This is a genomic window from Aliivibrio salmonicida LFI1238 (assembly GCF_000196495.1).
Lineage (GTDB): Bacteria > Pseudomonadota > Gammaproteobacteria > Enterobacterales > Vibrionaceae > Aliivibrio > Aliivibrio salmonicida.
This window is the reverse complement of sequence record NC_011312.1, coordinates 1,094,328-1,149,571: the sequence shown is the minus strand read 5'-3', so window position 1 is coordinate 1,149,571 and position 55,244 is coordinate 1,094,328. Positions and strand designations below refer to the sequence as shown.

The 55,244-nt window shown below is 40.1% G+C and carries 68 protein-coding genes, 3 tRNA genes and 3 pseudogenes (2 of these 74 cut by a window edge); 21 read left to right on the top strand and 53 right to left on the bottom strand.

The window, feature by feature from the left end:
• The 5 genes from VSAL_RS05805 to VSAL_RS05785 all read left to right on the top strand — a co-directional run.
• Window positions 1-139 carry the end of a DUF3413 domain-containing protein gene (locus VSAL_RS05805; RefSeq protein ID WP_012549814.1) on the top strand. It extends 1,667 nt beyond the left edge of the window, so the window shows 139 of its 1,806 coding nt (coding positions 1,668-1,806); its start codon lies beyond the left edge, outside the window; its stop codon occupies window positions 137-139.
• A 262-nt stretch (window positions 140-401) separates the two neighbouring features.
• Window positions 402-492 (top strand) — tRNA-Ser (locus VSAL_RS05800).
• 38 nt (window positions 493-530) lie between these two features.
• Window positions 531-607, top strand: a tRNA-Asp gene (locus VSAL_RS05795).
• A gap of 306 nt (window positions 608-913) precedes the next feature.
• Window positions 914-1,621 (top strand): carbonic anhydrase, encoded by a 708-nt coding sequence (locus tag VSAL_RS05790; RefSeq protein ID WP_012549813.1) that lies wholly within the window; start codon window positions 914-916, stop codon window positions 1,619-1,621.
• Between the two features lie 283 nt (window positions 1,622-1,904).
• Window positions 1,905-1,995: transfer RNA gene (locus VSAL_RS05785), tRNA-Ser, on the top strand.
• 52 nt (window positions 1,996-2,047) lie between these two features.
• Here VSAL_RS05785 and VSAL_RS05780 read toward each other — a convergent pair.
• From VSAL_RS05780 to VSAL_RS05635, 31 genes are all read right to left on the bottom strand, one after another.
• Window positions 2,048-2,863: a 5'-methylthioadenosine/S-adenosylhomocysteine nucleosidase gene (locus VSAL_RS05780; RefSeq protein WP_012549812.1), complete on the bottom strand. Its 816-nt coding sequence runs from the start codon at window positions 2,861-2,863 to the stop codon at window positions 2,048-2,050.
• 113 nt (window positions 2,864-2,976) lie between these two features.
• Complete coding sequence (locus VSAL_RS05775) at window positions 2,977-3,471, bottom strand: GNAT family N-acetyltransferase (RefSeq protein WP_012549811.1); 495 nt, start codon at window positions 3,469-3,471, stop codon at window positions 2,977-2,979.
• Between the two features lie 162 nt (window positions 3,472-3,633).
• Window positions 3,634-4,473 carry an isopenicillin N synthase family dioxygenase gene (locus VSAL_RS05770; RefSeq protein WP_012549810.1) on the bottom strand — a complete coding sequence of 280 codons (840 nt, stop codon included), beginning with the start codon at window positions 4,471-4,473 and terminating at the stop codon, window positions 3,634-3,636.
• Window positions 4,474-4,723: 250 nt separating this feature from the next.
• The gene (locus VSAL_RS05765; RefSeq protein ID WP_012549809.1) at window positions 4,724-5,023 is read right to left on the bottom strand and encodes a hypothetical protein; all 300 of its coding nucleotides are present in this window, start codon (window positions 5,021-5,023) and stop codon (window positions 4,724-4,726) included.
• A 566-nt stretch (window positions 5,024-5,589) separates the two neighbouring features.
• Window positions 5,590-6,471, bottom strand: coding sequence for an IS982-like element ISVsa6 family transposase (locus VSAL_RS05760; protein ID WP_012548944.1), 882 nt, complete (start codon window positions 6,469-6,471; stop codon window positions 5,590-5,592).
• A 334-nt stretch (window positions 6,472-6,805) separates the two neighbouring features.
• The gene (locus tag VSAL_RS05755; RefSeq protein ID WP_012549808.1) at window positions 6,806-7,003 is read right to left on the bottom strand and encodes a hypothetical protein; all 198 of its coding nucleotides are present in this window, start codon (window positions 7,001-7,003) and stop codon (window positions 6,806-6,808) included.
• A gap of 1 nt (window position 7,004) precedes the next feature.
• Entirely contained in the window at window positions 7,005-8,630 is a 1,626-nt protein-coding gene (locus VSAL_RS05750) for a hypothetical protein (protein WP_012549807.1), read from the bottom strand.
• Complete coding sequence (locus VSAL_RS05745; RefSeq protein WP_012549806.1) at window positions 8,627-9,175, bottom strand: baseplate complex protein; 549 nt, start codon at window positions 9,173-9,175, stop codon at window positions 8,627-8,629. The genes VSAL_RS05750 and VSAL_RS05745 overlap by 4 nt, the downstream gene beginning before the upstream one ends.
• On the bottom strand, window positions 9,172-10,065 hold the full coding sequence (locus VSAL_RS05740) for a hypothetical protein (RefSeq protein WP_012549805.1): 894 nt from the start codon (window positions 10,063-10,065) through the stop codon (window positions 9,172-9,174). The genes VSAL_RS05745 and VSAL_RS05740 overlap by 4 nt, the downstream gene beginning before the upstream one ends.
• Entirely contained in the window at window positions 10,065-10,508 is a 444-nt protein-coding gene (locus tag VSAL_RS05735) for a hypothetical protein (RefSeq protein ID WP_012549804.1), read from the bottom strand. Before VSAL_RS05735 ends, VSAL_RS05740 begins: the two co-directional genes overlap by 1 nt.
• Complete coding sequence (locus tag VSAL_RS22300) at window positions 10,508-12,580, bottom strand: phage tail-collar fiber domain-containing protein (RefSeq protein WP_012549803.1); 2,073 nt, start codon at window positions 12,578-12,580, stop codon at window positions 10,508-10,510. The genes VSAL_RS05735 and VSAL_RS22300 overlap by 1 nt, the downstream gene beginning before the upstream one ends.
• 2 nt (window positions 12,581-12,582) lie before the next feature.
• Window positions 12,583-13,173 carry a phage tail protein gene (locus tag VSAL_RS05725; RefSeq protein ID WP_012549802.1) on the bottom strand — a complete coding sequence of 197 codons (591 nt, stop codon included), beginning with the start codon at window positions 13,171-13,173 and terminating at the stop codon, window positions 12,583-12,585.
• A complete protein-coding gene (locus tag VSAL_RS05720) occupies window positions 13,166-14,350 on the bottom strand; it encodes a baseplate J/gp47 family protein (protein WP_012549801.1) in 1,185 nt (394 codons plus the stop codon). Before VSAL_RS05720 ends, VSAL_RS05725 begins: the two co-directional genes overlap by 8 nt.
• Entirely contained in the window at window positions 14,347-14,673 is a 327-nt protein-coding gene (locus tag VSAL_RS05715; RefSeq protein ID WP_012549800.1) for a DUF2590 family protein, read from the bottom strand. Before VSAL_RS05715 ends, VSAL_RS05720 begins: the two co-directional genes overlap by 4 nt.
• Window positions 14,670-16,760 carry a phage tail tape measure protein gene (locus VSAL_RS05710; protein ID WP_231850882.1) on the bottom strand — a complete coding sequence of 697 codons (2,091 nt, stop codon included), beginning with the start codon at window positions 16,758-16,760 and terminating at the stop codon, window positions 14,670-14,672. Before VSAL_RS05710 ends, VSAL_RS05715 begins: the two co-directional genes overlap by 4 nt.
• A 38-nt stretch (window positions 16,761-16,798) precedes the next feature.
• The gene (locus tag VSAL_RS24235) at window positions 16,799-16,924 is read right to left on the bottom strand and encodes a DUF6890 family protein (RefSeq protein WP_407921278.1); all 126 of its coding nucleotides are present in this window, start codon (window positions 16,922-16,924) and stop codon (window positions 16,799-16,801) included.
• A gap of 47 nt (window positions 16,925-16,971) precedes the next feature.
• Entirely contained in the window at window positions 16,972-17,235 is a 264-nt protein-coding gene (locus VSAL_RS05705) for a putative phage tail assembly chaperone (RefSeq protein ID WP_012549798.1), read from the bottom strand.
• Entirely contained in the window at window positions 17,232-17,471 is a 240-nt protein-coding gene (locus VSAL_RS05700; protein ID WP_012549797.1) for a hypothetical protein, read from the bottom strand. The genes VSAL_RS05705 and VSAL_RS05700 overlap by 4 nt, the downstream gene beginning before the upstream one ends.
• A gap of 2 nt (window positions 17,472-17,473) precedes the next feature.
• The gene (locus VSAL_RS05695; protein WP_012549796.1) at window positions 17,474-17,719 is read right to left on the bottom strand and encodes a hypothetical protein; all 246 of its coding nucleotides are present in this window, start codon (window positions 17,717-17,719) and stop codon (window positions 17,474-17,476) included.
• A 2-nt stretch (window positions 17,720-17,721) separates the two neighbouring features.
• Complete coding sequence (locus VSAL_RS05690) at window positions 17,722-18,144, bottom strand: DUF5675 family protein (protein WP_012549795.1); 423 nt, start codon at window positions 18,142-18,144, stop codon at window positions 17,722-17,724.
• Window positions 18,141-18,356 carry a TraR/DksA C4-type zinc finger protein gene (locus VSAL_RS05685; RefSeq protein ID WP_012549794.1) on the bottom strand — a complete coding sequence of 72 codons (216 nt, stop codon included), beginning with the start codon at window positions 18,354-18,356 and terminating at the stop codon, window positions 18,141-18,143. The genes VSAL_RS05690 and VSAL_RS05685 overlap by 4 nt, the downstream gene beginning before the upstream one ends.
• Before the next feature lie 11 nt (window positions 18,357-18,367).
• The gene (locus tag VSAL_RS05680; protein ID WP_012549793.1) at window positions 18,368-18,823 is read right to left on the bottom strand and encodes a phage protein; all 456 of its coding nucleotides are present in this window, start codon (window positions 18,821-18,823) and stop codon (window positions 18,368-18,370) included.
• Complete coding sequence (locus VSAL_RS05675) at window positions 18,823-19,935, bottom strand: DUF2586 domain-containing protein (protein WP_012549792.1); 1,113 nt, start codon at window positions 19,933-19,935, stop codon at window positions 18,823-18,825. Before VSAL_RS05675 ends, VSAL_RS05680 begins: the two co-directional genes overlap by 1 nt.
• Before the next feature lie 18 nt (window positions 19,936-19,953).
• Window positions 19,954-20,301, bottom strand: a complete 348-nt coding sequence (locus VSAL_RS05670; protein WP_049940334.1) for a hypothetical protein — start codon at window positions 20,299-20,301, stop codon at window positions 19,954-19,956.
• Complete coding sequence (locus VSAL_RS05665; protein ID WP_044583213.1) at window positions 20,288-20,665, bottom strand: phage virion morphogenesis protein; 378 nt, start codon at window positions 20,663-20,665, stop codon at window positions 20,288-20,290. Before VSAL_RS05665 ends, VSAL_RS05670 begins: the two co-directional genes overlap by 14 nt.
• A complete protein-coding gene (locus VSAL_RS05660; RefSeq protein ID WP_012549791.1) occupies window positions 20,652-21,176 on the bottom strand; it encodes a phage tail protein in 525 nt (174 codons plus the stop codon). The genes VSAL_RS05665 and VSAL_RS05660 overlap by 14 nt, the downstream gene beginning before the upstream one ends.
• The gene (locus VSAL_RS05655) at window positions 21,173-21,637 is read right to left on the bottom strand and encodes a head completion/stabilization protein (RefSeq protein ID WP_012549790.1); all 465 of its coding nucleotides are present in this window, start codon (window positions 21,635-21,637) and stop codon (window positions 21,173-21,175) included. The genes VSAL_RS05660 and VSAL_RS05655 overlap by 4 nt, the downstream gene beginning before the upstream one ends.
• On the bottom strand, window positions 21,630-21,971 hold the full coding sequence (locus VSAL_RS05650; RefSeq protein WP_012549789.1) for a hypothetical protein: 342 nt from the start codon (window positions 21,969-21,971) through the stop codon (window positions 21,630-21,632). Before VSAL_RS05650 ends, VSAL_RS05655 begins: the two co-directional genes overlap by 8 nt.
• 128 nt (window positions 21,972-22,099) lie before the next feature.
• Complete coding sequence (gene gpM / locus VSAL_RS05645) at window positions 22,100-22,816, bottom strand: phage terminase small subunit (RefSeq protein ID WP_012549788.1); 717 nt, start codon at window positions 22,814-22,816, stop codon at window positions 22,100-22,102.
• A 16-nt stretch (window positions 22,817-22,832) separates the two neighbouring features.
• Window positions 22,833-23,843: a phage major capsid protein, P2 family gene (locus VSAL_RS05640; protein ID WP_012549787.1), complete on the bottom strand. Its 1,011-nt coding sequence runs from the start codon at window positions 23,841-23,843 to the stop codon at window positions 22,833-22,835.
• Window positions 23,844-23,856: 13 nt separating this feature from the next.
• Window positions 23,857-24,732 carry a GPO family capsid scaffolding protein gene (locus VSAL_RS05635; protein WP_012549786.1) on the bottom strand — a complete coding sequence of 292 codons (876 nt, stop codon included), beginning with the start codon at window positions 24,730-24,732 and terminating at the stop codon, window positions 23,857-23,859.
• A 168-nt stretch (window positions 24,733-24,900) separates the two neighbouring features.
• On the opposite strand from VSAL_RS05635, the gene VSAL_RS05630 reads away from it, so the two are divergent.
• The 3 genes from VSAL_RS05630 to VSAL_RS23770 all read left to right on the top strand — a co-directional run bounded on the left by VSAL_RS05630 (window position 24,901) and on the right by VSAL_RS23770 (window position 28,234).
• The gene (locus VSAL_RS05630) at window positions 24,901-26,673 is read left to right on the top strand and encodes a terminase large subunit domain-containing protein (protein ID WP_012549785.1); all 1,773 of its coding nucleotides are present in this window, start codon (window positions 24,901-24,903) and stop codon (window positions 26,671-26,673) included.
• The gene (locus tag VSAL_RS05625) at window positions 26,670-27,704 is read left to right on the top strand and encodes a phage portal protein (protein ID WP_012549784.1); all 1,035 of its coding nucleotides are present in this window, start codon (window positions 26,670-26,672) and stop codon (window positions 27,702-27,704) included. The genes VSAL_RS05630 and VSAL_RS05625 overlap by 4 nt, the downstream gene beginning before the upstream one ends.
• Window positions 27,705-27,976: 272 nt before the next feature.
• Window positions 27,977-28,234: an ogr/Delta-like zinc finger family protein gene (locus VSAL_RS23770; RefSeq protein WP_044583410.1), complete on the top strand. Its 258-nt coding sequence runs from the start codon at window positions 27,977-27,979 to the stop codon at window positions 28,232-28,234.
• Here VSAL_RS23770 and VSAL_RS05615 read toward each other — a convergent pair.
• From VSAL_RS05615 to VSAL_RS05560, 13 genes are all read right to left on the bottom strand, one after another.
• The gene (locus tag VSAL_RS05615) at window positions 28,231-28,485 is read right to left on the bottom strand and encodes a hypothetical protein (RefSeq protein WP_012549782.1); all 255 of its coding nucleotides are present in this window, start codon (window positions 28,483-28,485) and stop codon (window positions 28,231-28,233) included. The genes VSAL_RS23770 and VSAL_RS05615 overlap by 4 nt on opposite strands.
• Window positions 28,486-28,685: 200 nt before the next feature.
• A complete protein-coding gene (locus VSAL_RS05610) occupies window positions 28,686-29,600 on the bottom strand; it encodes a hypothetical protein (RefSeq protein WP_012549781.1) in 915 nt (304 codons plus the stop codon).
• A 220-nt stretch (window positions 29,601-29,820) separates the two neighbouring features.
• Window positions 29,821-30,300 carry a hypothetical protein gene (locus VSAL_RS05605; RefSeq protein ID WP_044583212.1) on the bottom strand — a complete coding sequence of 160 codons (480 nt, stop codon included), beginning with the start codon at window positions 30,298-30,300 and terminating at the stop codon, window positions 29,821-29,823.
• Window positions 30,301-30,312: 12 nt separating this feature from the next.
• Window positions 30,313-32,826, bottom strand: coding sequence for a replication endonuclease (locus VSAL_RS05600; protein WP_012549779.1), 2,514 nt, complete (start codon window positions 32,824-32,826; stop codon window positions 30,313-30,315).
• Window positions 32,826-33,185, bottom strand: a complete 360-nt coding sequence (locus VSAL_RS05595; protein WP_012549778.1) for a hypothetical protein — start codon at window positions 33,183-33,185, stop codon at window positions 32,826-32,828. Before VSAL_RS05595 ends, VSAL_RS05600 begins: the two co-directional genes overlap by 1 nt.
• Window positions 33,182-33,412 carry a hypothetical protein gene (locus VSAL_RS05590; protein WP_012549777.1) on the bottom strand — a complete coding sequence of 77 codons (231 nt, stop codon included), beginning with the start codon at window positions 33,410-33,412 and terminating at the stop codon, window positions 33,182-33,184. Before VSAL_RS05590 ends, VSAL_RS05595 begins: the two co-directional genes overlap by 4 nt.
• A gap of 2 nt (window positions 33,413-33,414) precedes the next feature.
• The gene (locus VSAL_RS05585) at window positions 33,415-33,687 is read right to left on the bottom strand and encodes a hypothetical protein (protein WP_012549776.1); all 273 of its coding nucleotides are present in this window, start codon (window positions 33,685-33,687) and stop codon (window positions 33,415-33,417) included.
• A 2-nt stretch (window positions 33,688-33,689) separates the two neighbouring features.
• Window positions 33,690-33,818, bottom strand: coding sequence for a hypothetical protein (locus VSAL_RS24060; RefSeq protein ID WP_012549775.1), 129 nt, complete (start codon window positions 33,816-33,818; stop codon window positions 33,690-33,692).
• Entirely contained in the window at window positions 33,818-34,219 is a 402-nt protein-coding gene (locus VSAL_RS05580; RefSeq protein ID WP_012549774.1) for a hypothetical protein, read from the bottom strand. Before VSAL_RS05580 ends, VSAL_RS24060 begins: the two co-directional genes overlap by 1 nt.
• Window positions 34,216-34,683, bottom strand: a complete 468-nt coding sequence (locus VSAL_RS05575) for a hypothetical protein (RefSeq protein ID WP_231850881.1) — start codon at window positions 34,681-34,683, stop codon at window positions 34,216-34,218. The genes VSAL_RS05580 and VSAL_RS05575 overlap by 4 nt, the downstream gene beginning before the upstream one ends.
• An 82-nt stretch (window positions 34,684-34,765) precedes the next feature.
• A complete protein-coding gene (locus VSAL_RS05570) occupies window positions 34,766-35,089 on the bottom strand; it encodes a hypothetical protein (RefSeq protein ID WP_012549772.1) in 324 nt (107 codons plus the stop codon).
• Window positions 35,090-35,098: 9 nt separating this feature from the next.
• Complete coding sequence (locus VSAL_RS05565; RefSeq protein ID WP_012549771.1) at window positions 35,099-35,641, bottom strand: phage regulatory CII family protein; 543 nt, start codon at window positions 35,639-35,641, stop codon at window positions 35,099-35,101.
• 86 nt (window positions 35,642-35,727) lie between these two features.
• The gene (locus tag VSAL_RS05560) at window positions 35,728-35,928 is read right to left on the bottom strand and encodes a hypothetical protein (RefSeq protein ID WP_012549770.1); all 201 of its coding nucleotides are present in this window, start codon (window positions 35,926-35,928) and stop codon (window positions 35,728-35,730) included.
• A gap of 172 nt (window positions 35,929-36,100) precedes the next feature.
• Here VSAL_RS05560 and VSAL_RS05550 point away from each other — a divergent pair, with 172 nt between their 5' ends.
• The 3 genes from VSAL_RS05550 (at window position 36,101) to VSAL_RS05540 (ending at window position 38,974) form a co-directional block, all read left to right on the top strand.
• Window positions 36,101-37,057 (top strand): helix-turn-helix domain-containing protein, encoded by a 957-nt coding sequence (locus tag VSAL_RS05550; RefSeq protein WP_012549769.1) that lies wholly within the window; start codon window positions 36,101-36,103, stop codon window positions 37,055-37,057.
• 22 nt (window positions 37,058-37,079) lie between these two features.
• Window positions 37,080-37,868 (top strand): hypothetical protein, encoded by a 789-nt coding sequence (locus VSAL_RS05545; RefSeq protein ID WP_012549768.1) that lies wholly within the window; start codon window positions 37,080-37,082, stop codon window positions 37,866-37,868.
• 62 nt (window positions 37,869-37,930) lie between these two features.
• Window positions 37,931-38,974: a phage integrase gene (locus tag VSAL_RS05540; protein WP_012549767.1), complete on the top strand. Its 1,044-nt coding sequence runs from the start codon at window positions 37,931-37,933 to the stop codon at window positions 38,972-38,974.
• A gap of 102 nt (window positions 38,975-39,076) precedes the next feature.
• Here the strand turns inward: VSAL_RS05540 and VSAL_RS05535 are convergent, their stop codons facing one another.
• Entirely contained in the window at window positions 39,077-39,517 is a 441-nt protein-coding gene (locus VSAL_RS05535; RefSeq protein WP_044583407.1) for a YcgN family cysteine cluster protein, read from the bottom strand.
• Window positions 39,518-39,676: 159 nt separating this feature from the next.
• On the opposite strand from VSAL_RS05535, the gene VSAL_RS05530 reads away from it, so the two are divergent.
• Window positions 39,677-39,928, top strand: a complete 252-nt coding sequence (locus VSAL_RS05530) for a YkgJ family cysteine cluster protein (protein ID WP_012549765.1) — start codon at window positions 39,677-39,679, stop codon at window positions 39,926-39,928.
• On the opposite strand, the gene VSAL_RS05525 is transcribed toward VSAL_RS05530, so the two are convergent.
• Complete coding sequence (locus VSAL_RS05525; protein ID WP_012549764.1) at window positions 39,929-40,159, bottom strand: TIGR02647 family protein; 231 nt, start codon at window positions 40,157-40,159, stop codon at window positions 39,929-39,931.
• Window positions 40,160-40,305: 146 nt separating this feature from the next.
• On the bottom strand, window positions 40,306-41,205 hold the full coding sequence (locus VSAL_RS05520) for a Tim44 domain-containing protein (protein ID WP_044583211.1): 900 nt from the start codon (window positions 41,203-41,205) through the stop codon (window positions 40,306-40,308).
• Window positions 41,206-41,430: 225 nt separating this feature from the next.
• Between VSAL_RS05520 and VSAL_RS05515 the strand changes: the two genes are divergently transcribed.
• Both VSAL_RS05515 and VSAL_RS05510 read left to right on the top strand, forming a co-directional pair.
• Window positions 41,431-42,030 carry a TetR/AcrR family transcriptional regulator gene (locus VSAL_RS05515; RefSeq protein ID WP_012549762.1) on the top strand — a complete coding sequence of 200 codons (600 nt, stop codon included), beginning with the start codon at window positions 41,431-41,433 and terminating at the stop codon, window positions 42,028-42,030.
• A gap of 30 nt (window positions 42,031-42,060) precedes the next feature.
• Window positions 42,061-42,801 (top strand): annotated as a pseudogene (locus VSAL_RS05510) (MFS transporter); the annotation flags it as partial.
• A 10-nt stretch (window positions 42,802-42,811) separates the two neighbouring features.
• Here VSAL_RS05510 and VSAL_RS22685 read toward each other — a convergent pair.
• Window positions 42,812-43,159 (bottom strand): annotated as a pseudogene (locus tag VSAL_RS22685) (IS66 family transposase); the annotation flags it as partial.
• A gap of 81 nt (window positions 43,160-43,240) precedes the next feature.
• Between VSAL_RS22685 and VSAL_RS05505 the strand changes: the two are divergent.
• Window positions 43,241-44,434, top strand: coding sequence for an IS91-like element ISVsa9 family transposase (locus VSAL_RS05505; protein WP_012548955.1), 1,194 nt, complete (start codon window positions 43,241-43,243; stop codon window positions 44,432-44,434).
• 164 nt (window positions 44,435-44,598) lie between these two features.
• Here the strand turns inward: VSAL_RS05505 and VSAL_RS05500 are convergent.
• From VSAL_RS05500 to VSAL_RS05485, 4 genes and pseudogenes are all read right to left on the bottom strand, one after another.
• Window positions 44,599-45,738 (bottom strand): annotated as a pseudogene (locus VSAL_RS05500) (IS66-like element ISVsa2 family transposase); the annotation flags it as partial.
• A gap of 71 nt (window positions 45,739-45,809) precedes the next feature.
• A complete protein-coding gene (tnpB, locus tag VSAL_RS05495) occupies window positions 45,810-46,157 on the bottom strand; it encodes an IS66 family insertion sequence element accessory protein TnpB (RefSeq protein WP_012548924.1) in 348 nt (115 codons plus the stop codon).
• Window positions 46,154-46,468 (bottom strand): IS66 family insertion sequence element accessory protein TnpA, encoded by a 315-nt coding sequence (gene tnpA / locus VSAL_RS05490; RefSeq protein WP_012548925.1) that lies wholly within the window; start codon window positions 46,466-46,468, stop codon window positions 46,154-46,156. Before tnpA ends, tnpB begins: the two co-directional genes overlap by 4 nt.
• Window positions 46,469-46,664: 196 nt before the next feature.
• Window positions 46,665-47,819: a 2-octaprenyl-3-methyl-6-methoxy-1,4-benzoquinol hydroxylase gene (locus VSAL_RS05485; protein WP_173362137.1), complete on the bottom strand. Its 1,155-nt coding sequence runs from the start codon at window positions 47,817-47,819 to the stop codon at window positions 46,665-46,667.
• A gap of 218 nt (window positions 47,820-48,037) precedes the next feature.
• On the opposite strand from VSAL_RS05485, the gene miaB reads away from it, so the two are divergent.
• The 5 genes from miaB (at window position 48,038) to lnt (ending at window position 53,701) form a co-directional block, all read left to right on the top strand.
• A complete protein-coding gene (miaB, locus tag VSAL_RS05480; protein WP_012549760.1) occupies window positions 48,038-49,462 on the top strand; it encodes a tRNA (N6-isopentenyl adenosine(37)-C2)-methylthiotransferase MiaB in 1,425 nt (474 codons plus the stop codon).
• A gap of 143 nt (window positions 49,463-49,605) precedes the next feature.
• Window positions 49,606-50,676: a PhoH family protein gene (locus VSAL_RS05475; RefSeq protein ID WP_012549759.1), complete on the top strand. Its 1,071-nt coding sequence runs from the start codon at window positions 49,606-49,608 to the stop codon at window positions 50,674-50,676.
• A 21-nt stretch (window positions 50,677-50,697) separates the two neighbouring features.
• Window positions 50,698-51,159: an rRNA maturation RNase YbeY gene (gene ybeY, locus VSAL_RS05470; protein WP_012549758.1), complete on the top strand. Its 462-nt coding sequence runs from the start codon at window positions 50,698-50,700 to the stop codon at window positions 51,157-51,159.
• Between the two features lie 69 nt (window positions 51,160-51,228).
• Window positions 51,229-52,104, top strand: a complete 876-nt coding sequence (gene corC, locus VSAL_RS05465; RefSeq protein ID WP_012549757.1) for a CNNM family magnesium/cobalt transport protein CorC — start codon at window positions 51,229-51,231, stop codon at window positions 52,102-52,104.
• 91 nt (window positions 52,105-52,195) lie between these two features.
• A complete protein-coding gene (gene lnt / locus VSAL_RS05460; RefSeq protein ID WP_012549756.1) occupies window positions 52,196-53,701 on the top strand; it encodes an apolipoprotein N-acyltransferase in 1,506 nt (501 codons plus the stop codon).
• 70 nt (window positions 53,702-53,771) lie between these two features.
• Here the strand turns inward: lnt and VSAL_RS05455 are convergent, their stop codons facing one another.
• Window positions 53,772-54,254, bottom strand: a complete 483-nt coding sequence (locus VSAL_RS05455) for a zinc ribbon-containing protein (protein ID WP_012549755.1) — start codon at window positions 54,252-54,254, stop codon at window positions 53,772-53,774.
• Between the two features lie 167 nt (window positions 54,255-54,421).
• Here VSAL_RS05455 and leuS point away from each other — a divergent pair, with 167 nt between their 5' ends.
• On the top strand, window positions 54,422-55,244 hold the 5' portion of the coding sequence (gene leuS / locus VSAL_RS05450; RefSeq protein WP_012549754.1) for a leucine--tRNA ligase. The gene runs 1,754 nt beyond the window's last position; the window shows 823 of its 2,577 coding nt (coding positions 1-823); it begins with the start codon at window positions 54,422-54,424; its stop codon lies beyond the right edge, outside the window.

Genomic DNA, 55,244 nt, shown 5'->3' with positions numbered 1-55,244 from the left:
TACCGTCGTCATTGATAAATTTGGTAACTACAAAGTATACGATGAAAATTATCAACGTCTGCGTGATGAAAAACCAAAATTATCATTATTAATGCAAGGTATTTCTGAGCTAAAACGCTTTTATCACCCAAAGAACTAACGCTTGCGAAAAGCATTAATTCTGAAAAAGTAATACACTAAAAATCCCTTTACTCATAAAGGGATTTTTTATATCTCTCTGTTTATAATTCATTTTTTCACACGAAATAGTTAAAATGCCAATAAAAGCATGAGTAATTAATAGAGTAAAAAAGACAAAATGAGTAAAAATAAAGCACAACGCACAAAAATAGAGCAGTCAATCGTTTTTTTTAATTTTATGCTTTACAAAAAGTAAGGATATTACTATTATTCACCGCACTGGAGGGATGGCTGAGTGGTCGAAAGCACCGGTCTTGAAAACCGGCAACCGTTAATAGCGGTTCTAGGGTTCAAATCCCTATCCCTCCACCACTTTCGAAATTCAGATAGAGTCTGGGTTTCAAAAAATTGGAGCGGTAGTTCAGTTGGTTAGAATACCGGCCTGTCACGCCGGGGGTCGCGGGTTCGAGTCCCGTCCGCTCCGCCAATACAACGAAGGCATTGTCTAAAGATGATGCCTTTTTTGTATCTGCTAATTATGAAATCACAATTCAAACGCCCTCTTTTCCATCACCATTATTCTCTAAAACATTATTAACGTCTTCACGATTAACCCATCAATATCCGTGTAATCGATCTTCCTTTATAAAAGTTTTAAAAATAAAACAAACGATCAAAACATTTCAAATATTTGGAAGTAGGTTGCAAAACTTCATTTAAACTATTATCAACCAAATTGTATTTATATTAGCCTATCGGTGATTATCTAAAACAATAAGGTTATATAAATACCATGAAAAAAATCATTACAACGTTAGCGGCTTTAACGGTTCTATCAACCAGCTACACTGTCTCTGCCTCTGAATGGAGTTACTCAGGTGAAACCGCACCCACAAATTGGCATGGAACCTGTCAATCAGGAGTAAACCAGTCACCGATAGATATTACTCACGCTATCGAGAGCACATTAGACCCAATTATTTTCAACTATTCAAAAGCGGGAAAAAATGTCGTCAATAATGGACATACGGTACAAGTTAATTTTGACGCAAAGCAATCCATTCAAATTGAAGGGAAAACCTTTACGCTTTTACAACTTCATTTCCATGCCCCAAGCGAAAACCTCATTGAGGGTCACTCATTCCCATTAGAAATGCACTTAGTCCATGCAGATAAAGATGGCAACCTTGCCGTTATTGGAGTGATGCTAAAAGAAGGAAAACCTAATTCTGAATTGACAAAAATATGGGCTAAAATGCCACAATCAGGGCAAGTAGATCTTGAAAATCAATTAGATCTAACGAAGCTTCTTCCTCGTGATCAAGCTTATTACCGTTTCAACGGTTCATTAACTACCCCACCTTGTTCGGAAGGGGTTACTTGGCTAGTGATGAAAAACCCTATTGAGATATCATCAGAACAGCTAGCACAATTTACAGCGCTTTATAATGGTAATAATTGTCCTACTCAAGCAATAAACGCTCGGCCGATTTTAAAATAAGACCACTCAACTCACGTAGCTATCTATTTATTACGAAGAAAAATCACTTAAGAACAAAGTAAACGTTCTGATAAGTAGTTATTTTACCATTAAAACTCTTAGCATCGCGCTTAAGTGATTTAACAAATAAGAATAAACAGATAAGTACTGGAGTTGGTATAAAACAAAAAACATTAATTTTCGCTTTAAAATCACTCGATCTGATCGAATTTAGAGCGAACGATTTTTATATTTAAAAGAATGCTTTACATGATGAGGGCTTACGCCTATTATTCACGGCGTTGGAGGGATGGCTGAGTGGTCGAAAGCACCGGTCTTGAAAACCGGCAACCGTTAATAGCGGTTCTAGGGTTCAAATCCCTATCCCTCCACCAATTTCGAAGCCCTAGCAGAAATGCTGGGGATTTTTCGTTATATAAAGTAAATTTATTTTTGGCTCGCAACCCACTTTTTCACAAAATCAATCACGTACTTCTGATTCACTGTTGCGGTCTCAGGATCAAAATCTTGATTGTGTAGGTCAGTGTTTGACAAAATACGAATACCTATAAACGGAATATTGTAAGCCTTAGCAACTAACGCAGCAGAAGAACTTTCCATCTCTTCAGCTGAAGTTTGATATGTTTTATGCAACCAGTTAATTCTCGCCACCTCGCGATTCCATTCATCAGCAGTTCCAATCACGCCCTTCACTACCTTACCTTTACCTGGGTGACTTACATTCTCGAAAGCAAAATCAACTAATGTTGGTTCAGAGTAAAATGCATCATGCTCAACTAGCTTGTTATCTTCTCTAAGACGCATAGTAACGGTAAAATTTTTCCATTTTTCAGGTTGAATACCAGCACTCGCTTCAGAAAACTCAGAGCGGTTTGCCCCCATATTGAAACTCTTTACAGCTAAAACAATATCACCTCGATACAATTCAGGATCATGTCCACCCGATGTACCTTGGTTAACAATCATACTTGGTGAAAACTTTTCAATCCCAAGTACGGTAGAGGCTGAAGCATTAGCAATACCAACTTCCGTTCTTGAGACAACCACTGGATAGCCGTCAATTGTTCCTTCCCAAAAAGTCCAAGACCCAATCGTCTCTTCTTTTTTATTTTCCAATTGAGCAACCATATACTCAACTTCAATATCCATTGCGCCTTGAAGAAGAATGGGTTGTGGCATTGCACTTGCCGAAAATGAAAACATCATAGTTAAAGCAATAAAACAACAACGAAAGCCTTTCATATATTTATACCCTGTTTGAATTACATTGTTACACGAAAATATGCGGCGGATAATACATGAATAGACAACATAAGCAAACGATTGCTTTTATCTATAAAAGAAAGATATCGAATCTATCTTTCTTTAACTAAGCTTTTTAACATCCAAACATCACAGCCATTATGTAACGTTCCATCAATCGGTTTTGGTAAATGCTCAAAACCCAAATTCTCATACAATTTAACGGCTGATTTCATACTTGAAAGTGTATCTAAATAACATTGAGTAAAACCCGCTTCTTTAGCAAAGTTTAATATTTTATCTGCCATGGTTTTACCAAAACCCCGCCCACGAGCCTCTGGTAACAAAAAGAGTTTTCTTAGCTCACAGGTCGTTTCACTGCTATCAAAAGGGGCAATACCACAACCGCCAACAACTCGCCCATTCAGCAATAGTATTAAATATCGGCTTCGATTCTTTTCATGATAATGCTTACTCATTTCAAGAACCTCATCATCTGAAGGGCCAAAACCCTCTCCTACCGCACCAAACTCAACGCCAACATTTTTGATGATGTAACAAATATCATTATCATGTTCAGGGGTTATCTTGACGATTCGATATTCCATATCTTTACTCCTTCATTTTTCATCTCATGTCATTATAGAAAAATAAAATCACTTATGTACGCGCCTCTCCACAGAGTAAACATCAATAGACAATCTAGGTCACACAGATACAAAAAAAGCGAGTAACCAAGGCTACTCGCTTTTTATAAACTACTAGGGCAATTAAATTACGCCCAACTCACGTAAACGTTCCATCAAATAACTATTTGCGGTGTGGCGTTCAGATAAAACCACATCTGGTTTAGGGTGTAAAAACAAAGGCAATGAAATACGAGATTTTGTTTTGTCAGCACCTTCAGGGTTCACAACGCGATGTGTTGTTGATGGATAATACCCTTCTGACGCTTCTTGCAGCATATCGCCAATATTAATAATTAGATTACCAAAATCACACGGCACATCTAACCATTCGTTTTCTTTTGTCTTAACTTGCAAACCTGGTTCATTAGCGGCAGGAAGTATCGTTAATAAATTGATATCTTCATGTGCACCAGCACGAATAGCACCAAGCTCCTCATCGCCTTCTAACGGTGGGTAATGAAGAATACGAAGTAAGGTCTTATCACTCTGCTCAACCATGCTAGAAAGCGATTGAGAGAATAACTCAGACACGTCTGATGGTGAGTGCGCTTCAACCCAAGAAAGCAATTCTGATGCTAAAGTATTCGCATTATCATAATACTCTTGAATTTGTGCTTTCAATTCAGCAGGACATTGCCCTGTAGGGTAGTAATGGAAGTATTCTTTAATGTCTTTTTTTGTATGACCTTTCGCAACTTCAGACACTGAGGCTGGGAAAAAACCGTCTTGCGTGTCTACATTAAACTGAAAATTTTCTTTCTCTTCACTATTAAAGAATGAATACCAATTATCGTAAATACTTTGTACAAGATCTTGTTGAATTGGATGATTTTTCAGTACACCAAATCCCGTTTCTCTTAATGACTTAACAAACAGCTCTGCTGCATTTTCAGCAGTGTAATCGATCGCTTCTAATTTCATAATAATTATCTTATTGTTGGCTGACTGGTTTCTATTATTTGTTTCTTATAATGTATTGTTAAATTGTATTAAGATGCGTAGATGGCCTCAAGCGCTAATATCTAAAAACAGACAACAATTTGTTTACATAGAGAAACACAAGTATTCCGTGCAACAACAATGAAGAGAAAAAGAAGAACATTCATGGAGGGATATTACCCAGCTATCGATTAACAATAGCGGGCAATTATTAAATTTTGATAGTACTAAGTTACCTTGGTAGCGGCTCTAAAATTCCATTTCTAACTAAGCCACGGCGAACGTTTTTACACAGTTTGGCAAAACTTTCGATCTCTGAAAAATTGGGGGTTTCTCCACGTTCAACGTAAGACTCCCAATACAATAATTCACCTTCCACCAATTCAATCAATTTACGCGGACAACCAACACACGTATCACCACATATCTGAGCTTCTGGCGCATCAAATGGAAAATCCGCTTTCACTAATTCGATGATATTCAGCATCGCAGTTTTACGGTCAGGTTTTTGTGTTTTTGGTTTATCAGACATACACGTTATCTATTTGGATGATTCGTAATGTGATCTTCTTGATTATGCATAATTATTACCTTTAATATCAATTATTTATCTTAAATTAAAATAGTCATTGTCGGCAAAATGACTACACCTCTATTTTATGAGTATTTGCGCCTACAAAATAAGGACATTTGCCTTTACCTTGAATGCATATTGGATAACTCATTTATCTCTGGCGAAATTGTAGTTTTTGTCATTAACTTAATTCTTTCTATCTATCACTCTCAAGCAATAACTGCACGATCATTTTCGAAAAAATAAAATATTCGTAAAATGACACATAAACCCTTATAGAACAAGGCATTAACAAAGCTGATAGCGATCTTTATTTTCACAATAGAGATCATCAAAAAACTGACGAAAAACAAATGATTACATTAATTTTCAACAACTTAATATTTCATAAGAGATCATTAGTGATCATCATTATCGCAATTAATCGCACAAAAACGCAATGATTGAAATTTTATTAGGCGCTGTATAAGCCATTTTTAGCGGTCTTTTTTATTACTTAACCTGAATTCTGGATAAAACATGCTTTAAGCGAGGATTAGTTCAAATTCACATTCTGATAGCTTAATTCGTGGCTTTTGTTTTTTTAAACAATAAGCCACAACGCCTGAAATTACATTTAGCATGAAACCAGTCACGCTACGATGACGGCTATGTTCAATTTGAGAGATATTCTTCAATTGGTCATTTATCGTTTCGATAATGTATCTCTTTGATAACATAGCCTTATCAAAAGCACTTATCTCTTTTGCTTTCATGTTTTTTCGCGAGGTAGTCACTAAATCGACATCAGAGTTCTTTAAGCTCTCACTCAACTTTTTACCTATGTACCCTTTATCAGCGTACAATTTCCCCGAGAGTTCTTTGCATAAATCAGGTACAGGAGTCCTATCATTTACATTGCCAGCTGTGATTTTCAGCGAAATAATTTCTCCAAGATGGTTAATCAATAAATGAAGTTTGAAGCCGAAAAACCATCCCATGGTACCTTTTCCTCTTTTCGCAACACCATCAAAGACTTTATGGCGAGGAATTCGAATGTTATGGCATACTTTAAGACTCGTGGAGTCAACAAAAGCAATGCCAGTCGGCTTACCTTTGATAGATTGAAAATAGGCACACATTGGGGCGATTAGGCTAGGCATTTTGCTCACAAATCGAGTGTAGCTAAGTAAATTTGGAAAGTATCCTTTCCAATATTGATGAACTAACCCGATATAGAAGTTCTTGAAATCTCTATGATTTGATTGATGAAAAGCGATGACAATAGTCATACATTCACTAGTAGACATTACTGACTGACGTTTTCTTTTTCTCTCACTAGCCTCAACAAGGTATTTTTCCCATTGAGATAAGAATTGATAACAAAAATCATCGACATCACAAAATATATCAACTAATTTATTCATCTTGCCCACCTTTTAAAATACGTTCAAATAATTCTTGGTCGAAAGATCTGATCGTTAGGTGGGCAATTAGTTCAGCCTTATCCAGAATTCAGGTTACTTAAACCCTTTGTCGCAAAAGGCTTTACTGTGTGCTCTGCGCTTTGGCTGACCACTCAGAATTGCGGCAAATTAAAATTTCGAAAAAAGTGCGCAAAAAAGCTCGCAGGTGGGGAGGAGGAGTGCGGATTCCGTCACGTAGATGCTCCTTTCTGTAGCTGTGGGTTAGTGTTGTAGTTATAAACGCGAGGCATGAAAAAAGCGCTCATGATGAGCGCTTGGTGTGGTTTATACTTGATTAGCTTACTTTGTAGCTTCCAGCTGAACTACCAGCATCAACAATAACCATTGCATTTGCAGTCATCTCATCAACGACTGCATTTGCTATGGCTTCGGCTAAATCTGCCGCTTTCGCAAACTCACCTTCTGTCACCATGCCTTTACCTTGCATCTCTTTTACTATTTTGGCTTTTAATGAGCCTTTATCTAATGCCATATTACTTACCTGCAAATACAGTGGTTGAGCCATCCACATGGGATTTACCTGTAAACGGACAGATACTTTCACAAGTGATAACCCCTGCTCCACCGTTTAGCTTTATCGTTTTAGCATCTTGAGTGATGTTCATTGCATTAATGATTTGGTCTTTTGAAATGGTAATGGTCTGTTTACCGTTTACAATTAAAGTATCCCCTTTCTCAATGGTATGTATTCGCTCACCAAGAACACTGAGTTTATCATTCAGGCCGATCACAATATCTCGTAACTGGCCGATAATTTGAGTTTGGTTACCACCATTAACCAGGTGTAAGTTTGATAATGAGCCTAACGTTACATCGTCACCTGCCATCACTTCAAACGCGCCTAATGTCTCAATGAGCTTTTGGCCTGCAATAGTCTCTTTGCTGTGCTGTTGTACATTCAGCTCATGCACACCAAAATCACCGAGGTATTTATCCACTTCATGTAAATGTTCAAACGCTTGAGTGTGTTTGATTTGGTCAGTGCTGTTGGTGGTATTGCCTGCTCCATCGGTTTTATTGAATACCTCATGGCGTTGCTGTTGCAGTTGTTCATCAGGCTCTAATTCTGGCAATGACCAACCATCACCTAAAATGGTTCTAATAAACGGTTTATCACTTCGACCATAAGCAAACGCAATCTCGACAATAGTCCCTTCACTAGGCGTGGCAAATTGCCCTTGCTCTGCACCACCAATCACAGTTGGTAAAGGAACGGCCTTATAAATTGGCACTAATGAATCGACTTCACCATGCTCTGTAAGCAATTGAACATCAACCGCATAACGAGGACGGTATGGGTTATTTTCATGGCCTGCTATGGATTGGTCGGTGACTGCTTCCACTCGGGCAAAGCGTGGTAAATGATGCCCTGCAGCCAGCTCTGGAAACAGATAATTCATTTTCCGTTTCTCTGCTGATTCCGTTTTCCAATACAGTGTCATTTCATCTTTTTCAAAATGCACTTCAGTAATGCGTTTTTGGTTGATGATGGCACCAGGACGAACCGAGGGGATCACTGCCAGTGTCATGCTTTCACCGCCGCGTTGTTTTTTGGATAGCTCGGTTTCTAATGGGACCGGTCTTGATTGCCATCGACTATCTGCAAAGCTACCTAAATAAATGGTGCTGTCAGTTTGTTGATACCAACAGAAATCAGGAATTGAAAACGCTCGACCTAAGTTGTTTAGTAATTGATAACCCGTTCCCTGGGAAGTGAAATTAGGAATGCGGTTATAAATGTAATCTTGCTCTGGTAGAACGAACTTTAGACCCGTTTCAAAGCTGAGTTGTTCAATCACTTCTGATACGGTTGGGTGCTGAATACTGATAGGCCAACGTGCAGCCAGTAACCCTGAACGCTCACGAGCAATAAAACGAGTAAAGCCATTTTGAGCTGGTTGAGCTTTGGTGATGAATCCATCAAAGTAGGCTTTGTAATCGTCTTGATACCCTATTTGAAGTTCAACCAATTGGCTTTCTTTTACTTCGCCTTCAATCACAAACGTTGCTCGGCCACCTGCAGATAATTCTAAGATCACTTGCTCTGATACTAGCTTTCTTTGTTCACCGTTAATGAAAATTCGTTTATTTAGCTTCATGCCAGTTGCCTTTCTTTTTGCAGTAATGCGTCTTCAAATCGAGTCGGTTGTGATTGATCTGTCGTGTTACTGACTGCCGCATGCGCTTTAGGTTTCACTGCTGCAGTATTCTCTGTGCTATCTGTTTGAACTTGTTTCTCTTTTTCGTTTTCTCGTTGCTCTTTTACTTCTGATACTGATAAATGCTCACGCAGTTGAAAGCTCACTTTCCATGCCATTAGGTTTTCTTGTTCATCGGCAGTAACTCGGCCCATGAATCGCACCTGCCGAATGGTCATGCTTTTGGCCAGCTCATTACCAATACGATAGATTTTGCGTTTACCGTCTTCTTTTTGGCGAGATAGCACCATCAAACGTTTTAAGGTTTTACTTTCTTTGAATGGAATTAATCCACTGACTGAAAGCACCATGCCTTTATCACCCTGCTCGCTTGCGTCCGTTCCTGATGTTTGGCCACTCATGTCTTCGGCTTTTAATTCTAAGCTCAGATTTATTCTTGGTGATTTTAGCGGAATGATCTCAGCATCAAGGGCAAGTTGGGTCATGCGAATAACTCCGTTAAAAAGGTTAATGGCTCAGTGCTTAAAAAGAGTGCGCTAAAGGTATAACTGTTGGCATGGCTTGGTGCTTGTGATTCTTTAAGCATGGTGGCAATTACCTCTGTTGTGCCTTGTGCTTCAAATTTCAATACACTGATATTGCGGTATTTGAGTTGATTTAGTGAAGCGGTCCACTCTTCCAGTTGTTGTGTTCTTTTTTGCGCTAATGCTGCCAGTTTTTGTGCCGGTGTATTTTTATCTGCTGCCAATGATTCAAGTTGTGCCAGTTGTGAACCTTGCCAATTCAAAGCACTTCTTATTGGTTGCTGATTAATGTGAGCCGTTGGTTTAAAGCGTGGCTGAATAATCGCATTATGTTTTGTGAATTTATCTGTTTGTAAACTTTGCTCTTTGCCGGTGCGCCTTGCGACCATGCCAAGCTCTGGAATGTTAACGACATCAAACAACGCTTTAGTGGCTTGGGCAAAGTTAGCCAGGGAGTTTTCAGCAATCATCCAACCGAGTGCATAAAGCTGTCCTGTTGGTTTGTGTTTGTCGTTCACATCAAACAGTTTGGCTCGTAGTGTTTCAATGGCGGTATCTGGTGATAAATGCTGTCCAGATTCAACCTGATTACCAACTTGATACTGATAAGGATGAACACACAATATTTGCCCTTTGCACATCAGGCTTTCTAGCTCTGCACGTAAATGAAGTAAACTTTCAGCTTCTGTACTTAATGGATGACGCGCCAGCGCTACCTTTGAGGCTAAGGTTTCAACTCGGTTTGCTGACTCATCCATTTTACCAGCAACTTGCTTGAGTACCGTTTCACTTTGAGTTTGAATGGCCTGCGTACTGTCAGGCCATTGATGTGATGCAGTTTGCCAAGTCATTAGATGCCACTTAATTTTTCATACTGATTCATGATTTCAGGGCGAACTGGAATGCTTCTAGTTACTGCATCAGGCTTTATCGCTCTTATGTAATCTTTTACTTCTCGCATTTGTTCGTCTGAAATATCAGCGAATTCTAAGCGATAATCTTCTTCAATACGTAGAGCTACGGGTTTCTCCGTTTCAAAGAGCATTCTGGCTTCTTCTAGCAAATTTACTTCAGTTGGAACATAAGGCTCGTAGGGCTTAACTGTTCCGAACTCACCTAAACGCGCACGCTTGTAAAACTCAACGCCGTGAGCCATCGAATCAAATGCCGAAGCAACAAACTCTACAGGCTCTGTGATTTCAACAACTCCGTCAACTTCCACAGTCATGAAAATTGCTGTTTTATCTTCATTTGCAAAAGATAAATTAGTTGCGCTTATTAGTGTAATTTCCATTATAAAACCCTCTGCATCAGACCAGCGTTTACATTGCCAGGAGAACCAGTGTATCCGCGATAACCCCAAGTGCCGTTCAAGTATGCTCCTTTCGCGTGACCGTACCAGTCTGTTCCATATATACCGATGGACCCATTATTGTTTAAATAACACTTAACGCTGTGATTAAGTTTATCTCTTCCATAATACGAAGACACCCACGCAGTTATAAAGTGCCCAATAGGGAAGTTTATATTATTTGGATTATCACCCGTATAGACTTTATTTCCACTCGTATCTGCTTTGTTATACGCAGCGTTGGCTCTATCCATTGCAGCCTTTGCAGCGGCTGAGTTGGCAACATTAGTCGTTGAGGTTGATGTCGTCGAACTACTTACCCGCGACTGGGCGACATAGCGGCTATCACCTTCAGCTCTACTATAGACACTTAACCACGTTCTAATCGCCGCAATGTTATTACAAAAACGGATGGAGTTATCGGAAGTAGATTTACGAAACGCTAAACCGCCACTTGGAACCGATTCATCTTGATAACTAGACCGAAATAAACGTGTAGAAATATCACCAGAACTATCTCTTTCTGCAATCGTACCCCCCGTTGCCGCTGTGCTATTTGTTTTACCATTTAGTTGAGTTGAGTTAGTTACTGTCTCACCACGCTTCCAGTACCACAAGTCCCCTTGAACCTTTGTTATCTTACTAGCCGCTAGGTCGTAGGTTTTCTTCAATGCACCAGACGTTGCGGCTAAAGCTTCACTTGTAGAGTTAGTGGCACTAGACAGCTTAGTAGCCCCGTACACTGTGGTTGATGCCACGACATAAGTCCATTTAGCATGGGCCGCATTTAACGCTTCATTCGCTCTATCCCAAATTGATTTCCCTTTATTTGCGGTTAATGCTTGTGTTGTTGAGGTTGATGTCACCGTGTCGTTTAGCTGCACCGCCCCTTTGACTGCCGTACTTGCATTGGGTAGACGCTCTTTAGCTAAAATACCTGAGTTCACATCACTGGCATCGTGTTTATGTGACGAGTTTGCTTTTGTTCTTAATCCATCGCTAAGCGCTTTTTCACTCGCGGCATATTCAGTTCTTGTTCCAGCAAACGAGTTAGATAACCGAGACAAGAAAGCCTCTTTCCAACGAAGTGGAGAAATCCAGTTTATGCTTGATGTCATGGCCTCCGCTTGGGCTTTTGTTGCTTGCTCATCGTGTCGTAAATGCTCAGAAAAACCTTCAACATGACGAGTATCAACCACATTACCTGCAGAGTTGATGTCTGCAATTTTAGTGACATAATGCTGATACCCATCCGCATCAACATAATCACTTAATGCTGATTTACTGACTTTCATTTCAAAGACCGTTTGCCACTGGCTTGTTAGCAGCCCTTGCCAACTCGCATCTAAATAAATAGCACTTGAGTTGCTCCCCCCTGAAATGGCTACTTCATTATCTAAATGGCAACGTAAACCGCCAACATAACCACGACCAATACTTGCAAGATAAGTACTGCCTGATTTTTTCACTTTAAAACCATCAGCCAAGAACGCCGCTTGGCCAAACACATCAAGGTTAACTAAACGCTCTGCTTCATCCATTCCAAACAAACGCGCCGTAAAATCAATTTGCCAGGTTGAAGCATCAACAGTAATGCCTGTTGCATTTTTCGCATCTTGATAGCTCATCAAAATTGAACGTGTGACTGAGTTTCCGTTTTGCACACCAGGCACTGATTTGAATTTTGAAATCGTTGGAATATGCAAAATAGAGGCAAGTACCCCACTTTGTTTATTACGAAGACCAACCCAATTGAATTCAAAGTCACCAATTCGTGTATCCATAATTAAGGAATACACCACCGCGTTTGGGTTCACAAAGCCGCCTTGAGTCACATTAGCAACATGCACAATTTGATGTTGTGGCGGTAACTCTTCGTTTCTATCAATCGGTTGAGTAGGATCTTGATTGGGTACAAAGGCCAACACAAATTCATTCAACTCTATTGGGGCGGCAATCGCCTCTTGTTGGGCTTTGTAGGTTTCAAACGCTAAGGTAATAATACTTTGCGACATACTTATTCCTCTAATGTCACTACGGTGTATTGATGTTGCCAATCCATTGGAGAGGCCGACATTTCTAATGGGATTAAACTAATCACTTGATATTCGTATCGGCGGCAGGTTCTGCCGTATTGCTGTAATAATTGCTCTAAAAGTGAATAGTTTTCTGACAACTGTGAATCGCTTAATCGTATGGTGATAATGTCCCAATCTCGATCAGGAGTTCGTTCATCCACTTCAACCATGCCAACACCTAAGCGTTGAAATATTCGAATGAATCCGGCTTTCTCTCCTGCATCTTTGGCATTTACAAAGGCGTATTTCACACGCTTTCTAAACAAACTCGTTGGTTCATCTTTAAAACGAGTAATGTCTCTGTCCCAGGCTAATAAACTGAGTAAACGCTCATTGCAGATCATGGGATCTAACTGCGCTAATGGATACAGCAACCACCCTTTAAGACGCTGCCAATATTGCATTACTCCTTTGGCTAAAAAGTGTGGTTCTTTTAGAGTTTCAGCAATGGTTTTACCATCCATCCACCAAGGTACATTTTCAGTGGGTAATTCGGGTGCATCGTTTTCATGGTTGGTTGTTTTATCCATTCATCACCGCCACGTTGCTTAACCTTGGAATATTTAATTCACTCACGATGTCACTGTTTGAAAACTCAAGGCTGAGTAAATCTTCTGCCAATTCAGTATGAATTTCTGTTGTGAGTTGGCTGAATGAAAACATTGATGATGGATAGGTTCTGGTTACCACCGAGTAAGAATCACTTTCTCTGAACGCCGCTCGGATCATGTTTTCTATTTCTACCTTTAGGGCGGCAACACGTTCTTCACTGGTGTTCACTCTCGGCCAAATAGTCACTGATACTGAATGCTGAGTTTCAGGTAAGGCTAAACACAAAATGTCATCACCATGGCCATGGTTACCCTCGAACATCACAAAATTATTCAACTGCTCTAATAAATGACTTGGGGTTTCACCAACATCCAGCAAGATGTAAGCATTTGCTGTTCCTGGTCCTCTTGGTGCATCATGCAGAAAGTAAATCTGATCACTTCTTACGCCAGCAACACTGGCCAACATTGAGCGATAAATAGCATCAATATGATAGCGACCAACAACACTGAATTGATTACGGATACGTAATGCCAGTTCATCATCTTCTTCCGTGTTTGCGCCTGGTGTTGTGATCCAATCGGCTTGGTTCACTGCATGGGTAATGCCTGACACCCCAACAGGTAAAATTGAGTAATACCCGGCAGGTAAGTTGTACCCTGCTCCGGCTTCTTGCGCTTCACACAACACAAAACCACTGGCTTGGTTTGCTTGAATAAGCACATCTTCTACAACAATTAAACGATAAATCTTGTCTTCAATTCGGCTCGTTTCAATAATCGTACCTTTTAAGATCACGATAGGATTTTCCGCTACCTCTTTAAAGAACTCGACCACACCACGGGTTTTTGTTGCCATCTTTCGCTCTAAATCCACATCCCATGCTTTTAAATCAAGGTAACCCTTACTTGCTGTTGCTGCGAAGGTATTAGGTAATACATGACTTGCTAATAATTGTTCAATAAGCCATAGCGTTGGCGTGATAACAATTGCTTTAACCAATCGCCAGAACGGTGACATTCGGCTGTCATTACTAACCTTACTGCCTGCTGCGACCACTTCTTTTTCAAGTTCAATCGCAATGGCTTCTTCTGTTGTTGGGATCCCTTCATCAGCAATGATTTGCTTAAAATCAACCAGTGGTCTTGTACTCATAATGGCATTCCCATTTCGATATTGTCGTTATCTACCGTTTCAGCAAACATCCATAATTGCTCTGCCGTTTGCTCTTCAATCTCTGCCGTTCCTGGCTCAATGCGTTTATCCGTTTCAATCAGCATTTCAATTCGAGTTAATACATCGGCTCTCAACGTTCTGTTTCGCTCTGCTTGATACTCACGTAACAAACCACTTTCTAAAATGGCGTGCTTTACGTCTTGGGCAATACTATTGCGATCACTGGTTTCAATAGGCTGTTGGCCTGCATCAAAATCTAAACCGCCATCCGTTACTAAATAATCAATATATTGTTGGCTCATGGGGTACTCATCTCATTCCATGCTGATAAATCTTCTGGCGTAAAGGCTTGCTCTTGAGTGATATACACATCGCCAACATGCTGCGTTCGGCTATTATCGGTACTGCCTGCAGACATCTGTTTTAATTGCTGAGACACATTAGCTTTACCTTCTGCATTTCCACCGATGTAAGCTGAAATTGGTGCCGACATCTCTTTACTCTTATCCGTATCAGTTAATGGTGGAATAGCTCCGTCATAAGTAACAATACCATTCACTTCTGGAACCTCTGGCTGAGCAACCACCGAGCCTATAATCAGATCAGATGACTCTGGTTGTACTGGTATTTGATTCTGGTAATACACATTACCTTGATAGCTTGGTACGGTATTCAACCCTGAATATTGAGAGCCATAGTTAACACTTTGTTCAGACACTTTCGGGATCACAGGCTCTGTAACATTTGGAGTAACTGCGACCTCTTGAGTCACTGGCGCTTGATACCCATAACTGTAATCCGGCACTGCTGCTTTTGAGGCGTAATGCGTTGGTGTTGCTGTGCTTAATTCAAGCGTATCCATTTGAGGAATGCCCGAACTTTCACCGCCAATATTTATGCCTGGTATTAAGTTAATTTTCTCAATTAACCAATCCACCATTGAGCCTAGAGATTCAATGAATGAAAAATCGCTCCACGCCGCTTTTAAATCATCCCAGAAATAAATCACCGCACCGACTGCCGCAACCACGGCACCAATACCAAGAATTAAGGGCAGTAATGGAACTTGTGCCACTGCTGCAGCCATCGCAAATCCAAGAGCTGCAAAACGTGCCATTCTCATCACTAAATTAAAGCCTTTCATGACTGTTGTGAGTAATAACGTGGCGCTAGACCATCCGGCACTCATCAAAGATGCCAAACCGACAACCATATTCCATGCCGCAATTAACCCAGCACCAGCCACTATTGTTAAGGCGAAATAACCAAGGTATTGCGTTAATACAGGAAGCTCTTGAGTCCAACCAAGCAGCACATTAAAACCATCGGCCATTGAACCAGCAATAGCATTAATAGATGGAAGAATTAACCCAAACGCTCCGGCACGGATCGCAAACCATGCGGCTTCAAGTCGTTGCCATTGGTCAGTCATAGCACCAGCCATATTCTCGGCTTTGCTCATGCCTTTCACATTACCAAGAGAGTTAATGCTACTTGCTAATCCGTTAGTATCAGCCATCAATAACTTGATCATGCTGACGGCCTCATCTGAGCCAAATGCTTTCTTTAATGCGTCACTTTCTGCCACATCAAGCGTGTCGCCAAACTGACCTTTTAATTTATTGAGAATATCCACCATTGGCAGCATTGCGCCCTGGCTATCAACAAACTTCATGTTCAGTTTGTCTTGTGCGCCACCAACACCAGTCAAGAACGATTTATATTTAGTACCGGCTTCACTGCCTGACATCGTGGATTGCAACGTACCAAGAATAGCCATCTGCTCATTCATCTTGATACCTGCAGCGGTTGCGTTTGCTCCAACACTGGTAAACGCATCACTCATGCCTTTACCCGTTGTTTTAAACATCTCCACAGATTGAGCCGTCATGCCTGCTACGTTCTTTGACCAAATGCCCACACCCATGTCATTGGCCTGATTCTTAAACACCCCATACATGGTGCCCATATAATCAGTTATGGTTGCTGTATCCGCTTTAGTTGCTGCAGCAAGAACGGCAGAGCTTTTGGTAATATCAGATAACTCTGGTCCAGTAATATCCCCGAAAGCCGATTTGATGTCATAGGCCGCACCAACCACTTCTTGTGCTGACTTTCCATACTCAACCGAAAAGGCTAATGCGGTTTTTTGAAGTTGCTGTAAATCTTCATCAACCACACCAAGCGATTTAACTTCACCAAGCACCCTATCCATTTCAATGGCTGGCATTAACGCCTGTTGAACAGCAAAACCTGCTGCAATCACGCCAGCCGTACCACCTGCCATTTTTTCCCAACCTGAACGGCCAACATCCGCTGTTTCGGTCACCGTATTCTGGATCCCTTTTAGCGGTTTGGTGACACTATCAATCAATGCAACTTGCATCATCAATTTGTCTAGGTGGGCACTCATCTAATGGCAATTCCTTATTCGTTGCTAAATGCGAGGGCTATCCCGTTTGCGACGATTTCAGCGTTATGTTTATCAAGCCAAAGTGCTCTGGCTAAATTCTCGGTGGTATCAGGTTGATTGGGTAGGTAATGGGCTTTCAATGCTAATGCTTGCTCTAGCCCATTACTTTCAATCGCTTTGACGTGCCTTAAGAGTTTTTTACTTCGATTTCCAGATCACCTTCAAAAGCGTCATTTACTTTTGCCAGGATACGCATCAAAGCACTTGGAATTTTCAGCATTTCATCTAAATGTGCTTTATCGTCTTTATGAACGATACGACGCAGATAATTGGTTGCTGGTGACACTTTGTCATGTGGCATCATTTCATTGATGTATTTGTTGTACGTTGGTAAATCAGGAGTAAAACGTAAATCTTTGCCTGCTGCTGTAATGATGATTGGGGTTGTCATGCTGCATCTCTCTTGTTTAAGGTTTCATAAATACGGTTGAAGCCGATCTCAATCTGGCGTTCTACACGCTCAATTGCATCTTTCACTTCATCTTTTGTTGCATAGGTTTCTGCTACGTGAGTTTTAAAGTCGGCTAACTCTTTTGTTACAGAAAAGAATTTGGTAATGAGTGCGCCAAGCAAAAAGGTTAGTAATGAAAGCGCACCGATTAAAGCGTTTGTCCAGGTTGCATCCATGGCTATTCCTTTTGTTTGGCTGAGATAATAGGCACCTCTTTTAAACGCTTACCCTGCAGTGATTGCAACACATCATCTACCGTGTCTTGCATAACGTCATTAGTGGTAAGACTCTTTAACTTTTCCAACCCCCATACCACAATACGAGTTGCAAAACGCTCGACAATAACCTTCCAAGTGATTTGTAAAAAAATGCCTTTGGCAATATCCAACAAACTTTTTCCAAAAATTCCGATGAGAAAATTCATAGTTAATCCTTCATTATTGTTAAACGGGCAGGCTTACCGCCCAATTCTTTCATTAATGCTTTGAACGCAACGCCAGAACTTTTGACACTCCATTCACCGCTAAGAAAACCAAAATCCACACCTGGCGCACCACAACCAACAAGCTGTGAAGGTTTATTAGCGATATGCCATAAACACGCATCACGGATACTTGGACCATAAACCGTCACACCTAAGAACTCAGATTCAAGAGCGTAGCATTCGCCATACTTCTCACTGGTATGAGGGACAAGATCATAATCCCCCTCAGGTACACACGATTTGAACGGTTGGTTATTCGCCCAAACAGGTTCTACAAAACAACATACTTTGCTGCCATCTTGTCGAAACAAGTAAGAATAAGTACCAAAATCAAAGTAACGACGCTTTAACGTGTAATACTTCATAACTTCCCCTTATCCGCTAACTCTTGGCAGTTCACACAATATTGGCAGCCTTTTACTGCTTCTTGTCGAGCCTTGGGAATAGCCTTTTCACATTCAATGCACTCTTCGGCACTCTTGATTTCCACTTTGTTTTTTTGCTTTGCCATGTGGTTGGCAAGTGCCACTTCAGTCTGTTTGGCTTCAAGCGCACTGGCTCTATCGAACGCATCCATATAATCCCCTTTTAGCCAATCAGATCTCGTGTATCTTCTGAGCTAAGATACGGAGTACCGTTGATATGAATAAAATCAGGGCTTGTTACAACAAACTTGATTTTGTGCTTGGATTTGTCCGATGATGACGGGTCAATATCTAACAAGCTGTCGATCATTAACTTCACACCAAAGACTTCAGCTTTAAATTCTTCAGAGCCCGTATTGGCATAGAACAAACAATCATGGGGTTTAATCGCTCGCCAGCTGCCTGCTTTTGCTGCAGCTTCACCTAACAAATTAAAGTTTTTAGTATCTAACTCATAATCCCCTTCGGCACTCACGGCCCCATCAGTGAAACCATCAGGAACGCCACGAGTTGAGGCTGCTGCACTTTCATCTGAAATGGTGACTGTCGCTTTTTCCACATGGATAAGTACACCATGAATATCAACATCAAAACTTAATCCTGAAATACGTTTAGACATTATTTGTCCCCCGGATTACTTAAATCTAACATTAGATTTGCCGTAATTTTCTTCGGGCAATCTTTCGGCTGTGCTGCCATATAAATACCGACTGAATTTTTGTTTTCCCACATGATGGTGATGTCATCTGAACTTGGGGTTTCAATTTCACCAGGGAATACCATCTCACCAACGGTGGCTGATTTAGCCATTTCACGCAGTGGTCGACAATAACGATTTTGAGCACGAGCAGTACTAGCAGGCGTACTATTGAAAGAACGGTCACCAATATCAGAAATGGCAATTAATCGAATACGACGAGCCACTTTGTCGATAATTCGGCGATATTCAATCACCTGATAATCACCGCCTTCAGCATCTAATAAACGACCATCAGCCCAGAAAATACCATCGTAATCAGGAAACCAAGCAGGGACTGAAAAACGATTACTTTCTAATGTTTGTAAGGTTGCCGTTGTTAGCTCTGCACCAGCACTATCAACAGGCAAAGTGACATCACCAACTAATGGACCTGTTTTAATACGCATTGGTGTATCAGCAATTGAAGCGGCTCGATTACATAAACGGCCAGCAAGTTTGCCAATAGCATCAGGGAATATTTGTGGTACTAACATGACACCATCAGCGGCAATCGTATCTTGAATGGCAACGGTTGCTGCTTCATATTCAGACCAGGTTTGTGTTTTCTTATCAATACCTGGTGTCGCAAGCATCATGAATGTCCAACGACCATATTTAGCAATCAGCTCATGATAAAGCGCTTGGGCTGCAGTCACGGTGGCTTTATCTGTTGTTGGCGCTGTTAATACGACCGCTTCAAAACTTTGAGTTTGTTGCGCGGTTTTAACGGCTTCAACCCAGTTTTCAGGGGCTGTTAATACATAAACGCCTGCAGTCCAGTTTTGACCAGCGTTCAGCATTGCTGCTTCAACATTGGCTTTTAATTCTGAGCCATCATCCAATAGCGCTGAAAAATCACTTTGTGTGTTCACAGACAATAAACTGCCTGCGTTCTTAGTTCCTAAACCGACATAGAGGAAGTGACGTTCAACTTCGTTCACTGGTCCTTGCATCAGGTTCAGAGTATTAATTTGTACAATTGGCCACGCCATTGCTCTTCCTCTTTTGGGTTAACGAGAATTCAGTTCTTCTTTTGCTATTTTTCGCATTTGTTTCTTGTCTATCTGCAAGAACGGTCTTGCTGGTATTTTGGTTTCCCAGGCTTCCGCAGGAGCTTTACCACGCATGGCTCGTAAAATTAATCCGGCTTGCTCTGCAGATAAATTTTGTTGTATCCATCGCATCGTTGGAGACTTCATTTTCCCCACAGCAGCATTAGGATTGATACGGCGAGCAAATACTCTGAATCCTTCCTGCTTTAATGCTTTGGCTTGCTCTTTAGTGGCTCCGCCCTTACCACCATCAATGCTATTAAGGGCTTGTTTTAATCTACTTTTGTCACGCTTAGGTTTTCTCATTTCTTAGCGCCTTAATTGCCGAGGCTCTGGTGTGTCTTTGCCGATGACCATGATGTTGCTTTGAGGCAACTTGTGCTGTGCCAGATTTTCGCCATCCAATCACTGCTTTGTTTTCATTTGACGCTGTAACCGTTAATAAGCGAGCTAAACGAATTTGCATCTTCTTACGTTTTTTACTGGTCCGCTTCTGCCATGCTTTGCCCGTTGGTGTTTGTTGATTCTTTTGATTCTGTCGTGATGTTTTAACTGAAGCCTTTGCTGTTTTATTGAGTATTCTTCGACGCTTCGGTTTGGTTAGTGTCATCAGCTTTAGGGAATCTAAAACCCCTTGCTCTGATTTCTTATCAACATTAATTTTGATCATCAGTAATCACCGGACTTGGTGGGTTATTCGCGTTAATTACTGAAATATGCTCAGCTTCCCAAATCTCATACGGGGCATTAATCCAACGCTTACCACGCCATACAATTTCACCATCAGGATCTTCAATCACCATTAATGGCTCTATCAATTCCACCTCTAATGTCATGATCACCGTATCGTCGTTTTCTGGTTCGACATCAAAACTAGGCTCCGCCAAATTAAACTTTTCTCTGAACTCATCATTGTCATCGAGCCACGCCAACACATTAACCATCACGGTTGCCGGATTTACTTTTTTAAATGGGAACTTCTCAAAGCTAAATACAGCGGTGTATTGCATGTAGCCGATATCAAAACCTTGTCCCTGATTTTTTGGTTGTAGAGTCAGCTCTACATCTTCCATCCAACATTCAAAGTGTTTATGCAAGCGCTCTGGTGTTGTATTACTTAGGTGCTGATTAAGCCCTTGCAGCATAAAGCCTGCTTGTGGCTGACTTTGAATCTCACTCATAGCAATTCAACCCCTACTCGGCTCTTACCAAAAATAGCTCTAATATGTTGTTGGCTTTCTGCTAATAAACGTTCCGTAATTAAGGTTTCATTCTCTGCAACTCGATCACCGGCATCTTTGGTTTGCACCATGGCGAACTCAGGGATTAAATCTGCTTTAGCTCTGGCAAATACCGATTTCTCATACAAGATCACCAATAAGTTTTTGTTATCTATCATTGGCTGCCCTGGAACATCACTTGCTGATGTAATGCCTTCCGCTTCGTAAGCCGTTTTCTTATTAATTAAGGCAATGTTTATTTGGGCTATTGCTGCTGCTAAAGCATATGCAACCGTTTCTGAATCCATGTCAGTTGGAATGCTTCGACGCTTTTCAAAATCACCGGCATTCAAGTTAGGCCAAAAGCCATCATTCTCGATCACGGTGTCTTGATAGTCTGCGCCTGATGAACCACTAAACATTTGATTCTTCCTTATGGATTTTTCTTAGTTGAGAATGTAAATAAGAAATTCCAAGAACATAAATCAAAGCCATCAACGCAGAAAACCAATGCCCAAAAAAGACCAAAGAGGTGAATATCATCCACCCAAGCACCCTACTAACCGATTGTCTTAATCTAGGCTTGAATTTTTTAGAGTGTATTTTAATTACACTTGGGCTTGTTGAAAGCACACCAAGAGCTCCGAGCATCCAAACCCAAGCAATTGATAAATTTAAAAAACCAGAATCAACGTTAAAAAATCCAACGCCATAAATACCGCCTAAGATGCAAAGGCTCATGAAAATATTAAACATTTGATTCTTCCTTTATTTGGGTGCCTCTAAGCCACTGAACACAGAAAATAACAGGGTGATAAATCACTTGTATTTCTTGTCAGCTGAGGCACGGTGGCATGGGAGTCTTTTAACGTTGTCGTTATTGACTACAGATTCTTGCCATCTTTAATGGCACGAATACGTTGTTCTATTTTTTTAACTTGCGTACCTACGCCTGCATGACGATGTTTCTCATGCGCGAGCTGCAATAAAGCTAATGCTTTTTCTAGTGTTTCTACATTGCCAATGGCGGTTGCTTGTGGGTTGCCATCTTCATTTCGAATAAGCGATAACCCTGCAAACTTGTACCATTTGGCTTGCACTTTTTCGTGCAAACGCCATTCAGTGTGAACCTTCTCAAATATTTGCGAGAAGTACGGTTGAATAGAGTGGCCGCGTTCTGATTCACGCTCGGCCCATGCCAATACTTCATCGGCGCAGAATGTCGGCCAATCACGGCGGAAATTCTCTGGCGTTGGCAAATCTCGTTCGATTGCCTTCATACACCAATCAATTGCGGTATCCAGTTCTTTAATGTCGAATAACCAGATCACTAAGTTGGTAAAAATAGGATTTTCAAACTGGTCGCCACTTTCTAAATAGGCTTGAACATACGGTTTGTATTTCGGAACTAAAACGCTGCGCTTATGCTCAACACGATCGGCAATTGCATTAAAAGAGCGTAAATGCTTGCGGTCTTCTTCGAAGTCAATCAGCTTAATGTGTAAGCTGTTGGTGTCAGCCATTGAGCTTACGGTTACAGCGTTAAGCTCTTTGTTTGCTCTTTTTGCAAGGTTGTCTCTCATACCTGGAGATAAGCGCATCGTTATTTACCTTTTATTAAGCAGGGGTAGCACCGAAATGCACTTTTGCTTCGTTAAAACCTGCATAACCTTCATGAGCGCCCACGGCATAACCTTCGTAACGTAGGTATGAGTTTTCATGTTGTTTACGATCTTCTGCATGTTCAGACTTACGGTGACGTGTGTTTTTCTGCGTGTAGACATGCAGGTTTTTCAACGTTGTCACTGTCATTCGCATACCAGGGAAGAACGGAGGCGACATTGCACGACGACCAGCAATAGAGTTAGGCAACTGTTGTGCTGCTTTTTTCTCTGTTGGGGTTGTTGCGGCGTCATATAAACGCGCTTGTTCAAACGAAAGTAAATCAGCGCCCACCAATACGACCAAACTTGGGTCATTACGTAATGCAGGGTGGATCTTGGTGTTGATTAAATCAGATGCCATTGCATCTAAATTTCGATAATCACCTTTTCCGTCTGGGTCTAAATACACATCAACATCGATGATTTGCTCTGGTGATTTGTCTAACACCAGTTGGTTCCAACCCTTGTTAATGTCTTCACCGTTTGGCGATGTTGTTGGATTAGTCGTTTCTGCTACCGAAGTACCATTAAAACCAACACGAAGAATGTCTTGAGCAAAATTAAGAATTGCGTTTTCATTTAAACGCTTCATGAACTCGCCCGGCTTGCCCGAGTTCGCCCATACGCTTAATAAATCCCACGATGCGACAGCACATGAATCAGTCTCTACCAAGGTATAGGTATTACCATCCACTGAGCCAGATGTAGTGTGGCGACCACCTTTTTTACGACCTGTATGAAGTTTATTGGTACCCACTTCAATAACTTGGCCTGTTTTTTGGTCTACATCTTCAACCGTGATAAGTTTTAAGAAATCAACCGATTCCATTAACTTACTTTTTAGCTGCGTTTCAATTGGACCCGATATAGAAAATTGCTTACTTACATCAGGGCATTTAAATACTTCACATTGCTTTGCACAATATTCATCTAACAGTGCGCGAGCGACTTGAGTTAATTGCATTGTTCACTGCTCCTTATGCGTAGTGAGACGTATCTTCCGCTGCACCATCGCCGTTAGGCTCTTGTCCTGGTACTTCTTTCGAAAGAGAATTGAACTTAGTTTCAAGCCCACCTAGCTTTTCAGTAATAGGCTCAAGCGCTTCTTTCAGTGCTGCTGAAAATTGCTCTACCGTTGTACCTTCTGGCGCTGTTTCTGGGGGCGTAACTGGTGGTTTGGCTTCTAGCGAAAACTCTTGTTTAAGCTCGTTTTTTAGATCTGTTTTTAACTCTTCACGCATTACACCAAATTGTTCTTTTAGTGCTACTTTTAGTTGTTCTTCGGTCACATCGGTGTCCTCTGGTTCCACTTCTTGGGGTTGCTCTGGCGAATGCTCACCAGACTTGAAAAAATCATTAACAATTGAAAAGAAACGCTCACTACGCGAATAGCATTCATCTAAATTAAATTCTTCTAAAACGCTGCATTCTAGCTTTGTGGTTTCGCCATCTTTTCGTGAAAAGTGAAGTTCTGAAACACCAGTTGATGCAGGGGAGTCAGTCACTGCGAGCCCTTCTAGGTAACAACGCCCTTCACCCTTATAGTCGGGATTTGGCTCAATAGATGTGAATAGCTTTTGCCCAAATTTATTTGCTTCAAGCAAGTATTGATTTGGTTGTAACTTTGCAAACAAGCGCATTTTGCCATCAAGCTCTTCCGCTTTTAACTCAACCACCTTGCCCCAGTTATCACCATAACCATTAAAACGTTTATGCTCAGGCCAAATTAGTGAGGTGTATTCTTTCTGGTCGTAGCTTTCGGCCATTTGGGTTAACCATTCACGGGTAATTTTACGCCCGTCGATGGTTGGGCCTTCTGTTGCTATTACTTTCCAGTCACTAATTTTCGGCATTTATTTAGGTCTCAAACTTTTATTCACAACTAACGTGAGACAAACAATACGCTTTTGATTCATTGCTTTCAGCCACTTCAATTCCTGATAATTCGGATATTTGCCCTATCCGAATTCATCCGAATTTCACTTAGCTATTTTCGGTTTTTCGAGGGGTATGATGCAGTTATGGCATATTCAGATGAAATCAAAGAGGCCGCGAAAAAGCTTTATTTACGCGGATTACCTCCAAAAGAAATAGCGGCACATCTTAGTTTAAATAGTGACCGTATTATTTATACCTGGGCGGAGAAATTCGGCTGGGCTTTGTTGTTGAATGAACTTTCTGTTGAGGAAATGATTAATCGCCGTTTAGCGGTTTTGATAGATAAAGACGAAAAAAGCGATCAGCAACTTAAAGAGATGGATAAGTTAATTGACCATCACGTTAAGTTATTAAAAGCCATGGGCGATGCAAAAGCTAAAGCTGAAAGAATGCTTTCGCAAGGCAGCTCGAAAGACAACGATTCAGGATCATCCAATCAAGGCCGAGGCAGTAACAAGAAGAAGGGCAAAGGCAAAAATAATATAGAGCACCTAACTGAAGGTGACTTTGTAGATTGGCATGAATCTCTATTTGAATACCAACACGTAATGCGCAACAACATTAAACAGCGTATTCGTAATATTCTTAAATCTCGTCAAATTGGTGCAACCTATTATTTCAGCGGTGAAGCATTAGAAGACGCAATTCTTACTGGGGATAATCAAATATTCCTTTCAGCCTCTCGCGCCCAAGCGGAGGTTTTTCGTAGCTACATTATTGCTATCGGTAAAGAGTTTTTAGATATCGAATTAACAGGCAACCCAATCACTCTATCTAACGGTGCCGAACTTCGATTTTTATCAACCAACAGCAAAACCGCGCAAAGTTATCACGGCCATGTTTATGTTGATGAATATTTCTGGATACCTAAATTTGATGAGCTTAATAAACTGGCTTCGGCCATGGCTACGCATAAAAAATGGCGCAAGACGTATTTCTCAACCCCATCATCAAAAATGCATCAGGCTTATCCTTTCTGGACTGGTGATTCATGGAAAAAAGGCAAAGCATCTCGTGAAAAATTAGAGTTTCCAACCTTTGCAGAGTTTCGTGATGGCGGCAGACTTTGTGATGATAAGCAATGGCGTTATGTTGTCACGATTGAAGATGCCGCCAATGGCGGCTGTGATTTATTCGACATTGACGAACTTCGTGAAGAATACAGCGTTGACGATTTCAACAACTTATTTATGTGCATGTTTGTTGATGGTTCTCTTTCTGTATTTAAATTTTCTGACCTTGAAAAAGGCATGGTCGATGCCGCTCACTGGCAAGATTTTAAACCAAAGAATAAACAACCGTTTGAACATCGTGAAGTGTGGCTAGGTTATGACCCAAGCCGAACGCGTGATAATGCGTGTTTGGTTGTTGTTGCTCCACCCGCTGTTGTAGTTGAAAAATTCCGCGTATTAGAAAAACACTATTGGAAAGGACTCAACTTTCAATATCACGTTTCAGAAATAGATAAAGTATTTAAACGTTACAAGGTGACATACATCGGCGTAGATACCACAGGTATTGGTGGCGGTGTTTGGGATTTGATAAGTAAAAAATACCCGCGTGAAGCTCACGCTATTCACTACAGCAACGAAAACAAAAACCGACTAGTAATGAAAATGATTGATGTTGTTGAAGCCAACCGACTTCAATTTGATGCAGAGCATAAAGACATTGCCATGGCATTCATGTCAATTAAACGAGTACCTACCTCAAGCGGTAACGCGATGACATTTAAAGCTGAACGAAACCAAACCACAGGCCATGCCGACGCCTTCTGGGCAATCTCGCACGCAATCATAAACGAGCCATTGGATCACTCATCACCAACCAAATCAACGTGGGAAACCGCAAAATGACCGAGCAAGCAAACACTTTAGTAACACAAGATAAACCAAAAGACGATTCGGTTTATCATATCGACTCATCACCCGAGGCTGTTGATGCAAGCAGTTGGATGACTTCATACTCTGATTTGTTTTATAACGAGTTTGATGATTATTGGGAGCCGCCAATCTCGCGCCAAGGGCTATCTGATACCTCACGCGCTAACGCTTATCATTGCTCACTGCTTAGGGCTCGAGCTAATTATGTATCTGCACGCTTTGAAGGTGGCGGCGGCTTAACACGTCGACAACTTCAATTTTATTGCAATAATTACTTTACCTTTGGTGATGTGGCATTTTTAAAAATACGCAATGGCTTTGGTGTGCCGGTTCGCCTCTTCCCTTTACCAAGTATGCATTTACGTAAACGTAAAAATGGAGACTTTGCCCTTCTTGAGCGAGATGGCAAACAACGCACTTACAAAGCAAAAGACGTTATCTTTTTGGCTCAAGATGATTTACAGCAACAAGTTTACGGCCTGCCTGATTATTTAGGCAGCTTACAAAGCAGTTTGTTAAATAAAGATGCCACGTTATTCCGTCGTCGTTACTTCAAGAACGGCGCACACATGGGCTTTATCTTTTACGCTTCGGATCCCAACTTAAGCGAAGAAGATGAAAAGAAAATGAAAGAGACCATTGCCAGCTCTAAAGGCGTGGGGAACTTCCGTAGTATGTTTGTGAATATTCCGAACGGTAAAGAGAAAGGCATTCAATTAATTCCGGTTGGCGACATTGCCACTAAAGACGAATTTGAGCGAATTAAAAACATTACCGCTCAAGATATTCTTGTTGGCCATCGAGTACCGGCAGGCAAAGGGGGCATAATGCCGCAACCTGGTTCTAGTTTTCCTGACCCTGAAAAAGTAGGTCGTGAATACGATAAAGACGAGGTTATCCCTGTTTGTAAATTAATTATGGATGAAGTGAACAACGACCCTGAAATCATCCACCGTAAACATTTACATTTACGCTTTAACATTGACATAGAAAAGACCGCTTAAAGAATAAAACACCTTCACGCAAACCGTTTCGTTTTACTGTACATAAACACAGCAAGGAACATATAATGGTTTTGTCAGTCAGAGAGGTGTTTATGCGAGTTTTATGTCAGTGTGGTACTGCGGCTATCGTTAGCCGAAATAATATTACCGAAGCGGTTTGTGAATTATCTTGCTCTTGTAAAGATGCCGAATGCGGCCATTCTTTTATTACGTCTATTTGCTATAAGCATACGTTAGTGCATTCACACATTGAATTGCATAACGGGGCAACAATGGAAGGGAATCGAATTCGTTGCGGATGTGGAGAACGCGCAGTCATTAAGAAAACAAATCGTCTTTCTTATGACTGCGCTGATTTATATTGCGAGTGTAAAAATACAAATTGTAAGCATCAATTTGTTATGTCTTTATATTATAGTCACACCCTAAGCCCATCAGCTAAAACAACTGATACTTTGGTATACTCATTGATTAAAGCACTGCCCCCTCAAACAAGACATGACCTTGGTCGCCAACTCTCTATGTTTTAGTTTGCCATTACGCCAACACTGCCTACTTCAAAAGCCATCTCAAAAATACATAAGATGGCTTTTTGCTTTTCTGGATCTAATATCCCTTTGTTATCCGCCATGACCAACCCTGCAATATAATTTGCCGCACATTTTGTTTCAGTACTTACCTCACTGCTTGCTATTCCATCAATGATGATATTTAGTGCAGCCAATACAATATCGTTTTCTTTATTATTTTGGTGTTCAAAACTCAGTAAACCTACAGACATGCAACCTCCTAACTAATAACTTTACTGTATATTAATACAGTGGTTTTCAACTAACAAATTTATTCTTATTTTTTGAGTTACACTTTAGGGGTACGCATCACCTACCCCTTGACTGCACCACACAAACAACAATAACAATCAATTTTATTGATCCGTAAAATCCCAAGCTCGACCGACGCTTTTATCATGACCAGCCAGCTTTACGCCTCTTTAACTTTGTAGCCGTTATTGTTCCACGGCTCTAATATATTTTGCTCATGCAGGGTATTTAGAATAATTTTGATTTGCTCTTGTGGCAGATTAAACGCGACTTTTAACCCTCGTTGGCTTGGCTTTACGGCACCAGTTAAAATTGCTTCTTTTACTTCTTCTATCACACTGGCGGCAAACTGCATTTCTACACTTTTTAACGGCTCTACACTTGGCAATACACTTTGAACCACTTGCATTTCACTTGGTGGTGCATCCCTTGTATTTACTGGGTTTGATACACTTTTTACACTTACTTCAAGTGTATTTAATGTGTGTAAAGTAAGGGCCATAACCACAGAAACCACTTCGATTGATACAGCAATAACCAGCGTGATAATCGCATTATATTCACGAAGTATAGATGTGTTTTTTACACTTGATTGCGCGTGATAAAGTGCGTTTAATTCATCAGTGACGGTTGAGATCATTACCGTGGTTTCTGCCGCTTTGGTTGTGTGGTTAATGCGAAGTTGTTCATTTGATAGTTGCTGCAAATTAACGAGCTGCTGTTGTTTTAGTTTTATTTGTTCAGTAATGGCAACGTTTTGTTTTGTAGATACGGCCATGTTATCTGCACCCTTTTCAATTGCAGATATTGAAGCAATGGTACTAATAACCATAAGAACGCCAGTTAACCCAACCAATAACAACGCAACAAATTGGTTTTGTTTGGCTATTGTTGGTATAAATGTTGGCGTGATTGTTTTCACCAAATCAAGGGTAATTCCAATTAATGAAAATATAACCGCAACACCAATGGCCGCGCCCAGCTCGTTCATGTAAAGGTACGTTAAATAAGCCGAGGTAACCGCACATGATAATAGGACTAATGTGCAAAATGTTTTTGATAATGTGTTGTTCATAATTATTCCTTTAGTTTAGTGAAGCATGGCAGTATGAAGATGAAACTAACTGATATTTTCCGGTGGTATAACGAAACCGAACGGTGCAGGTGCAGGTGCAATCACCATCCTTACTAGCTAAATCAGTACCAATGAAATATCTTGATTTATTCCTTAGCGGTAAATATTTTCGTTTATATTTAAAGTTACTCATTTCTAACCCTTTTATTCACTTAATTATTTAAACTATGACTCTTTCTAAACAATCACATTTACACACCGAAGATGAACCACTTGTTCTTATATGCAGTAACGTTCCATCCCCCAAATCTAAATAAGCCATTACATAACCCTGCTCACTAGAAAAATAAGCGTTTTTTTTCTTATTAAATGCAAAACCCTCCGTTAAATCATCCGTATTCAATGCATCAAAAAGAACAAAATCACGGTCTTTATATGAAGGTGGAAAACCTAAATCTATAATTTCATCATCAATCAACAATCTTCCTAAATATCTTTGAACCCATGGTTTCATCGGCATTATTTGCTGATTACCGGCTGAACCCTTTTTACCCATTTTTGAGAAAATATCTCCCACAGCTAAAATGTCTCCTGATGCCAACATAAAACATTCTTTTTTTATTGAAGTGTATTTATTTAAATCTAGACGAAGTAAAAAACACGAATCAATACCCGAATTTAAATACGAAAGCCCTTCCATAGTCATATTTCCTCACACTAACGGCCATTCATCGTCACCAAAATCACAGTCTGGGAAGATTGAAAGGTCTGGTTGTTGATATTCGTTTGAATTGGTGTCGGTTGGGGCGTCTGGCCAACCTTCAAAATCAAGCCAACTTAAGTTTTCTGGCTCTTTTGTTATTTCAATTAGCTCTGGTTGACGAACGTTGCCGTCCATATCCACATAACCTGAGCGTAATTTTACTTTTCTACCATCATGAAGGTTTAAAGTGCTGCCCTTCATAAAGGCATTAAGTGCATGTTCATCAAGGGATTCTGGTTTTTTACCCAAAGGCGTTAACAAAGTAGATAGCTTATCGCTAACCTGTCCTTTGCGGCTCTCTTTGAGATCGCGCGTACAGTTATTGACAGAACTCCAAGGAGCAGCTGCGCTGCCATCAAGAGCAAGAGCCCCCGCTTCAAGTTCAGTTACAACTTTAGGTTTGTTTTGAATTGTCCACTTTCTTACGCGAGTTTTAATAAACTCACCCGCCGCAAAAATACCTTCTATCTTACGAATGGTTTCAGAGTAGCGAGACGAAAACGGCAGTTCTTCATAAGCGTTACGAACCATTAACTGAGCGCGTTTAACAAATGGACCGCCTTGGCCCATGATGTAACCTTGCCAATTACCTTCGTCGGCTGATTGCATCGTAGCGACCACGCTGTTGTTCTCGTGCTTAATGGTTGGTTTATACGCATCACCCAAACGCTTCATAATGACTGATTTGGTTAGCATGATACTTGGTAGATGCGGACCCATATCGTTAGCGGTCATGTCACGGTACACAGTCAATAACTCTTCACGTTTTTGACTGTGTAAGAAATCCATGTATGACGCTTTATCAAGATTTGCTAAACGACGAAGTTCGCGGTAAGTGGTAACCGGTGCGCCGCCAATAAATTGAAATTGACGAATACACCAGCGACTTTTCCACGCTGTTACATTTTTAGCCATATCTTTAATTGGTTTATCCGTTTCGTCTGAAACTTCATCATCCATTTTATAGCCGTCAATGTTTTTAGAAATATACTTGGCAATATAGCCCGTTGCTGAACCTTGCTCTGAGTCGATAGCTTTAATGTCACAACGTGCAGAATAATCAAACACGCCTTTTTTCATTAGCTCGTGCTTGTCTTCTTTTGTTGCGTAATCAATAAATATTTTAGTAATGGCTTCTTTTTCTTCTGGCTTGCACCATAGAAGTAAATGCCAGTGTGGTGTGCCATCGTGATGCGGCTCTGCAACACGAATACCAAACCAACGAAACTCTTCACGGCCTAACTTAGCGCGAATACGTGACCAAACTCCGTTTAAATACACTTGTGCATCACGAGGGCTTGAGCCATTCCAGTGTTCAATAAAACCGCCACGTTGGTAACTATTATGATATTTACCTGGTGCGGTTAATGTTAAGAATAAACCGCATAGCTCCATTTCTTCGGCGATGTTTTCACAGCCACGCGTGCGAGTCATTAATTCATGACGACGAATAGCAGGGTTAGACACGCTTTTTAACACCATGTCTTCCATGCTGCATTCTTCTTGGGTTTCATCATCAACCAAGATTTGGTTTTGAATGTATTCCCAATTCTTTCTTTGCTGTTCTTTATGCTCACGAACGCAATCATAAGAGCAATATGCAGAGGCGCGTTTAGACACCTGCCCCATAGCAATGGCCAAGTGCTCACGCATTATCTTTCTTGCTTTTTTAAGGCTCGTTAACCAAAACTTCTCATCCAACATACGGAAAATATCGCCGTAAACATCTTGGGCTATTCTGGTTTTTGGATTTTTCTTTGTGCAAGGCGCAGCAAAGCCAAAAGATAACGTTAACTCTGCCAGCTCGTCATAAATATTAAGTAAACCTTCATTTATTTCTTGGTCTGTTTCGCCTGCGTATTTTTTATTTAGCAGATTAAAGCGGCGATTCATGATTTGAGATATTTTAAACGCCATGTCTTTTAACTCGTCTAATTCCATTTCGGCAAGTAGGCGAGACTTTGGCTTTTTGATTTCGACCTTTTCTAGATCAAACTGTAGTTGGCCTTCTTTTGGCGTAGCATCAAAATCACATTGGTCAGCGTCTTCATCTTCGCTCATCAATTTGATTTTATTGTAGGTTGGCAATTGGCGGTAACGGTACAACACTAAACTTACACGGCGTTGCAGCTCTCCACCCATTCTTTCACGTAGATAAGTATTTGCCTCTGCTCGGCCTTTTTTCTTGAAAATGGCAATATAGCGATCAGCAAAGTACTTGCTTAAGTAAGAAGGTAAATCAGCAAAGAATTGCTTGCGCCATTCATGATCAACTTTATCGACCGAATATAAATTGCGCTCGATAACTGTCATGTTCTCAGGCTCTGGTGTTTCAAAGCTTACTTGAGAATAAGGCGCTTGAATCGCTTTTGGCTTTTGAGGGAATACGCACAAACCACCAAAGCTTAAACAAGCTTTAGTGGCTGCACGTTGTTCTTGAGGGGTAAATGTAAGCTTTGCCATTAAAACGGGATATCCGAAATATCGAGGCCAGCAGTATTAATCTTGAACATTTTATGGAGCAATAGCCTCTCAGCTAATGGCATTAATTGAATCTGAATAGAAACATGAGGCTCTGATGGATTAACAATATTATCAACCTTATAAATTATCTCTCTACAGAACTCAGGATCACTCAACGAGTCAAAATAATCACAACAGTGAGATGACAAGGTATCTGATGTAAAACAAAAATGCTCAAAACCAATAATTGGTAATAACGAATCTTTATTTTTTAGTAATCTAGCCAAAGAAAAAAGCTGTTCATACACATCTTTAACAGAACTGATACGGGGTTTCACTCGGTCATCTACAATGTTCATAACGCTGCAAACTCCTGTGTATCACAAATCATAAAACCGCCCGTGTGATTGCCACGAACTAACATACCATTGGTGATGTGCTCGCACTGCAATTGCACACAAGCGTTATCAATCGCCAACTCTTTTGATTCATACTCGCCTAACTCTTTAATTTGAATTTCGTCAGTTTTGGCATCACGAACCACACCGCCGCCACTGTTTAAAACAACTGCAAGGAAACGAAGCATGATTATTCCCCTAGCTTACGGCCACAGAAAGGACAGTAACTGCACATAATTCCAATTGAATCTTTAGTCAGGTTTTTAGCAGGTGCTTTATCTTTCTTAATTTTTCGATAAGTGACTTCAAGACTAGGATTTACAGGAACATGATCACCACTAAAAAAGATTGCGGCGTCTTTCCAACTTACAGAAAAATCAACGATGTCTCTTGGTAACTTAGCTCTAATATGTTCTTTTGCTTTATTGCGGGTTTCTTCAAAACAATTACATGATTTACTCATCTCTATTCCCCTTTACTTTCAAGTACTGCATACACTTCTAACCAGCCATCTAATTGGCTTTCGGTTGGTGCAACGCCGTGGTTCTGCATAAATGCAATGGACATCTTCGCTAAGAACTTATCTTTGTTCATTAGATTGACTCCAACATTGGCGAGCCGTGTTCTGGCTCAAAATCACGCCACCATGTTTGCATCATTGATTGCTGGGCAACCGAACGGCACGAAGAAGAAATAAAGAAAAGGGCACGAATAGCGCCAAGGGATTGCTGCTCTAAATCAGGGTTATTTGTCGTATCAAAAACCACAACCCAAAACGACCACCAAGCAGTGATAAAATCAGAAAGACATAAACCTTGCTCAGTACCGTTAACATTCACAAGCATGGCGCGTTGTGAATCAAGCGAGCAAATCACGCCTTGTGATACGGTTTCTTTGTTAAATGCTTTTAAGAACATGTTGATTTTTCGAGAGGTAAAACCTGCACCACGAAGGGCAAATTCTAGATCAGCTTGATATACAGAAATAACACTCATGCCGTTACCTCTGCGTTGTCTTTTGCTTCAATGATAAGTTCAGCAAATTTGCTTTCTATTTGAATACATCGCGCAAGTGCATTAGATTCACTCAAATCAGCGTGTTCATGGAGCTTAGTTTCACGTTCTTCCGTATTTTCCCACGCAATAACATAAAAAGTCCCTGTACCGTCGTAAAGAGTTCCAAAATTAAAACTCACAACCAAAGAAGATGGCGAGTCCATCGTCATTGCAACAATTGAATTAATCACCGCTAACACATCGCGCTGTTGGATTGCTTTAAGATTATCTTTCGCTACAAGTTCAACATCGCCAGAAATAGATTTTGTTCCATCAATAAAACGAGAGAATAACGCTACCGTTTTTCTTTCTGTTGCTTCCATTTTTTCATGCAGTTCATTCGCTTTATTAAGGTGTTCCAGTGATGCTTGATAAAACTGCTTTGCTGTTTTTAAGTCATTCATATTCATTGCTCCCATGCAATAAAACAAAATTTAGGTACAAAAAAAGCCCCTATTAGAGGGCAAAGGCTCACAAGTGTTGGTACTAAGCGGTGAAGTGACTCGGTTTTAACTTATTCACATCACCAACCTTTGAATAAACTCGCTTAGTTATGTCTTGCAAAACCTGCATACCACGGCGAACTTTTTGTAATTCAAGATCATCAAAATCTTCAAAACTACGAAAACAATCTTTAGGAGATAAACCGCCCGCAATGCAAATTAGGCCACGGCCTTGTTTATCAAATGAATTAAACACAATTTTTAACTGCTTGCGTTTGCCACCGTTTGTAAATAACGATTTTGCTTCGGCAATGCTTTCTTGTGCTGTTGGCGTTTGTATCTCTTGCTTTTTGGCTAACTGGCTCATAACCGTTCCTCACATCAAACCTGGAAGTGGCGCACCGTTAGCCAAAAAATCTGTGCCAAACTGCAATATTGGCTGTAGGCCTGTGGTGCGATTCTCTAAATCATTTATCAACAAAACTAAATTACTTAGTGCGCCTTGTGCTTTTGCTAATGTTTTTCGCTTTTTGCTGCGTGGTAAACGCTCTGCATTACACATGTCCAATGCATCGCTAGAAAGCTCACCTGAGTATTTGCTATTCAAAAGTGTTCTTTCAAAATAACTCTTTTCATCTTGCTGCCCTGGCAGAGCAATAGTGACTACGCCCAAATCTGCAAACATCGTATTTAAAATGGTGTAATCGTTTGATGCTTTGCACAGCATCGCTAAATCTACTGGGTCTAACTTATGGGATTGTTCTGGGTTTAACCTATTGCGTAATAACGTGCCGCTTTTCATGCCTGTTATTATCGCCAACTCTTCCATGTTGTGGTTCAGTCTGAAATCACTGCAAACAGCGTCATACTGCTTCTGTTTGCGCTCACGTAATTCGCACATATCCATATTTGAACTCATAATTCACACTCTATTACGTCAAAAGTACGCATATTTGCCATTTAATGACTACATTTAAGTACAAGGACCATTTTTGAAATGAAAATTCACACTTGCTGTAGTGCAGAGTTCTCAAACATTTTCACAATGTTGATACGAACAAGACCCTTTCCAGCCTCTTTAGGCAGCGTTGGGTATTTTCCACTTTTGATATTGTTCTCAATTGACGACATAGATTCGCCCGTTTGTTCTGAGAATTTCTTTTTTGTCCAAAAAGGTGCAGGTGGCACTATTGCGATTGAAGCCATGGTGATATCCTCTTTTTTATATGCGCAGTCATTTGTGGTTATTTACGCGCTTAACTTGGTGTAAAGATATATTAGATCGGAAAATGTTTACTTACAAGCAGTAATAGCAACTTTGTTTACCACTTTTTGTTTACTGCCAATCCCATCACATATCAATAATAAGGAGGAAAACATGTCTCTAGATAAGATTGAAAACTTTAACTACCTGAAAGGATTCGACTTTACTGAAAATTTAAAATTCGTGACAGGGACAAACTCATTTGTTGAACTAGCCCATTTACTAGGGATTGCAAAAGGAAATATTTCCACTTGGAATAGCAGAAACACCACTTCCTTTGAGTCAATTGTGCGCTTGCATCTTATTTATGGCATTCCTGTAGAAGCAATGGCCCTAGGTAAAAACCCTAAAAAGTACAAAGCCGACAAACCAACCAAACCGTACAAATACATGTCTGGCGAACCTTTCATTAATAAAATAAAAGAGATCACCGGTGCTAATACACTGCTTGATTTATCTGAAATCTTTGACATCCCAAATACCACATTTAGCGCGTGGCGCATGGCAAACCGAAACTCACACGAGCTAACAGTTCGCTTACATTTAGCCAAGGGCGTTCCTGTAAAAGAATTAGCATTTGAAAATGGAGTAAAACCAGAAGGCTTTAGAGAATGGGTATCATCCATAACTAGTGGCGTCCACCAAAATGAAAGCGATAAGATGGAGCAACTAGGCGTTTCAGACGTTGCATATAGTTACAACAGCAATGTTGAGAAACTGCCAAACCCACAACACCAAACGGTTATTGTGCAAAGCTTTTGTTTGAATAATGGAAAGTTGCTTGATACTGGCGAAATCCCGTATGCATTGAGAATGATGAACAGTTGGGATTTAGCATCAAAGAATGTGATTGAAGTAGAAACAAATGACGGGCGTTATTTGGTTGATATTTCACAGAACGACGCAGTAAGCGGATCATACTTAATAGATACGAATGGAAGAATGTCGATAAATACCATTCAACGCTTACCTAATAAATTGTTGGTAGATTTCAACGGCGCAACCATTGAACTCTCGGATGACGATATAAAAGTAATAGGCCGCATCGCGGTTACAATAATTAAAAATTAATATTTAAAAGGCTAGGTTTAAGATGAAAAAAGCATTAAGTATTTTATCAAAGCTATCATTAGCAATTGGTATATTTATTATGCCATTTATTTTCTCATGGTTTACACTAAAAAAAGGCACTGAAAAAAAGTACAAAATTCTAGCTTTCGGCTGGCTAATTCTTTATATCAGTTTATTTACTATTGGACTCATGAACCCAAAAACAATCGAAACACCTCAACCAAAAGCCGAAGTGAGCTTAAATAACTGTTCTTACTCGCTAAATGTATTTTCAGACATAAATAACCTGATGGATCAAATTATTAAATTTCGAGATGAAAAAGCCTCATATAAAGAGATTGCGGAATGGCGAGTAGCAGTATTTAATCCTGAATTCAATAATCTATCTAATAAACACCACTTAGCAGCAAATATAGTCATGAGCCCAAAACACGAATTAGCTAGAAGTGTTTACACTGACTACCTATTACGAATGCCTTTATTTTTAAATGATGTGTATAGCGCTGCCAGAACTGGTGACTATTCAAATATAAAAATGCAGTCAGACATAATGAAAACTGTAATACCAAAAATACGAAAAAGTTGTGTTAAAGAAGAAACAACAGTCTCTAAACCAATTGAAGAAAATAAAGTAACATCAACTCAAACCAAATCAATAAACGCAAGTCAAGAGCTCCATATTGTTAAAAAAAGTAACTCAGGTATATGTCATGATAATTTTAGTTCTTTTTATAATAGAACGAAGAATTACACGCCCTACAATACAATTCAAGACTGTTTAAACAGTGGCGGTAGACTGCCTAAAAAATAATAAATCTGGTACCGCAATGAAAACCGCTTTAATCGGCGGTTTCTTTTAATAAGACTTATATCATGACAGTAAAAAAACTAGACACCGACACTAAAAAACCATGGCTTTGCGATATTTACCCGCAAGGTAGAAACGGCAAGCGAGTAAGAAAACACTTTGCCACTAAAGGCGAGGCACTTGCGTATGAAAAGTTTGTGCTAAAAGAAGCCGACACCACGCCATGGGCAGGTAAAAAAATCGAACGTCGAAGTTTGCTAGATATGATAGACATGTGGCAAGAGAGACACGGCCAATCACTTGCACATCAAAAATACACCTACCGAAAACTAAAAGTAATTGCGCTTGGCATGGGCGACCCAATTTATACCAGGCTAACGCCCAAACACTTTTTAGAATACAGAACGGCTCGTTTGGCTGGGCAAATTACAAACCTTAGCGGTAAAAAAGAACCGGTATCTTTTCGCACTTGTAATATTGAGCATGATTTATTGAACGCGGTGATTAACGAGTTGCGCCGCATGGAAGAATGGAAGTGCGAAAACCCGCTTCAATCGGTTCGACAATTTAAACTGCATGAATCTGAAATGGAGTTTTTGACCATGGATGAAATGAAGTTGTTGATCACCGATGCCGAAAATTACGAAACCCACGATGATATGCATAAAATAATTAAATTATGTTTGGCTACTGGCGGTCGCTTTTTAGAAGTTTCAAAATTAACTGGTTCACAACTTTCTAAATATAAAGTGACGTTTACTCAAACTAAGGGAAAGAAGAACCGCACCGTTCCAATTAGCCAAGACCTTTACGCTGAAATTTACAAAGAAGACTCAGGCCCACTTTTTAAAATAGGCTACTCTACTGTTTACCGTTTTATTTCAAAACGAGTTCCACGACTAACCCACCAAGCGGCTCATGTTATGCGCCACACTTTTGCATCTTATTACATGATGAACGGCGGCAATATTATCGCTCTGCAAAGAATATTAGGTCATACCGATATTAAACAAACGATGAGATACGCTCACTTAGCCCCTGACCACTTAGAAGATGTAGTCACCAAAAACCCGCTTTATATCATCAAAAATGACTACAAAACCGATTGATTTAATGACTACAAATTGACTACATAATTTACCAACATGTGCATTTATATATGGTTATTTGTACAGTGTTGATTTTTAAGTTACTGAAAACCCTTGTATAGCTTAGTTTCTATGAGGGTGATTTGTAATGTGATCTTCCCAGTTCTTCACATCGATCGCATACACAACTTTATTTCTAACGCTTTCGCCAGCCGCATGCATCGCTGATTTAGATCCAGTAATCAATGGGTGCCATTCTGGGATCGGATTGCCTTCTGCTAATAAACGATACGCACAAGTTACTGGAAGCCAGTTAAACTCGGCGATGTTCTCACGACTCAGTTTTAAGCACTCTTCACCGGAGGTAAAACGCTTAGCGTAATCCTTGCATGAGCACGTTTTGCTATTTAGCCAACTACACGCAACATTGGTGTAGTAAACTTCATCGGTATCTTCATCCATTAATTTATGTAAACAGCACTTCCCACAGCCGTCACAAAGAGATTCCCACTCTTGCTCTGTCATCTCTTCTAGTTTTTTTTGTTGCCAAAATTGCTCAGTCATTGCTTTACACTCATTATGGGAAGAGGCGGTTTTATACCCATCTTGAGATAAAAGTGCAAGTGGTTTACAGATCACAAGATAAGAATCCAGACTAACTTTGACCTGAAAGATGAAGAGTGGTATTTTGCGCATCCTTTAATTGATGCAATGAGATGATGTATGGAATGTAGATTATATTGCGGTGCCTGCTGTATTGCCCCAAGTATTACTTCATTTATTCCTGGAATGCCAAATGGGAAACCTGCGGGTGTACGTTGTGTTCAATTGAACGATGAGAATCTGTGTAAGCTATTTGGTCAGGCTGACCGTCCAAAGGTATGTCACCAATTTAAAGCTTGCCCTGACGTGTGTGGTTCAACCTCAGAACAAGCATTGCAAACGATCACTGAATTAGAATCAATGACGCTTTAATTACGATAATACGCGAATAACGTTTTGTACTTGCTCTGAGACTTCAGTACCGTGGGCTGTTAAATAACCACCATCATTTTGTGTTACCAATCCTTTCGTGAAAAGACGCTTCATTGCTTCGATTGCTTCGGGTGCTGCGTCTGAATGAACTTTTAAACCCGCTTGAGTGCTTTCTAGTGGGAATTGCTTGAGAAGGTTCATTTCTTCAATAATATCTTTATTAAATGGCATATATAATCTCTCTTATTTATTAACTGATTTCAGCATAGACTGTCTTTCAAAGATTAAAACAGAGCTAGATCACACCTATAAAAAATCCCCATAGGATTACTCTCTATGAGGATATTTTTTAATCAACTTTCTTGTATCTAAAGCACTTAAGCTTGAATACCGATGATTAACCATGGTGCATTAGGCTGCGTAAGATCGCGCTCTAAATGCCAAACATCAGTGATGTCTTCTTGAAGACCTTCCACTGAATCACGGTAACGTCCTGAGAACTGTAGGCTTAATTGTGCACTGCTTGCATTGTGCTCAGCACGAACAACTTCTGCATCAACAAACATAACATCAGTATGTTGCTCACCTTCAAGGTTTGCACGTTCTTGAACCAAATCATTGTAAAGACTGATTGATACGTACTCTTGAATAGTTTCAAGTTGGTTATGGTTCCATGCACCTTGTAAAATACGGTAGTGCTCACGAGAACCATTGATGAAACCTTGCAAATCAAAACCCGGTGGGTAGTTATGCGGCACTTCATCAGAACCAATCGAACCAAAACCACCTGTTGTTTGTGTTTGTGGTTGAGCTTGATCGCCTTGGAAATACTGTTGGTTATCACGGAAACTCGGCTTTTCATCATGAGACGCTTGTGGGCCTGCGTAGGCGGCCCCTTGCCTCTGATTTATGCTTCCGGCTTTCGACGCCATAAACATACGGAAAAGTTTGAATAAAACAAATGCAACACCAGCCATAATGATGATATCCATAAATTGGATACCTTCAAAGCCACCGCCGCCAAACATTGATGCTAGAAGGCCACCAACAAGAAGGCCGCCAAGTAATCCGCCCATAAGGCCTTTCTTACTTGATGCTCCTTTAGCGGTATCTTGCTTACCAATTGTGTTGGTATTTTGTTGTTTTTGTTTTGGTGCAGGGGCAGTTTTAAAGCTCTTACCAAATGATTTACCACCACCAAATTTTTTTGCCTCTGCATGAGGAGCAGCAAAAACAAAAACAAACATAAGGGCAGCAACAGATAAAAGACGTTTCATTATCTCTTCCTTTACTCTATTAAAATAATTTGATCCGATAATAGCCTGCATCGCTGCACATTGGGAGCTTTAATATGGATGAGTATGTTTCAGAGTGTTAAAACGATATTAGTTTGATTCTCAACATTATGCTTTCCGCCCTAATTGATAAAACTCTTACTTGAAGAATCACCAATTACATTTAGAATTAAGAACATTGTTCAACATTACTCATTAAAGGTTATTATGGCTCGCAGAAATGACCATTCTCATCAAGAAATACGTGAAATGGCATTAAATAATGTGAAGTTGTATCTTGAAGAACACTCACATCATGAACTCAGTTTAAGAAAATTAGCCAAAAGCATTGGTTATGTCCCTAGCACGCTCGTCAATATTTTTGGTAGCTACAATTTATTACTGCTTCGCTCCATTGCCCAAACGCTTGATGAACTGATGCAACGAATCGCATTAGGTATAGAAAATAGCACAACATCAGAAGAAGCATTAAAAGCCATTGCTTACTGCTATTACGACTTTGCAAAACAACACCCTAATCGCTGGCAGCTAATCTTTGAGCATAATATGAATGGTGAATTATTACCGGAATGGCAAGAAGACCGCATCAATCAAATCATGACAATGCTAGAAAGTATTATTCGAACCATTAACCCCTCAAAGAGTGATGGTGATATAGTCGTAACCAGTCGTGTTATTTGGGCAAGCGTTCACGGAATTACACAATTAAGTGTTGATGATTTATTTTTCTCTGGCTTACCATTTGATGGGCACCAATTAATCGATAACTTATTTGATAATTACATTAATCAGTGGAAGATCAGCTAGTTTAATTTTTGAGTTACTAAAAGGATTTTTATGGCGAAGCAAGCGCAACTACTTACTCAGCGTCGATTTTTTCCATATTTCATGACTCAAGCTTTAGGTGCATTTAACGACAATATTTATAAAAATACCCTTTTATTATTTGTAGCTTTTGCCAGTGCCGATTCTTTGCCTATCTCATCCAATTTATTTATAAATTTAGCCGCTGGTTTATTTATTCTTCCCTTTTTTCTATTCTCTGCACCTGCCGGAATTTTAGCCGACAAATATGAAAAATCAGCGTTTATCCGTAAAGTGAAATTAGCCGAAATTGGTATTATGTTATTGGGAGCTGTTGCCTTTATTCTGCAAAACTACACTCTACTGTTAATCTTATTGTTTTTAATGGGCACACAATCCGCCTTTTTTGGGCCAGTAAAATACGCACTACTCCCTCAACAATTAAAAAAAGAAGAATTAGTCTCTGGGAATGCATTAGTAGAAACAGGCACCTTTCTCGCTATTTTGTTTGGGACCATTGGTGCGGGGTTTATTGCATCACAAGAATATGCTCACTATATCGCCGCCGCCGCTGTCGTACTCTTGGCTATCTTAGGCTATTTAACGAGCCGTTCGATTCCTTACGCCAAAGCCATGAACCCAACGCTTAACTTCCAATGGCGTCCAGTTAAGCAAACAAAACACACAATTCAAATCGCCAAACGTAACCCTGCGGTATTTTTAGCAATTATGGGAATAAGTTGGTTCTGGTTTTTAGGCGCAAGCTACGTAAGCGTGCGGGGAACTACACCTTGTCTTTTACATTCCAAGGTAAAAGTGAATCGATATCTGGCGATCCAACACATAAACGATCTAGACAATACCTAATATAATCGTAAGGGATTAATCCGTTTGCCTTTGCTGTTTCTACAATGCTGTAAAGCATTGCACTTGAATCTGCACCAGCCGTTGAACCCGAAAATAACCAGTTTTTCCGGCCGATAACAAACGGTTTAACCGCTCGCTCTGCTCGATTGTTATCAATAGATAACAATCCATCATCAATATAACGAACTAATTTATCCCATTGATTTAATGTATAGCTAATCGCCTCACCTAATTTTGTTTTAGGTGATACTCGACTAACTGCGCTATGAACAATAGGCGCCTACGGCGCAAATCAAAAGGACTCAACCTCTTCCATTGTTGCCAATAAATCGTTTATCCTATCGCCATGCACGCATATAAACCCCTGAAACAATTATTTAATAGTCAAAATAACTGGCTTAAATTTCTTCATAATAACAAAGCTAACCTAAGAGCGGTCGTGATTGAAAATGTCACAAAGATGCTGTCCTGTGGGACAGCGGCTTTTGGCTCTCGCGAATATCATTGTTGCAACCCTGACTGTACCCATATCAAATATATTCACCAAACCTGTAAATCTCGAGCGTGCAGTAGCTGTGGCATGAAAGCCACAGAGCGATGGATACAAAAGCAACAACATGTCTTCCCTGAATGCGAATATCAACACATCACCTTTACCCTTCCAAACACGCTATGGCCTATCTTTCGTCATAACCGTTGGCTGTTAAATAAATTATTCAAATGTGCTGCAAACATTCTGCTGGGATGGGCAAAAGATAAAGGAATAGATGTCGGTATCTTTTGTGCTCTTCATACTTACGGTCGAAAACTGAATTGGAATACGCACTTACATTTATCGGTCACTCGTGGGGGAATTTGTGAACGTACCGGTTTATGGAAACCCATTTACTTCCAAATGAAAACGACAGAGCCTTGTTGGAGAGCGGCTATCGTCAGTTTATTGGGTAAGGCTTATTATGAGCTTGATTTATCAAGCGAAGAATGCCCCTATATCCGTAATAAAACGGATTGGTCACGCTTTTTAAGCAGTCAATATAATCGTCGTTGGAAGCTTCATTTTGCTAAAAAGACAAATAATGTAAAACCGACGATGAACTATCTTGGTCGGTATTTAAAACGGCCCCCAATTTCAGCGTCACGTTTAAGTCATTACGCCAAAGGCGGAATGATAACGTTTAATTATTTAGACCATCGAACAGGAACAACAGACAGCCTAACATTATCACCAGAAGAGATGATAAGACGGATAGTAGAGCACTATCCTGATAAACATTTCAAGATGATCCGATACTACGGTTTTTTATCAATGCGTCGTCGTGGAGAAGCTCTGCCTAGAGTTTATGCAGCTTTAGGTATGACAATAGAAGCTGAGCCGAAAATGCCAGGGTATGCCGCAATGTTAAAAGGATATGTAAAAGTAGATCCGTACGAATGTATTTTATGTGAAAGTCGTCTGGTGTTTACGAATTTCCGAGTCGGAAATTCGGTCAATGATTTAGTCACCCATGCGATAGTTCAGTCAGAATTGAGGGCAGCATAATAAGGTTTGTAGGATAAGTGTATCTAAAACTCATGAAATAGGGCTAAAACAGTTATAAAATCCCCGATAATTATATTTTCGATACCTTTTAAAAAAACAGCGATGGTGAAATTGGCTTTTTTAGACGGGCCAATGCTAACTCAGCAACATTCAAATTCCTTACCTTCAAGCCAATCACGGAGCTCTTTAAGTAAATCGCGGGCTTCTGTCTGCCTAGCAACATACTTGGCTTCAGGGGAAGCCTCTTTTAATAACGATTCGATCCGGTATAGCTTTTGGATTTTACTCAATACCCAATCTGCACTCCCTGTTTTCCCTTTTACTTGAACACGTTGAGCCTCAATAAATCGTCGACGTGCGTGTGCCCAACAGCCAACTAAAATCGCTTCAGTTTGTTCATAACCTTGGTAACCATCGGTATGTAAATACCCGTTATAACCTTTTAAAAAGTTAACTGGATGGTAGCCATGCCTGCTAGATTGATAATCATAAAGTACAATTCCAGGCAAAACACCAGAGCCTGGAGAATCATAGCCAGAGCAGTAGACCCACATATAACATTTTGCTTTTTCAACATCCAACACATTTACCGTTGTTTCATCACAATGCAGAGTGGGTTGTTCAAGCAAAATACGATGTAACTCGTTATTAAGAGGGGTAAATAGTACCGAGCATTTTATTAACCAATCCGCCATCGTTCGCCGTCCAATAATGATACCCCATTGCTGAAATAACGTTTCTTGACGATAAAGTGGAAGACTGTATTGAAATTTAGCCGTAATAATTTGAGCAAGTAAACTTGCGGTCGCAATCCCTTTAGGGATTGGTGACGCTGGCATTGGGGCTTGTTTAATGTCTACTGAAGTATTGTTTTTTTCACAATTTCGGCAAGCATATTTAGGACGAACATGTTGAATAACTTCCACTTTAGCTGGTACAAATTCCAACTTTTCACTGATGTCTTTACCCATCGCATGCATCTCTAGACCGCAACACTTACAAGTTTTATCTTTTATGTCGTGGATAATAACAGTACGCGGTAAGTCTTCAGGTAAGCGTTGGCGTTTTGGCTTTTGACGAGTGTAGGTAATCGTTTGTGTGTCATCATTTTCAATGATGATTTCTTCTTCTGTTTCATTGAATAAATCAAATTGAGTCGAGTCAGATTCACTGCTTTTACCAAAGCGCTGATGTTGAGCCAGTCGAAATTGCTCTAGAAGACGGTTATATTTATTTTCAAGCTGAAGCACAAGTGCTTTCAGCTCGTCAATGGTATCAGGAAGTGGTTTTATTTTATCAATCATGTAGATGACTATATAACGATAATACAGGTAATCAATCGGTTGCCTCCTATTCTTGACTGAGAATCAACTATTTAAAGGGTTGTTTGATAATGTACCGGTTGATGTCCTAAGATATCAAAACCTTGTAATAGCAGTGTCAGTTGCTGCTCTGATAATGCTAACGTATCGTTATTTATATTTCGTGGCCATTTGAAGCGGTCTTCATCTAATCGCTTGTACCATAAAGCGAATCCTGTTTTATCCCAATACAATATTTTGAGTTTATCACGAGGCTTATTGCAAAATATAAATAGAGCATCACTAAACGGTGATAGTTGCATTTCTTGCTCAACAATCACGACAAGGCCATTAATGGCCTTGCGAAAATCGACAAAATCACGATGAAGATAAATGGTGGAAACATCAGTAAATACATTCATGATTGATACCCTTTTAATAAGAGTCCTATCCAGTGAGGTTCAGTATTAGCTGGCAATGTTAATCGCAATTTTCCGATAGAAAGTTGAATATCTGGTAATTGTGGAGTGGCGATGATAGTTGATGTTAACGCTTCTACTTTCAAGAAAGTAGAAGCGTTAATCTTTTGTTTCCATCGTGCTTTACGTGCACTAAATGTCTTTGGCAGAATATTATGGTTACGACAAAATTCAGCGGCACTAAGCTTGCTAGATTGCTGAGATTCAAATAGAGCGTGCCATTGCTCTGGTGTTCTCTTTTTATCTTTTTGCATAATTACGTTCTCGTTAAATGAAAGATCGTAAGATACGCATAATGAATTTTATTTGTTAGGTGTAGTTCCCCGCACGCTTACTATTAATGAACCAATTCAATGGTTTTAACGCAATAAAAAAGGTGACCAAATGATCACCTTACTTTCTGTAGATTCGCTTTTACTCGTCCCTAAGCTCTAGTCCCTAGAATTATTTCTATAAACCTAACGCATACTTCAGCGCTTGTGTTTTTAACTTCCCAGACGAGTCCGCTAATTTTAACCCTATATTTCGTAATAACTTAACCGGCGGTAAAGAGTTACTAAATAAAGTGTAAAATAAATCCATACTGCTTTGCATCGCTAAGTTATCTATCTTTCGTCTTGATTCATACATTTTAAAAGCTCTATCTGTATTCAGTCCTTTTTTCTCTACTTCTTCTAATAGCACTTTGATGTCTTTAAATCCAAGATTAACGCCCTGTCCTGCTAGAGGATTTATTGTATGAGCGGCATCACCAAGCAATACACAATGATGATCAACGTATTTTTGAGCATGTCGACGAGTTAAAGGGAAAGAACCATATTGCTCTACCGTAAATTCTCCGAGTTCTTTCGGAAAGTATGCTTTTATTTCACTTTCTAATTGAGTCGAGTTCATCGCGCAAAGCTGTTTAATGCGTTTTGGTGAGTCATACCATACCAAAGATCCTTTATTACCCTGTAAAGGTAGAAATGAGCGAGGACCTGACGGTGTAAACCATTGCCACGTAATATCTTGTTGTGGTTGCTCTGTTTCTATATTAATTAACATGCAATGTTGACGATAGTCCCAAGCCGTAATCCCTATGTTAGTTTTTTGTCTAACATAAGAATTAGCGCCATCAGCACCAAGAACCCATTTCGCTTTAATTTTATCTCCATTTTCTAACGTCAGTTCATTATGATCACTAAAAAACTCAAGATCGGTTATTTTTGTAGGCGTAATAACGTTGAGGTTGTCATAACAAGAGAATGTCTGCCATAACCCTAATTGAATAAGACGATTTTCAACAATGAAGCCAAGCTGGTCCATATTAAGTGCATCAGAATGAAAGCGAGTTCGACACTCAGGGTGTTCCCATGTTTCTAAGCGCTTATAAGGACAAACTCGCATTTCTTTAATACTTTCCCATGCACCTAGTTTTTCAAGCAGATCAACGGATGATTGAGAGATTGCAGAGACTCGAATATCCATCGGCTGTTTATTGTCATAAGTACTTGGCTCTTTATGCTCAATAATAGCGACTAAATAACCTAATTTAGCTAAACCTATAGCGGCAGCGGCACCAACCATCCCACCACCAACAATAGCGAAATCATATTCTTTCATCATCCATAGACCTTATATGAACCAACAATTTTAACTATTCTACCGCGATTTACTTCAGATCTACATCTCTCAAATAATACCCATAAAAGATTCGTGGTTGTCTATACCTAGTCATAAGGCTTGGAAAGCAGTACAATACGCGCCCTATCCGTTTTGATTGAGCTTGTCTCTCAAAACAGTACCGAATTCTAGTAATAAAATACGAGTGAAAAAGTTACATGACTAAGAAACTGCTAATCAAAACCTGGGGCTGCCAGATGAACGAATACGATTCATCTAAAATGGCCGATCTTTTAGGTGCCGCAAATGGTTATGAATTAACTGAAGATCCAAAAGAAGCGGATGTTCTGTTATTAAATACCTGTTCAATTCGTGAAAAAGCACAAGAAAAAGTGTTTCACCAACTGGGCCGCTGGAAACATTTAAAAGACAAAAAACCAGACTTAGTGATTGGCGTAGGCGGTTGTGTTGCAACTCAAGAAGGCGATCATATTCGTCAACGTGCACCTTACGTTGATGTAATTTTTGGTCCTCAAACGCTTCACCGTTTACCACAAATGATCAAACAATCGCTTTCTAATGAAAAAACCGTTATGGATATTTCATTTCCTGAAATCGAAAAATTCGATAATCTTCCAGAACCAAAAGCCGATGGTGTATCTGCTTTTGTTTCTATCATGGAAGGTTGTTCAAAATACTGTACGTACTGTGTTGTTCCTTATACTCGCGGTGAAGAAGTTAGCCGTCCATTAGATGACGTGCTATTTGAAATTGCTCAACTTGCAGAGCAAGGCGTACGTGAAGTTAACCTATTAGGTCAAAACGTAAATGCTTACCGTGGTCCTATGTACGATGGTGATATTTGTTCCTTTGCTGATTTACTTCGTATGGTTGCTTCAATTGATGGTATTGACCGTTTACGCTTCACAACCAGTCACCCATTAGAATTTGGTGATGATATTGTTGCGGTTTACGAAGATACACCAGAATTAGTAAGCTTCTTGCATCTACCTGTTCAAAGTGGCTCAGATCGAATCCTAACGATGATGAAACGTCCTCATACTGCTATTGAGTACAAGTCAATCATCCGTAAGTTGCGTAAAGCTCGTCCTGACATTTTAATCAGCTCAGATTTCATCGTTGCCTTCCCTGGTGAGTCAGAAAAAGACTTCCAAGATACAATGAAGCTAATTAAAGACGTAGACTTTGACATGAGTTATAGCTTTGTCTTCTCTCCACGTCCAGGTACGCCAGCCGCTGATTATCCGTGTGATATTCCAGAGCAAACGAAAAAAGATCGCCTTGCTGAGCTTCAACAACAGATCAGTTTTCAATCTGCACGCTTCTCTCGTCAGATGTTAAATACAGAGCTACGTGCACTTGTTGAAGGCCCATCAAAAAGAAATCCGATGGAACTACGAGCTCGTACTGAAAATAACCGCGTAGTGAATTTCACAGGCAGTCCAGAACTCATTGGACAATTTGTTGACCTTCATATTACAGAATCATTTACTAACTCTTTACGCGGTACCTTAGTTCGTACCGAAAAAGACATGGGATTACGTGTTGCTGTATCACCTTCTGAGATGATAGAGAAAACTCGCCGTGAAGATGATCTTGGTGTAGGTACTTTTACGCCATAATGTGATCACCTCAGTAAAATCAAACACTAAAAAAGATGATTAAGCTTACTTGATCATCTTTTTTCTTATTTAACCTTGAGAAAACCCCCTTTTTCCCCAATAAATAATAGATAAACCCATAGCCAATATTATGCGAGGCAGCATTGAGCATTAAAACAACCAAATTAGAGTTGACCTTAGAGCCAGCTAATAATAAGCGTTTATCTAATCTTTGTGGTCCATTTGACGACAATATAAAACACCTTGAGCGTCGGCTTGGTGTTGAAGTAAATTATCGAGGAAATCTCTTTACCGTTGTCGGTCAACCTCATACGGTTTCCGCTGCTGTTGATATTTTAAGGGATCTTTACGTTAATACTGCGCCAATTAAAAATCAATATCCCGATATTGAACCTGAGCAAATCCATTTGGCTGTAAAAGAATCTGGCGTATTAGAACAACCCTCTGAAGCGGTAACAACGCTACCTTATGGTAAAGAGATATTCATAAAGACAAAGAAAGGGCTAATTAAACCACGAACAGAAAACCAAGCACAGTATGTAACTAATATCGTGACTCATGATATTACGTTTGGCATTGGTCCTGCCGGCACTGGTAAAACCTATTTAGCGGTTGCTGCGGCTGTCGATGCACTTGAACGTCAAGAAGTTCGCCGTATTTTACTGACTCGCCCAGCGGTAGAGGCCGGTGAAAAACTCGGTTTCTTACCCGGCGATCTAAGTCAAAAGGTCGATCCTTATTTACGTCCTCTCTATGATGCTCTTTTTGAAATGCTTGGGTTTGAGCGAGTGGAAAAGCTTATAGAACGTAATGTGATTGAAGTAGCACCACTGGCTTACATGCGTGGTCGTACCCTAAATGATGCCTTTATTATTTTAGATGAAAGCCAAAATACCACAGTAGAACAAATGAAAATGTTCTTAACGCGTATTGGCTTTAACTCCCGAGCCGTTATTACTGGGGATGTTACTCAGATAGATTTACCTCGCGGTGCGAAATCTGGTTTACGTCATGCAGTTGAAGTATTATCAGAAGTTGATGAAATTAGTTTTAATTTCTTTATCGCAGATGATGTAGTTCGCCACCCTGTTGTTGCTCGTATCGTAAATGCCTATGAAAAATGGGAAACAAATGATCAAAAAGAGCGTAAACTAGGAGAACAGCGTCGAAAAGAAGAACGTGATGCACGTTTACTCGATTCTGAAAACAACTAGTACAATAATTTCAGGTGAACCATGAGCATTGAACTCGATCTACAAATTGCATGTGAAAATGAAAAAGACTTGCCTTCAGAAAAAGATTTTATGTCTTGGTTGAATGCAGTGTTGCCTCAGTTTCAGCCACAAGCAGAATTAACGATTCGAATTGTAGATGAAAAAGAAAGTCACGAACTAAACCATCAATATCGTGGTATGGACAAACCAACAAATGTATTGTCATTTCCTTTTGAAGCACCACCAGAAGTAGAAATTGATTTACTCGGTGATTTAATCATCTGCCGTCAAGTTGTTGAAAAAGAAGCTGTTGAACAAAACAAGCCTTTATTAGCACATTGGGCGCATATGGTTGTACATGGCAGTCTCCATCTGCTAGGTTATGACCATATCGAAGATGAGGAAGCTGAAGAGATGGAATCACTCGAAACAGAATTAATGCAAGAAATGGGATTTGAAGACCCATATCTCGCTGAGAAATAATTGTTGGAATAATCCAACAGTTACCTATGTGAGCTATCCACATTGATAGCAACTACTTTTAAAGAAGCCATGAACGACGAAAATTCACAAAATACAGAAGGTCCGAGTAGAAAGTCCTTCTTAGGACGCCTTTCACAACTGTTCCAAGGGGAACCTAAAGATCGCCAAGAGTTGGTGGATGTATTTAGAGACTCTGAGGAAAATGAAGTTATTGACCACGACACCCGAGACATGCTCGAAGGCGTCATGGAAATTTCTGAAATGAGAGTTCGAGACATTATGTTACCGCGCTCCCAGATGGTCACTGTAGAGAAAACGCAAAACCTCGAATCACTGATAGCAACAATCATAGAAGCGTCACACTCACGCTACCCTGTGATCAGTGAAGACAAAGACCATGTTGAAGGAATACTCCTTGCGAAGGACTTATTAAGATACTTAGGTTCAGATTGTGAAGCCTTTGAGATTGAACAAGTTATTCGACCTGCTGTTGTAGTACCAGAAAGCAAACGTGTTGATAAGCTTTTAAAAGAGTTTAGAGAAGAACGTTACCACATGGCCATCGTTGTCGATGAGTTTGGTGGGGTTTCTGGTTTAGTTACTATCGAAGATATCCTTGAAGAAATTGTTGGGGATATTGAAGATGAATTTGATGATGAAGAAGAGAAAGACATCCGTCAGTTAAGCAAACACACATTTGCTGTGAAAGCATTAACTGAAATCGATGACTTTAACGACGCTTTCTTAACAAATTTTAGTGACGAAGAGATTGATACCGTTGGCGGCTTAGTATTAACGACCTTTGGGCATTTGCCTGAAAGTGGTGAAACTATCGAAATATCTGGTTTTACGTTTAAAGTCACCGCTGCCGATAACCGTCGCATCATCCAACTTCAAGTGACGATTCCTGAAAAAGAATCAGACAAAAAACACGAAGAAGAGTAACATTCTCAGCCGCTTATTAATAAGCGGCTGAACTTTATCTGGCTTCCAGAGACTAAATAGCTGTTATTTCATTATTTGTTTGAGATCCTTCATGCCCTTTTTAAACCATTATCTTTCTCGCCTTCTTATCGCTGTATTATTTGGTGCCAGTGCAACACTCGCTTTTGCGCCTTATTCTTTATGGCCTTTTGCTTTTATTGCACCACTCGTTTTATTTCTGTTGTTGAATAACCAAACAACCAAACGATCCACATGGATTGGTTTTTTCTGGGGGATAGGTTATTTTGGCAGTGGCATAAATTGGATACATATCAGCATCGATAATTTTGGTGGCATGCCTATCGCTGCAAGTCTTTTTCTAATGATCGGACTTATTAGCTATCTTGCTCTTTATCCCATGTTATTTGCTTTTTTAGCCACTCGCTTTTTCTCTTTGCATTCCTTACATAAATATTTACTCGCTTTCCCTGCTCTTTGGTTAGTGACCGATTGGTTGCGTGGCTGGGTCTTTACCGGCTTTCCATGGCTATGGCTTGGATACAGTCAAATAGATAGCCCTTTCTCTGCCTGGGCTCCAATTTTTGGTGTCGAGGGCATTACCGCCATCATTATCCTTTCTGTCGGTGCAATCACTTACGCCTTACTAGAGAAAAAATGGACTTTATTACTTGTTCCTGCAATTTTAGCGGCGACATCTTTTGCAATAAAACCATTTGATTGGGTAACACCACAACCTGAGAAAGCCACTAAAGTTGCGTTAATTCAGGGGAATGTTAATCAAGCATTAAAATGGCTACCAAGCGAACGTTGGCCAACCATCATGAAATACATGGATTTAAGTCGTAAAAATTGGGATGCTGATTTAATCGTATGGCCAGAGGCTGCAATTCCAGCGTTAGAAAGTGAGATCCCAAGCTTTCTTCGTAACCTTGATAGCGCTGCCACAATGAACAACAGCACTATAATTACCGGTATTGTAGGTCAAAGCCCGACAGGTAATTTTTATAATAATATAATCTCGTTAGGTAAGAATGGAACAAATGGTTACGATTACCTTGAACAGCCAAGGTACAGCAAGCATCATTTACTTCCTTTTGGTGAATTTGTACCTTTTGAAGCATTACTTCGCCCATTAGCCCCTATTTTTAACTTACCAATGTCTTCTTTTAGCCGTGGTAGTTATATACAGCCAAACATTCAAGCAAGTGGTTCTCATTTAGCGCCCGCATTATGCTATGAAATTGTTTATGGTGAACAAGTTAGAGAAAATATTACCGAACAAACTGATTACATTTTAACGCTTTCTAATGACGCTTGGTTTGGCACTTCTATTGGTCCATTACAGCACATGGAAATGGCTCAGATGAGAGCTTTAGAAACAGGAAAGCCCGTTATTCGTTCAACCAATAATGGCGTAACCGCGATCACGGATTACCGAGGAAACATCATTAAGCAAATTCCTCAGTTCACAACGGCGGTATTGCGTGGGGAGGTCATTCCAACGACAGGTACAACCCCATATCGCTATTGGGGAACATGGCCTTTGTACTTACTTGTGATGCTGTCTTTACTCATCGCTTGGCGTAAACAAAAATAAAAAGAATGCTTGGCCTGTATGCGTAAATATACGAATACAGGTCATTCAATCTACTAACCTCATTTTCACACTACGGTTTTAACGACAAACGAGTGAATTCGTTATTATCACAATGAGTACAAGATTGAATAATTTGAGCATGATTATACTGCTCTCTATGGCCACATTTTTCACACACCAACACACCTAATCCAACAACCTCCCCTGCTTGATAGACTCCTTGATGCTCTAAATCATCAAACACTTCACGCCATTCAAGTTGTGTTTTATCGGTGATTTCTAATAACCCGTGCCAAATAGAATCCGCAATAAGACGGTAGAACGGTGAATCAGGAAACGTTGTTTTACTCTCTTCATAGTTTTGAGCAAACTCTTTCATATCACGCTTAACGTAATTTGAAATCAATGACATTTCATCTTTGGTCATATCAGAGGCGGCATCAACCACTTCTTCTGATGATTTAGCCCATCGCTGAAATTCTTCTGGGCTTCGTTCCATTACATTCATCACATGCTCAAAGATGGTGTTATAACCCTTTTTTTGCTTAGACATAAGTCACCTCCACGAAATCACTATTATTAATATAGCTTAGAGTTAGTTAAACGACATCAGGTCGCTTGAGTATAAGCGCTCCATTCGTTATTCTATGCCGATCAAGTATTATCTGATCAAACCGATCTCACAAATTTTGTGATCCACTGACATAACTGGGTAAATCGATGCAAGAACAATATAATCCACAGGATCTTGAACAGAAGATCCAAAAACATTGGGACGACAGCAAAACATTTGTTGTCACTGAAGACGCAAGCAAAGAAAAATTCTATTGCCTCTCAATGTTCCCATACCCAAGTGGTCGTCTACACATGGGTCACGTTCGTAACTACACCATTGGTGATGTGGTTTCTCGCTATCAGCGCCTGCAAGGCAAAAACGTAATGCAACCTATCGGTTGGGATGCGTTTGGTCTTCCGGCTGAGAATGCGGCTGTTAAAAATAAAACAGCACCAGCCCCTTGGACTTACGAAAACATCGAATACATGAAAAACCAGCTTAAACTATTAGGCTTTGGTTATGATTGGAGCCGTGAATTCGCAACGTGTACGCCAGAGTACTACCGTTGGGAACAAGAGTTCTTCACAAAATTGTACAACAAAGGCTTAGTTTACAAGAAAACCTCTTCTGTAAACTGGTGCCCAAATGACCAAACAGTTCTAGCAAACGAACAAGTTGAAGACGGTTGTTGTTGGCGTTGTGATACCCCTGTTGAACAAAAGAAAATCCCACAGTGGTTCATTAAAATCACCGAGTACGCGCAAGAACTTCTTGATGATCTAGATACCCTTGATGGTTGGCCTGACATGGTAAAAACCATGCAACGTAACTGGATCGGCCGCTCAGAAGGCGTTGAATTATCTTTTGCTGTTAACGGCGAAGAAGCACCTTTAGAAGTGTATACCACCCGTCCTGATACGCTAATGGGTGTTACATACGTTGGTATCGCTGCAGGTCACCCTCTTGCAGAACAAGCCGCTGCAAAAA

Coding starts and splice junctions, on each gene's coding strand:
- VSAL_RS05790 (WP_012549813.1), top strand. CDS start 914: ATGAAAAAAATCATTACAACGTTAGCGGCTTTAACGGTTCTATCAACC.
- VSAL_RS05780 (WP_012549812.1), bottom strand. CDS start 2,863: ATGAAAGGCTTTCGTTGTTGTTTTATTGCTTTAACTATGATGTTTTCA.
- VSAL_RS05775 (WP_012549811.1), bottom strand. CDS start 3,471: ATGGAATATCGAATCGTCAAGATAACCCCTGAACATGATAATGATATT.
- VSAL_RS05770 (WP_012549810.1), bottom strand. CDS start 4,473: ATGAAATTAGAAGCGATCGATTACACTGCTGAAAATGCAGCAGAGCTG.
- VSAL_RS05765 (WP_012549809.1), bottom strand. CDS start 5,023: ATGTCTGATAAACCAAAAACACAAAAACCTGACCGTAAAACTGCGATG.
- VSAL_RS05760 (WP_012548944.1), bottom strand. CDS start 6,471: ATGAATAAATTAGTTGATATATTTTGTGATGTCGATGATTTTTGTTAT.
- VSAL_RS05755 (WP_012549808.1), bottom strand. CDS start 7,003: ATGGCATTAGATAAAGGCTCATTAAAAGCCAAAATAGTAAAAGAGATG.
- VSAL_RS05750 (WP_012549807.1), bottom strand. CDS start 8,630: ATGAAGCTAAATAAACGAATTTTCATTAACGGTGAACAAAGAAAGCTA.
- VSAL_RS05745 (WP_012549806.1), bottom strand. CDS start 9,175: ATGACCCAACTTGCCCTTGATGCTGAGATCATTCCGCTAAAATCACCA.
- VSAL_RS05740 (WP_012549805.1), bottom strand. CDS start 10,065: ATGACTTGGCAAACTGCATCACATCAATGGCCTGACAGTACGCAGGCC.
- VSAL_RS05735 (WP_012549804.1), bottom strand. CDS start 10,508: ATGGAAATTACACTAATAAGCGCAACTAATTTATCTTTTGCAAATGAA.
- VSAL_RS22300 (WP_012549803.1), bottom strand. CDS start 12,580: ATGTCGCAAAGTATTATTACCTTAGCGTTTGAAACCTACAAAGCCCAA.
- VSAL_RS05725 (WP_012549802.1), bottom strand. CDS start 13,173: ATGGATAAAACAACCAACCATGAAAACGATGCACCCGAATTACCCACT.
- VSAL_RS05720 (WP_012549801.1), bottom strand. CDS start 14,350: ATGAGTACAAGACCACTGGTTGATTTTAAGCAAATCATTGCTGATGAA.
- VSAL_RS05715 (WP_012549800.1), bottom strand. CDS start 14,673: ATGAGCCAACAATATATTGATTATTTAGTAACGGATGGCGGTTTAGAT.
- VSAL_RS05710 (WP_231850882.1), bottom strand. CDS start 16,760: ATGATGCAAGTTGCATTGATTGATAGTGTCACCAAACCGCTAAAAGGG.
- VSAL_RS05705 (WP_012549798.1), bottom strand. CDS start 17,235: ATGACAACCCCAATCATCATTACAGCAGCAGGCAAAGATTTACGTTTT.
- VSAL_RS05700 (WP_012549797.1), bottom strand. CDS start 17,471: ATGGATGCAACCTGGACAAACGCTTTAATCGGTGCGCTTTCATTACTA.
- VSAL_RS05695 (WP_012549796.1), bottom strand. CDS start 17,719: ATGAATTTTCTCATCGGAATTTTTGGAAAAAGTTTGTTGGATATTGCC.
- VSAL_RS05690 (WP_012549795.1), bottom strand. CDS start 18,144: ATGAAGTATTACACGTTAAAGCGTCGTTACTTTGATTTTGGTACTTAT.
- VSAL_RS05685 (WP_012549794.1), bottom strand. CDS start 18,356: ATGGATGCGTTCGATAGAGCCAGTGCGCTTGAAGCCAAACAGACTGAA.
- VSAL_RS05680 (WP_012549793.1), bottom strand. CDS start 18,823: ATGTCTAAACGTATTTCAGGATTAAGTTTTGATGTTGATATTCATGGT.
- VSAL_RS05675 (WP_012549792.1), bottom strand. CDS start 19,935: ATGGCGTGGCCAATTGTACAAATTAATACTCTGAACCTGATGCAAGGA.
- VSAL_RS05670 (WP_049940334.1), bottom strand. CDS start 20,301: ATGAGAAAACCTAAGCGTGACAAAAGTAGATTAAAACAAGCCCTTAAT.
- VSAL_RS05665 (WP_044583213.1), bottom strand. CDS start 20,665: ATGATCAAAATTAATGTTGATAAGAAATCAGAGCAAGGGGTTTTAGAT.
- VSAL_RS05660 (WP_012549791.1), bottom strand. CDS start 21,176: ATGAGTGAGATTCAAAGTCAGCCACAAGCAGGCTTTATGCTGCAAGGG.
- VSAL_RS05655 (WP_012549790.1), bottom strand. CDS start 21,637: ATGTTTAGTGGTTCATCAGGCGCAGACTATCAAGACACCGTGATCGAG.
- VSAL_RS05650 (WP_012549789.1), bottom strand. CDS start 21,971: ATGTTTAATATTTTCATGAGCCTTTGCATCTTAGGCGGTATTTATGGC.
- gpM (WP_012549788.1), bottom strand. CDS start 22,816: ATGCGCTTATCTCCAGGTATGAGAGACAACCTTGCAAAAAGAGCAAAC.
- VSAL_RS05640 (WP_012549787.1), bottom strand. CDS start 23,843: ATGCAATTAACTCAAGTCGCTCGCGCACTGTTAGATGAATATTGTGCA.
- VSAL_RS05635 (WP_012549786.1), bottom strand. CDS start 24,732: ATGCCGAAAATTAGTGACTGGAAAGTAATAGCAACAGAAGGCCCAACC.
- VSAL_RS05630 (WP_012549785.1), top strand. CDS start 24,901: ATGGCATATTCAGATGAAATCAAAGAGGCCGCGAAAAAGCTTTATTTA.
- VSAL_RS05625 (WP_012549784.1), top strand. CDS start 26,670: ATGACCGAGCAAGCAAACACTTTAGTAACACAAGATAAACCAAAAGAC.
- VSAL_RS23770 (WP_044583410.1), top strand. CDS start 27,977: ATGGAAGGGAATCGAATTCGTTGCGGATGTGGAGAACGCGCAGTCATT.
- VSAL_RS05615 (WP_012549782.1), bottom strand. CDS start 28,485: ATGTCTGTAGGTTTACTGAGTTTTGAACACCAAAATAATAAAGAAAAC.
- VSAL_RS05610 (WP_012549781.1), bottom strand. CDS start 29,600: ATGAACAACACATTATCAAAAACATTTTGCACATTAGTCCTATTATCA.
- VSAL_RS05605 (WP_044583212.1), bottom strand. CDS start 30,300: ATGGAAGGGCTTTCGTATTTAAATTCGGGTATTGATTCGTGTTTTTTA.
- VSAL_RS05600 (WP_012549779.1), bottom strand. CDS start 32,826: ATGGCAAAGCTTACATTTACCCCTCAAGAACAACGTGCAGCCACTAAA.
- VSAL_RS05595 (WP_012549778.1), bottom strand. CDS start 33,185: ATGAACATTGTAGATGACCGAGTGAAACCCCGTATCAGTTCTGTTAAA.
- VSAL_RS05590 (WP_012549777.1), bottom strand. CDS start 33,412: ATGCTTCGTTTCCTTGCAGTTGTTTTAAACAGTGGCGGCGGTGTGGTT.
- VSAL_RS05585 (WP_012549776.1), bottom strand. CDS start 33,687: ATGAGTAAATCATGTAATTGTTTTGAAGAAACCCGCAATAAAGCAAAA.
- VSAL_RS24060 (WP_012549775.1), bottom strand. CDS start 33,818: ATGAACAAAGATAAGTTCTTAGCGAAGATGTCCATTGCATTTATGCAG.
- VSAL_RS05580 (WP_012549774.1), bottom strand. CDS start 34,219: ATGAGTGTTATTTCTGTATATCAAGCTGATCTAGAATTTGCCCTTCGT.
- VSAL_RS05575 (WP_231850881.1), bottom strand. CDS start 34,683: ATGAATGACTTAAAAACAGCAAAGCAGTTTTATCAAGCATCACTGGAA.
- VSAL_RS05570 (WP_012549772.1), bottom strand. CDS start 35,089: ATGAGCCAGTTAGCCAAAAAGCAAGAGATACAAACGCCAACAGCACAA.
- VSAL_RS05565 (WP_012549771.1), bottom strand. CDS start 35,641: ATGAGTTCAAATATGGATATGTGCGAATTACGTGAGCGCAAACAGAAG.
- VSAL_RS05560 (WP_012549770.1), bottom strand. CDS start 35,928: ATGGCTTCAATCGCAATAGTGCCACCTGCACCTTTTTGGACAAAAAAG.
- VSAL_RS05550 (WP_012549769.1), top strand. CDS start 36,101: ATGTCTCTAGATAAGATTGAAAACTTTAACTACCTGAAAGGATTCGAC.
- VSAL_RS05545 (WP_012549768.1), top strand. CDS start 37,080: ATGAAAAAAGCATTAAGTATTTTATCAAAGCTATCATTAGCAATTGGT.
- VSAL_RS05540 (WP_012549767.1), top strand. CDS start 37,931: ATGACAGTAAAAAAACTAGACACCGACACTAAAAAACCATGGCTTTGC.
- VSAL_RS05535 (WP_044583407.1), bottom strand. CDS start 39,517: ATGACTGAGCAATTTTGGCAACAAAAAAAACTAGAAGAGATGACAGAG.
- VSAL_RS05530 (WP_012549765.1), top strand. CDS start 39,677: ATGGAATGTAGATTATATTGCGGTGCCTGCTGTATTGCCCCAAGTATT.
- VSAL_RS05525 (WP_012549764.1), bottom strand. CDS start 40,159: ATGCCATTTAATAAAGATATTATTGAAGAAATGAACCTTCTCAAGCAA.
- VSAL_RS05520 (WP_044583211.1), bottom strand. CDS start 41,205: ATGAAACGTCTTTTATCTGTTGCTGCCCTTATGTTTGTTTTTGTTTTT.
- VSAL_RS05515 (WP_012549762.1), top strand. CDS start 41,431: ATGGCTCGCAGAAATGACCATTCTCATCAAGAAATACGTGAAATGGCA.
- VSAL_RS05505 (WP_012548955.1), top strand. CDS start 43,241: ATGCACGCATATAAACCCCTGAAACAATTATTTAATAGTCAAAATAAC.
- tnpB (WP_012548924.1), bottom strand. CDS start 46,157: ATGAATGTATTTACTGATGTTTCCACCATTTATCTTCATCGTGATTTT.
- tnpA (WP_012548925.1), bottom strand. CDS start 46,468: ATGCAAAAAGATAAAAAGAGAACACCAGAGCAATGGCACGCTCTATTT.
- VSAL_RS05485 (WP_173362137.1), bottom strand. CDS start 47,819: ATGAAAGAATATGATTTCGCTATTGTTGGTGGTGGGATGGTTGGTGCC.
- miaB (WP_012549760.1), top strand. CDS start 48,038: ATGACTAAGAAACTGCTAATCAAAACCTGGGGCTGCCAGATGAACGAA.
- ybeY (WP_012549758.1), top strand. CDS start 50,698: ATGAGCATTGAACTCGATCTACAAATTGCATGTGAAAATGAAAAAGAC.
- corC (WP_012549757.1), top strand. CDS start 51,229: ATGAACGACGAAAATTCACAAAATACAGAAGGTCCGAGTAGAAAGTCC.
- lnt (WP_012549756.1), top strand. CDS start 52,196: ATGCCCTTTTTAAACCATTATCTTTCTCGCCTTCTTATCGCTGTATTA.
- VSAL_RS05455 (WP_012549755.1), bottom strand. CDS start 54,254: ATGTCTAAGCAAAAAAAGGGTTATAACACCATCTTTGAGCATGTGATG.